At 35.3% G+C, this 57671-nt stretch carries 58 protein-coding genes and 1 riboswitch (2 of these 59 running past the window's edge); of the genes, 26 read left to right on the top strand and 32 right to left on the bottom strand.

Annotated elements, in window-relative coordinates; genetic code table 11:
* Positions 1-445, bottom strand: the 5' portion of a protein-coding gene (gene dapF, locus VBZ51_RS10125; protein ID WP_416576840.1) for a diaminopimelate epimerase. Its footprint begins 332 nt before the window's first position; 445 of the gene's 777 nt are visible here — the first part of the coding sequence; its start codon is at positions 443-445; its stop codon lies beyond the left edge, outside the window.
* Between the two features lie 127 nt (positions 446-572).
* Between dapF and VBZ51_RS10120 the strand changes: the two genes are divergently transcribed.
* The 10 genes from VBZ51_RS10120 to VBZ51_RS10075 all read left to right on the top strand — a co-directional run bounded on the left by VBZ51_RS10120 (position 573) and on the right by VBZ51_RS10075 (position 12471).
* Complete coding sequence (locus VBZ51_RS10120; protein ID WP_416576839.1) at positions 573-1964, top strand: S1C family serine protease; 1392 nt, start codon at positions 573-575, stop codon at positions 1962-1964.
* A gap of 115 nt (positions 1965-2079) precedes the next feature.
* On the top strand, positions 2080-3528 hold the full coding sequence (locus VBZ51_RS10115; RefSeq protein WP_416576838.1) for a glyceraldehyde-3-phosphate dehydrogenase: 1449 nt from the start codon (positions 2080-2082) through the stop codon (positions 3526-3528).
* A gap of 144 nt (positions 3529-3672) precedes the next feature.
* A complete protein-coding gene (locus tag VBZ51_RS10110; RefSeq protein ID WP_058102990.1) occupies positions 3673-4296 on the top strand; it encodes a hypothetical protein in 624 nt (207 codons plus the stop codon).
* A 36-nt stretch (positions 4297-4332) separates the two neighbouring features.
* Positions 4333-4776, top strand: a complete 444-nt coding sequence (locus VBZ51_RS10105) for a GNAT family N-acetyltransferase (protein WP_091603665.1) — start codon at positions 4333-4335, stop codon at positions 4774-4776.
* Positions 4777-4792: 16 nt separating this feature from the next.
* Positions 4793-5467, top strand: coding sequence for a tRNA (guanosine(37)-N1)-methyltransferase TrmD (trmD, locus tag VBZ51_RS10100; RefSeq protein ID WP_058102992.1), 675 nt, complete (start codon positions 4793-4795; stop codon positions 5465-5467).
* Between the two features lie 138 nt (positions 5468-5605).
* Positions 5606-5956 carry a 50S ribosomal protein L19 gene (rplS, locus tag VBZ51_RS10095; RefSeq protein ID WP_058102993.1) on the top strand — a complete coding sequence of 117 codons (351 nt, stop codon included), beginning with the start codon at positions 5606-5608 and terminating at the stop codon, positions 5954-5956.
* Between the two features lie 646 nt (positions 5957-6602).
* The gene (locus VBZ51_RS10090; protein ID WP_416576837.1) at positions 6603-8819 is read left to right on the top strand and encodes an NADP-dependent isocitrate dehydrogenase; all 2217 of its coding nucleotides are present in this window, start codon (positions 6603-6605) and stop codon (positions 8817-8819) included.
* A gap of 114 nt (positions 8820-8933) precedes the next feature.
* Positions 8934-11333, top strand: a complete 2400-nt coding sequence (locus tag VBZ51_RS10085) for a TonB-dependent receptor (protein ID WP_416576836.1) — start codon at positions 8934-8936, stop codon at positions 11331-11333.
* Positions 11334-11336: 3 nt separating this feature from the next.
* On the top strand, positions 11337-12257 hold the full coding sequence (locus tag VBZ51_RS10080; protein ID WP_416576835.1) for a DUF4249 family protein: 921 nt from the start codon (positions 11337-11339) through the stop codon (positions 12255-12257).
* Positions 12244-12471: a DUF6095 family protein gene (locus tag VBZ51_RS10075; RefSeq protein WP_071339577.1), complete on the top strand. Its 228-nt coding sequence runs from the start codon at positions 12244-12246 to the stop codon at positions 12469-12471. Before VBZ51_RS10080 ends, VBZ51_RS10075 begins: the two co-directional genes overlap by 14 nt.
* Positions 12472-12476: 5 nt before the next feature.
* Here VBZ51_RS10075 and VBZ51_RS10070 read toward each other — a convergent pair whose 3' ends face one another.
* Entirely contained in the window at positions 12477-13169 is a 693-nt protein-coding gene (locus VBZ51_RS10070) for a DUF4294 domain-containing protein (RefSeq protein WP_416576834.1), read from the bottom strand.
* Positions 13170-13273: 104 nt separating this feature from the next.
* Here VBZ51_RS10070 and VBZ51_RS10065 point away from each other — a divergent pair, with 104 nt between their 5' ends.
* The gene (locus VBZ51_RS10065) at positions 13274-14362 is read left to right on the top strand and encodes a M42 family metallopeptidase (protein ID WP_416576833.1); all 1089 of its coding nucleotides are present in this window, start codon (positions 13274-13276) and stop codon (positions 14360-14362) included.
* Between the two features lie 46 nt (positions 14363-14408).
* On the top strand, positions 14409-14966 hold the full coding sequence (locus VBZ51_RS10060) for an NUDIX hydrolase (protein ID WP_215998093.1): 558 nt from the start codon (positions 14409-14411) through the stop codon (positions 14964-14966).
* Between the two features lie 31 nt (positions 14967-14997).
* Here the strand turns inward: VBZ51_RS10060 and VBZ51_RS10055 are convergent, their stop codons facing one another.
* The 8 genes from VBZ51_RS10055 to rpsF form a co-directional block, all read right to left on the bottom strand.
* Positions 14998-15432: an RbsD/FucU domain-containing protein gene (locus VBZ51_RS10055; RefSeq protein WP_074674187.1), complete on the bottom strand. Its 435-nt coding sequence runs from the start codon at positions 15430-15432 to the stop codon at positions 14998-15000.
* A gap of 79 nt (positions 15433-15511) precedes the next feature.
* Positions 15512-16282, bottom strand: coding sequence for an SDR family NAD(P)-dependent oxidoreductase (locus VBZ51_RS10050; RefSeq protein ID WP_091603647.1), 771 nt, complete (start codon positions 16280-16282; stop codon positions 15512-15514).
* Positions 16283-16419: 137 nt separating this feature from the next.
* The gene (gene hisS, locus VBZ51_RS10045; protein ID WP_416576832.1) at positions 16420-17799 is read right to left on the bottom strand and encodes a histidine--tRNA ligase; all 1380 of its coding nucleotides are present in this window, start codon (positions 17797-17799) and stop codon (positions 16420-16422) included.
* Positions 17800-17881: 82 nt separating this feature from the next.
* Positions 17882-18358, bottom strand: coding sequence for a DUF6495 family protein (locus VBZ51_RS10040; RefSeq protein ID WP_058103003.1), 477 nt, complete (start codon positions 18356-18358; stop codon positions 17882-17884).
* A gap of 61 nt (positions 18359-18419) precedes the next feature.
* Positions 18420-21527, bottom strand: a complete 3108-nt coding sequence (locus VBZ51_RS10035) for a TonB-dependent receptor (RefSeq protein ID WP_416576831.1) — start codon at positions 21525-21527, stop codon at positions 18420-18422.
* Between the two features lie 103 nt (positions 21528-21630).
* Complete coding sequence (rplI, locus tag VBZ51_RS10030; RefSeq protein WP_058103005.1) at positions 21631-22083, bottom strand: 50S ribosomal protein L9; 453 nt, start codon at positions 22081-22083, stop codon at positions 21631-21633.
* A 14-nt stretch (positions 22084-22097) separates the two neighbouring features.
* Positions 22098-22394 (bottom strand): 30S ribosomal protein S18, encoded by a 297-nt coding sequence (gene rpsR, locus VBZ51_RS10025; RefSeq protein ID WP_027067300.1) that lies wholly within the window; start codon positions 22392-22394, stop codon positions 22098-22100.
* 5 nt (positions 22395-22399) lie between these two features.
* Positions 22400-22741, bottom strand: coding sequence for a 30S ribosomal protein S6 (gene rpsF / locus VBZ51_RS10020; protein WP_058103006.1), 342 nt, complete (start codon positions 22739-22741; stop codon positions 22400-22402).
* A 231-nt stretch (positions 22742-22972) separates the two neighbouring features.
* Here rpsF and VBZ51_RS10015 point away from each other — a divergent pair, with 231 nt between their 5' ends.
* Positions 22973-23665 carry a LytR/AlgR family response regulator transcription factor gene (locus VBZ51_RS10015; protein ID WP_058103007.1) on the top strand — a complete coding sequence of 231 codons (693 nt, stop codon included), beginning with the start codon at positions 22973-22975 and terminating at the stop codon, positions 23663-23665.
* A 52-nt stretch (positions 23666-23717) separates the two neighbouring features.
* Here the strand turns inward: VBZ51_RS10015 and priA are convergent, their stop codons facing one another.
* The 4 genes from priA to nadC are packed head-to-tail and all read right to left on the bottom strand — an operon-like array spanning position 23718 to position 28440.
* Entirely contained in the window at positions 23718-26174 is a 2457-nt protein-coding gene (priA, locus tag VBZ51_RS10010; protein WP_416577192.1) for a replication restart helicase PriA, read from the bottom strand.
* A 2-nt stretch (positions 26175-26176) separates the two neighbouring features.
* Positions 26177-26617, bottom strand: a complete 441-nt coding sequence (locus VBZ51_RS10005; protein WP_416576830.1) for a DUF2147 domain-containing protein — start codon at positions 26615-26617, stop codon at positions 26177-26179.
* Positions 26614-27582, bottom strand: coding sequence for a YihY/virulence factor BrkB family protein (locus VBZ51_RS10000; RefSeq protein ID WP_058103009.1), 969 nt, complete (start codon positions 27580-27582; stop codon positions 26614-26616). The genes VBZ51_RS10005 and VBZ51_RS10000 overlap by 4 nt, the downstream gene beginning before the upstream one ends.
* Positions 27583-28440: a carboxylating nicotinate-nucleotide diphosphorylase gene (nadC, locus tag VBZ51_RS09995; RefSeq protein WP_058103010.1), complete on the bottom strand. Its 858-nt coding sequence runs from the start codon at positions 28438-28440 to the stop codon at positions 27583-27585.
* Positions 28441-28505: 65 nt separating this feature from the next.
* On the opposite strand from nadC, the gene rlmH reads away from it, so the two are divergent.
* The gene (rlmH, locus tag VBZ51_RS09990) at positions 28506-28979 is read left to right on the top strand and encodes a 23S rRNA (pseudouridine(1915)-N(3))-methyltransferase RlmH (protein WP_058103011.1); all 474 of its coding nucleotides are present in this window, start codon (positions 28506-28508) and stop codon (positions 28977-28979) included.
* Positions 28980-28996: 17 nt separating this feature from the next.
* Here the strand turns inward: rlmH and VBZ51_RS09985 are convergent, their stop codons facing one another.
* The 6 genes from VBZ51_RS09985 to VBZ51_RS09960 form a co-directional block, all read right to left on the bottom strand.
* Positions 28997-29815, bottom strand: coding sequence for a type IV pili methyl-accepting chemotaxis transducer N-terminal domain-containing protein (locus VBZ51_RS09985; protein WP_083414151.1), 819 nt, complete (start codon positions 29813-29815; stop codon positions 28997-28999).
* 165 nt (positions 29816-29980) lie between these two features.
* Positions 29981-31873: a phosphoglycerate dehydrogenase gene (gene serA / locus VBZ51_RS09980; protein WP_416577191.1), complete on the bottom strand. Its 1893-nt coding sequence runs from the start codon at positions 31871-31873 to the stop codon at positions 29981-29983.
* Between the two features lie 140 nt (positions 31874-32013).
* Positions 32014-32802 (bottom strand): alpha/beta fold hydrolase, encoded by a 789-nt coding sequence (locus VBZ51_RS09975; protein WP_416576829.1) that lies wholly within the window; start codon positions 32800-32802, stop codon positions 32014-32016.
* A 10-nt stretch (positions 32803-32812) separates the two neighbouring features.
* A complete protein-coding gene (locus VBZ51_RS09970) occupies positions 32813-33508 on the bottom strand; it encodes a DUF3307 domain-containing protein (protein WP_416576828.1) in 696 nt (231 codons plus the stop codon).
* Between the two features lie 2 nt (positions 33509-33510).
* On the bottom strand, positions 33511-34116 hold the full coding sequence (locus tag VBZ51_RS09965; protein ID WP_058103015.1) for a SatD family protein: 606 nt from the start codon (positions 34114-34116) through the stop codon (positions 33511-33513).
* Between the two features lie 99 nt (positions 34117-34215).
* Positions 34216-34668, bottom strand: a complete 453-nt coding sequence (locus tag VBZ51_RS09960; RefSeq protein WP_416576827.1) for a methyltransferase family protein — start codon at positions 34666-34668, stop codon at positions 34216-34218.
* A 59-nt stretch (positions 34669-34727) separates the two neighbouring features.
* Here VBZ51_RS09960 and VBZ51_RS09955 point away from each other — a divergent pair, with 59 nt between their 5' ends.
* The 5 genes from VBZ51_RS09955 to VBZ51_RS09935 all read left to right on the top strand — a co-directional run bounded on the left by VBZ51_RS09955 (position 34728) and on the right by VBZ51_RS09935 (position 40479).
* Complete coding sequence (locus VBZ51_RS09955) at positions 34728-35315, top strand: non-canonical purine NTP diphosphatase (RefSeq protein ID WP_286812669.1); 588 nt, start codon at positions 34728-34730, stop codon at positions 35313-35315.
* Complete coding sequence (locus VBZ51_RS09950; RefSeq protein WP_071339588.1) at positions 35302-35946, top strand: DUF4337 domain-containing protein; 645 nt, start codon at positions 35302-35304, stop codon at positions 35944-35946. The genes VBZ51_RS09955 and VBZ51_RS09950 overlap by 14 nt, the downstream gene beginning before the upstream one ends.
* Positions 35947-36106: 160 nt before the next feature.
* Positions 36107-37891: a DEAD/DEAH box helicase gene (locus tag VBZ51_RS09945; protein ID WP_058103018.1), complete on the top strand. Its 1785-nt coding sequence runs from the start codon at positions 36107-36109 to the stop codon at positions 37889-37891.
* A gap of 74 nt (positions 37892-37965) precedes the next feature.
* Complete coding sequence (locus tag VBZ51_RS09940; RefSeq protein WP_058103019.1) at positions 37966-38736, top strand: carboxypeptidase-like regulatory domain-containing protein; 771 nt, start codon at positions 37966-37968, stop codon at positions 38734-38736.
* A gap of 51 nt (positions 38737-38787) precedes the next feature.
* Positions 38788-40479: an alpha-amylase family glycosyl hydrolase gene (locus VBZ51_RS09935; protein WP_416576826.1), complete on the top strand. Its 1692-nt coding sequence runs from the start codon at positions 38788-38790 to the stop codon at positions 40477-40479.
* 7 nt (positions 40480-40486) lie between these two features.
* On the opposite strand, the gene VBZ51_RS09930 is transcribed toward VBZ51_RS09935, so the two are convergent.
* The 3 genes from VBZ51_RS09930 to VBZ51_RS09920 are packed head-to-tail and all read right to left on the bottom strand — an operon-like array spanning position 40487 to position 42080.
* On the bottom strand, positions 40487-40852 hold the full coding sequence (locus VBZ51_RS09930) for a VOC family protein (RefSeq protein WP_416576825.1): 366 nt from the start codon (positions 40850-40852) through the stop codon (positions 40487-40489).
* Complete coding sequence (locus VBZ51_RS09925) at positions 40849-41382, bottom strand: SRPBCC family protein (protein WP_416576824.1); 534 nt, start codon at positions 41380-41382, stop codon at positions 40849-40851. The genes VBZ51_RS09930 and VBZ51_RS09925 overlap by 4 nt, the downstream gene beginning before the upstream one ends.
* 41 nt (positions 41383-41423) lie before the next feature.
* Positions 41424-42080, bottom strand: a complete 657-nt coding sequence (locus tag VBZ51_RS09920) for a TrmH family RNA methyltransferase (protein WP_416576823.1) — start codon at positions 42078-42080, stop codon at positions 41424-41426.
* A 48-nt stretch (positions 42081-42128) separates the two neighbouring features.
* On the opposite strand from VBZ51_RS09920, the gene VBZ51_RS09915 reads away from it, so the two are divergent.
* Positions 42129-42809, top strand: a complete 681-nt coding sequence (locus VBZ51_RS09915) for an SIR2 family NAD-dependent protein deacylase (RefSeq protein ID WP_416576822.1) — start codon at positions 42129-42131, stop codon at positions 42807-42809.
* Here the strand turns inward: VBZ51_RS09915 and VBZ51_RS09910 are convergent.
* Complete coding sequence (locus tag VBZ51_RS09910) at positions 42778-43251, bottom strand: heme-binding domain-containing protein (RefSeq protein WP_071339594.1); 474 nt, start codon at positions 43249-43251, stop codon at positions 42778-42780. The genes VBZ51_RS09915 and VBZ51_RS09910 overlap by 32 nt on opposite strands.
* Before the next feature lie 34 nt (positions 43252-43285).
* On the opposite strand from VBZ51_RS09910, the gene VBZ51_RS09905 reads away from it, so the two are divergent.
* From VBZ51_RS09905 to VBZ51_RS09895, 3 genes are all read left to right on the top strand, one after another.
* Entirely contained in the window at positions 43286-43867 is a 582-nt protein-coding gene (locus VBZ51_RS09905) for a hypothetical protein (RefSeq protein WP_091603591.1), read from the top strand.
* 110 nt (positions 43868-43977) lie between these two features.
* Entirely contained in the window at positions 43978-45321 is a 1344-nt protein-coding gene (gene purB, locus VBZ51_RS09900; RefSeq protein WP_074674204.1) for an adenylosuccinate lyase, read from the top strand.
* A 126-nt stretch (positions 45322-45447) separates the two neighbouring features.
* A complete protein-coding gene (locus tag VBZ51_RS09895) occupies positions 45448-46329 on the top strand; it encodes a mechanosensitive ion channel family protein (protein ID WP_058103027.1) in 882 nt (293 codons plus the stop codon).
* A 106-nt stretch (positions 46330-46435) separates the two neighbouring features.
* Here VBZ51_RS09895 and VBZ51_RS09890 read toward each other — a convergent pair whose 3' ends face one another.
* The 6 genes from VBZ51_RS09890 to VBZ51_RS09865 all read right to left on the bottom strand — a co-directional run bounded on the left by VBZ51_RS09890 (position 46436) and on the right by VBZ51_RS09865 (position 50146).
* Positions 46436-47245, bottom strand: coding sequence for a mechanosensitive ion channel family protein (locus VBZ51_RS09890; protein ID WP_416576821.1), 810 nt, complete (start codon positions 47243-47245; stop codon positions 46436-46438).
* A gap of 161 nt (positions 47246-47406) precedes the next feature.
* A complete protein-coding gene (locus VBZ51_RS09885) occupies positions 47407-47946 on the bottom strand; it encodes a DUF4252 domain-containing protein (RefSeq protein ID WP_321827645.1) in 540 nt (179 codons plus the stop codon).
* 61 nt (positions 47947-48007) lie between these two features.
* Positions 48008-48550 carry a DUF4252 domain-containing protein gene (locus tag VBZ51_RS09880; RefSeq protein ID WP_416576820.1) on the bottom strand — a complete coding sequence of 181 codons (543 nt, stop codon included), beginning with the start codon at positions 48548-48550 and terminating at the stop codon, positions 48008-48010.
* A 106-nt stretch (positions 48551-48656) separates the two neighbouring features.
* Positions 48657-49211: a DUF4252 domain-containing protein gene (locus VBZ51_RS09875; RefSeq protein ID WP_058103031.1), complete on the bottom strand. Its 555-nt coding sequence runs from the start codon at positions 49209-49211 to the stop codon at positions 48657-48659.
* Position 49212: 1 nt separating this feature from the next.
* Positions 49213-49650 (bottom strand): hypothetical protein, encoded by a 438-nt coding sequence (locus VBZ51_RS09870; RefSeq protein WP_416576819.1) that lies wholly within the window; start codon positions 49648-49650, stop codon positions 49213-49215.
* Positions 49637-50146: an RNA polymerase sigma factor gene (locus VBZ51_RS09865; protein ID WP_058103033.1), complete on the bottom strand. Its 510-nt coding sequence runs from the start codon at positions 50144-50146 to the stop codon at positions 49637-49639. The genes VBZ51_RS09870 and VBZ51_RS09865 overlap by 14 nt, the downstream gene beginning before the upstream one ends.
* A gap of 221 nt (positions 50147-50367) precedes the next feature.
* On the opposite strand from VBZ51_RS09865, the gene VBZ51_RS09860 reads away from it, so the two are divergent.
* Both VBZ51_RS09860 and VBZ51_RS09855 read left to right on the top strand, forming a co-directional pair.
* Positions 50368-51894 (top strand): S41 family peptidase, encoded by a 1527-nt coding sequence (locus VBZ51_RS09860; protein WP_071339599.1) that lies wholly within the window; start codon positions 50368-50370, stop codon positions 51892-51894.
* Between the two features lie 27 nt (positions 51895-51921).
* Positions 51922-53391: a S41 family peptidase gene (locus VBZ51_RS09855; RefSeq protein WP_416576818.1), complete on the top strand. Its 1470-nt coding sequence runs from the start codon at positions 51922-51924 to the stop codon at positions 53389-53391.
* A 185-nt stretch (positions 53392-53576) separates the two neighbouring features.
* On the opposite strand, the gene VBZ51_RS09850 is transcribed toward VBZ51_RS09855, so the two are convergent.
* Positions 53577-54995 carry a DUF5074 domain-containing protein gene (locus VBZ51_RS09850; RefSeq protein WP_416576817.1) on the bottom strand — a complete coding sequence of 473 codons (1419 nt, stop codon included), beginning with the start codon at positions 54993-54995 and terminating at the stop codon, positions 53577-53579.
* 2 nt (positions 54996-54997) lie between these two features.
* A complete protein-coding gene (locus VBZ51_RS09845; protein WP_416576816.1) occupies positions 54998-56824 on the bottom strand; it encodes a TonB-dependent receptor plug domain-containing protein in 1827 nt (608 codons plus the stop codon).
* Between the two features lie 33 nt (positions 56825-56857).
* A riboswitch (cobalamin riboswitch) is annotated at positions 56858-57064 on the bottom strand.
* A 46-nt stretch (positions 57065-57110) separates the two neighbouring features.
* On the opposite strand from VBZ51_RS09845, the gene VBZ51_RS09840 reads away from it, so the two are divergent.
* Positions 57111-57671: the 5' portion of an ABC transporter substrate-binding protein gene (locus VBZ51_RS09840; RefSeq protein WP_416576815.1), read on the top strand. Its footprint extends 612 nt past the window's final position; the window shows 561 of its 1173 coding nt (coding positions 1-561); the start codon lies at positions 57111-57113; its stop codon lies off the right edge, out of view.

Below are 57671 nucleotides of genomic sequence, written 5' to 3'. Positions count from 1 at the left end.
ACGATTTTAACCCATTGACCAATTGTACATGGTGCGGTGATCCCGTATCCATAAAAAGAGCATTGGTTTTTTCCATTATTTCCTTAACGTCCAACATTTTAAGACTTACCACATCATCCGTTATTGTAGCTTCATGTAAACCATCAACCGCTATAAATACAGTTTCCTTTTCAATAACCTTTAAAAAATGTGCAAAAGCAACAATACATCTACCACCATTACCACACATACTCCCTTCTTTGCCATCCGCATTGAAATAGACCATTCTAAAATCGGTTTCGGCATCATTTTCCAATAAAATTAAACCGTCTGCACCTACGCCAAATCGCCTATTACAGATTTTTGCAATCAATGGATAATCGTCTTTTGGAAACTGTCCATTACGATTATCTACCATTACAAAATCATTACCTGTACCTTGATATTTATAAAATGTATTTTCCATGCTTTAACAAAGCCCCAAAGATAGTACATTATTACTTTTTAAAGTGTAGTTAAAAAGTAGTTAAACGCTTATATAATAGCATAAAATCAAGTAATTTTGTGTAGAATACGTTAAAATATTAATGAATATGAAAAGAATAGCTAGTCTCCTATTTGTATCCGTTTTTGCAGGTGCGATTACATTGGGTGCTTATAAACTATTTTTCGAAAAGGAAAATTTTACCATTATTACCCAAGATAATAATAGCGGTATAGTAAACGCAAGTTATACACCTACTTCCGCTAGAGGTGCGGGTATCAATGAGGTTGATTTCACTAATGCCGCCGAGAATACCGTGAATGCCGTTGTCCACGTAAAGAACATAACCATTAATAAGGCCCCTACCAATATATTCGACTTTTTTTACGGTACCAGTGGAAAAGTAGTACCACAAGTAGGTACGGGATCTGGAGTAATAATTTCTTCTGATGGATATATTGTTACCAATAATCATGTAATCAGTAGAGCAAATCAACTACAGGTTACTTTGAACAACAATAGAACATACAATGCCGAATTGATAGGCACGGATCCAAATTCTGATATTGCCCTTATAAAAATAGACCCAAATGAAAAATTGCCGTATTTGGCATTTGGTGATTCCGATCAAACAAAAATTGGCGAATGGGTATTGGCTGTTGGAAATCCTTTTAACCTGACTTCTACTGTTACAGCGGGTATTGTCAGTGCAAAAGCTAGAAATCTTGGGAAAAACCAATCTTTCATTCAGACAGATGCCGCCGTAAACCCCGGAAACTCAGGCGGCGCATTGGTAAACACTAATGGGGACCTAGTAGGTATCAACACAGCAATAACCTCGCAAACCGGATCTTATGTAGGTTATTCATTTGCGGTACCCAGCAATATTGCAAAAAAAGTAATTCAGGATATTTTAGAATACGGCAATGTTCAAAAGGGATTTATGGGCATTAGACCTGCCCCTGTAAACACAAGAGATGCTATAGAAAAAGGCATAAACAATATTGATGGGGTGTACATTGAATTTATAGAAGAAGAATCTGCAGCGCAGGAGGCCGGAATCGTAGTCGGTGACATCATCAAAAAAGTTGATGAAATCGATGTGCACAAATACCCTGATCTAACAGGATACTTATCTACAAAAAGACCAGGTGATACTTTAGAAATTGTAATAGATAGAAAAGACGAGCAGCTAATATTACCATTAACCCTAAAGGAGAGACAAACCTTAGTGGTTCCGGAGATGGGCTTAGAAGTTAAAAACCTAACGGAACAAGATAAGAAGGTATACAAAACCAAAACGGGCGTTAAAATTATTGGAGTACCGGAACGTTATAGAGGTTACGGTCTATCAGAAAAAGTAATCGTCAAAATCGATGATCAAGAAATAGGAAATATTGACGATGCATATACAGCATTTGGCGGCATTTCAAAATATGGAAAAACCGTGATTACCATGTTAGGATCCAATGGCCAAAGAGACCGCCTCATATTTCAATAACAAAACCCAATAAAATACAGCCTTCGCAAAAACGAAGGCTTTTTTTTGAAAAATATTTATTTAAAGTGCTTAATTTTTCTAGTTTTGTGCGAATTATAAAATTAATCAACTAATTATGGCTCCACAAACCACTTTTGAAAAAGAGCTGGCATTTCAAGCGGATCGTAGAAAAGCTACAACGGAATTTATCAAAATCGTAAGTGATCTTTGGTATGACAAATCCATTGAAATTGTCCTTTTTAAAAATCAGGTTATTGACAAAAATGTAAGCGATATAATGCACTTGCATGAGTATGCTGGTGAATTCGTACAAAAACCCATTTCTATTTTTGATTCTGTAGAAATACTAAGGTCAATTTCAGACATGGCGTTGCCACCTTCTAAGTTAGATATTGGTAAATTAACTTATGAATACCATTCTGACACCAACATTCTTAACAATGTAAAATCTTTTGTAATAGATAAATTACAATCTGCTCAAGACTTCAAAAGTATAGAACCTAAAGACGTAGTACTATATGGTTTTGGAAGAATAGGTAGATTAGTTGCAAGAGAGCTTATGTCCAAAACAGGAAAAGGCAATCAATTAAGACTTAGAGCTATTGTAGTAAGAGGCAAGCCTAGTATTGAAAATCTTGAAAAAAGAGCCAGCCTACTTAGAACAGATTCTGTACACGGTATTTTTAATGGCACCGTAAAAGTAGACTACTCAAACCTAAAATTGATCATCAATGGCACAACTGTACATGTTATATATGCCAATATGCCAGAAGAAATCGACTATACGGAGTACGGTATAAACGAAGCTTTGGTGATAGACAATACAGGAGCTTTTAGAACTAAAGAACAATTAGAAAGGCATTTACAAGCCAACGGAGCCGCCAAAGTTTTATTAACCGCTCCAGGCAAAGAAGTTGCCAATATAGTACATGGTGTAAACCATTTAGAATATTCACCTGATGACACAGATATATTTTCTGCAGCATCATGTACCACAAACGCCATAACTCCTATTTTAAAGGCAATAGAAGAAACTTTTGGAATTGAGAAGGGACATTTAGAAACCATACATGCCTATACCAATGATCAAAATTTGGTAGACAATATGCATGGTAAATACAGAAGGGGCCGTGCTGCAGCACTCAACATGGTTATTACTGAAACCGGTGCAGGCAAAGCAGTAACAAAAGCCTTACCTTCTTTGGAAGGCAAACTTACCTCTAATGCCATTAGAGTTCCTGTACCCAACGGATCACTAGCTATTCTTAATTTGGAAATCAATCAAAAAACATCACTAGAAGGTGTAAACTCCATGATCAAGAAATATGCATTAGAAGGAGATTTAGTTGAACAAATAAAATACTCACTTGATAAAGAATTGGTTTCTTCCGATATTATAGGAACCTCTGCCCCATCTATTTACGATAGCATGGCTACAATAGTTTCCAGCACAGGAAAGAGTGTAATTTTATATATATGGTATGACAATGAGTATGGTTATTCTCATCAAGTAATTCGTTTAGCCAAATACATTGCCAAAGTAAGACGTTTTACCTATTATTAATTTTTAAAATGAAAAGATCTATTTGTTAATTAAGAACGTAGGTAAATAAAGAATGTTTAAGCTTTATATTTTTTTCATAATTCAATATTTATAAAGTACTTTAGTCAACTCTAAATTATTCAAATTAACCTAAGAATCTATTACATGAATTTCTATAGAATACTATTATTACTAGCCTTATTATTAGCTAGTAATGTACAATTTGCACAAAATGCCGAAGAAGAGGAAGATAAGTTATCATTAGATGAAGGACCGATCAGTAATCAATTCGATTATATAGCCAAGCGATCAGGAAACTATAGAGCAGATGGTGTTAGATATGAAGTGGTAAAAGAATCTAATTTATTTAAGATTAGAAAAAATGTTCTTGACTCTATTGCCGCCATGAATAAAAAAACGGGTGAGTTAAAGGCTACAATTGCAGAACATGAAACTACAATTACATCTTTAAATAAAAAATTGGAGGAGACCACCACTAATTTGGGTCTGGTTACCGAAGAAAAAGATAGTATGTCTTTTCTTGGCTTACCAGTTTCCAAGGGAACATATAATTTTGTACTATGGACTATTATAGGCGCATTGTTTCTTACCCTTGGTTTATTTATTTATAAATTTAGAAATAGTAATATACTGACTCAAGAAGCCAAACAAAACTTATCTGAATTAGAAGTTGAATACGAAGATCACAGAAGAAGGGCATTAGAGCGTGAACAAAAAATAAGTAGACAGCTACAAGACGAGATTAACAAACAGAAAAAAACTAAGTAAATTTTTAAAGCTCCATTTTGGAGCTTTTTTTTTGATATGGTCAATATAGAACAAGTAACGACATCAGAAATTAACGACATTATACCTCTTTTTGATGGATATAGAGTTTTTTATAAAATGAAATCTGATTTAGATGCCGCAAGAATATTTCTGCAGGATAGAGTGACAAATAACGAATCCGTAATATTTGCTGCTTATGAAGGAAAAAACGCCATTGGCTTTGTTCAGCTCTATTTCACCTTTTCCTCGGTAAGCTTAGAGAAATCGATAATATTAAACGATTTGTATGTTGCAGCCGAACATAGAGGTAAATCCGTAGGACAACAATTACTACTAAAATCTCAAGAATTCTGTAAAATAAATAGTTATAAAGGCCTTGCCCTGGAGACCGCTATTGACAACCCAGCTCAAAAATTATATGAAAAGCTTGGCTGGGAGAAAGATTCCCACTGTTTTCATTACTTTTGGCAGGTTAAATGAAGATGCACATCAAAAAATGAGAATAGACATAATTACAGTATTGCCCGAACTACTCACTAGCCCATTTGAAGCTTCCATTTTAAAAAGAGCAATAGAAAAAGATTTGGTTGAAGTCCATTTTCATAACCTCAGGGATTATACCGATACAAAATATAGAAATGTAGATGATTATCAATTTGGAGGAGGAGCCGGTATGGTACTTATGATAGAGCCCATTGACAAATGTATCTCTAGCTTAAAGTCTGAAAGAACATACGATGAAGTCATTTATATGACTCCAGATGGTGCAACCCTAAATCAAAAAACCGCCAACACACTTTCATTGGCAAAAAATATAATAATTCTTTGCGGTCATTATAAAGGCGTTGACCAACGAGTACGCGATCTTTTTATAACCAAAGAAATATCCATTGGCGACTATGTACTTTCAGGTGGAGAATTGGGCGCCGCAGTTTTATGCGATGCAGTCATTAGATTATTGCCAGGCGTACTTAATGATGAAACATCAGCACTAACTGATACCTTTCAAGATGGTCTGCTTGCCCCACCCGTATACACTAGACCTGCGGAGTATAAAGGAATGACTGTGCCAGACGTACTATTAAGCGGTAACTTTGGCAAGATTGAAGAATGGAGAGAAAACAAAGCATACGAACGTACCGAAAAATTACGTCCAGATTTGCTAGAGTAACATAATTTTGAGAATTAAAGAAAAAGCAAATAAATACTTGCGTGATTAAATTTAAATACTAATTTTGCAGCCTGTTAGAACAACCTCTGACGATAATCGTGAACGTTGCTCTGATTTAATTCCAATTTTAACTATACAATGGAATCATTAATAAAATTTGTACAAGACGAATTCGTAACGAAAAAAGAATTTCCAAAATTTTCTGCTGGTGATACAATCACTGTTTACTACGAAATTAAGGAAGGTGAAAAAACAAGAACACAGTTCTTTAAAGGTGTTGTAATACAACGAAGAGGTACCGGTTCTACAGAAACATTTACTATTCGTAAAATGTCTGGAACAGTTGGTGTTGAGCGTATCTTCCCAATTAACTTACCTGCACTTCAGAAAATTGAAGTTAATAAACGTGGTAAAGTACGTAGATCTAGAATTTACTACTTCCGTGAATTAACTGGTAAGAAAGCTAGAATTAAAGAAGTAAGAGGATAAATTTTATATCCAAATAAATATAAAGCACTGTTCTATTTTAGAACAGTGCTTTTTTTATGAACAAAAGTGAACAACACATGTTTATAACATGTTGACTAATAAAAGATTACATTTTTAAGCTTTGTATTATTATTTTTTGTAAATTAGAACATGGTTACGAAATAGAGCTTTAGAAAAATGCCTATTTTAAAATCATTACGAAGTTTGCGTTCTATCGTATTGTTGTTTGACCAAAGCATTTAATGATTATTAAATGGGGTAAATTTTAAATTTGTTGGCTGTCGCTAATTGAATTTAAGATTAGTTGAATAGTAAAGAGACTATAAATTAGGTTTTTATTATTCAATGATGACAATAAAAAAGAAATGCTGTGTAGATGCTGGGTTGCCTAACCTGGGAATCGAAAAACATTTTAAACGTTGAATCAGTAAAGCGGATGCAATCAAGGGTTGCCGTTTTGATGAAAAATCAAAACAAACTGTCCGTAAACTTTTTCTAAAAAGCCATATCATTGTATGCGTACATTGATATGGCTTTTGTTATTTAACAAAACTTCCCTCCTGCCTGAAATATTAAGCCATTTTCAACACTTTCATACCTTTAGAAAATTGTATATTTGTTCCGCTTAAATTAAAACAAACTGCAAATGTCCAAAATTTTTTATACCAAAACAGACGAGGCGCCTGCATTGGCTACAGAGTCTTTTTTACCTATTGTAAAAGCTTTCACAAAATCATCAGGAATTGAAATCGAAACTAAAGATATTTCTTTAGCCGGCAGAATTGCTGCTACCTTTCCAGAGTTTTTATCGAAAGAACAACAGGTGTCCAATGATTTGGAAGAATTGGGCAACATGGCAAAACAGCCAGAAGCAAACATTATAAAATTACCTAACATAAGTGCATCGGTTCCTCAATTGAACGAGGCTATCGCAGAATTGCAAGCTAAGGGTTACAACATACCAAACTACCCAGACGAGCCTAAAACTGATGAAGAAAAGCAAATAAAGGCGAAGTACGATAAAATTAAAGGTAGTGCCGTAAACCCTGTTTTAAGGGAAGGTAATTCTGACCGTAGAGCTCCTAGAGCTGTAAAAAATTACGCAAAGCAAAATCCTCATAGCATGGGTGCATGGAGTTCTAGCTCTAAAACTCATGTAGCTACAATGGGCGATGGCGATTTTCAGGCCAATGAGAAATCAACAACATTAGCCAATGCCACTACGGTACAGATAAAATTGGTTTCTGAAGGCTCAGAAACTGTTCTAAAAGATAATTTAAGCCTGCTTAAGGGTGAAATTATCGATGCAACGGTAATGAACAAAACAGCCTTGCTAGATTTTCTTCAAGCAGAAATTAAAGATGCAAAAGATAAAGGCATCCTTTTTTCAGTGCATTTAAAGGCTACAATGATGAAAGTTTCCGACCCTATTATTTTTGGTCATGTTGTTGAAACTTTCTTTAAACCCGTATTTGTAAAATATGCAGATACTTTCGATAAATTAGGTATTAGCCCTAATGACGGACTTGCCAGTTTATACCAGAAGATTGAAAAATTACCCGCTAGTGAAAAAGATGCCATTACTAAAGATTTAGATGAAGCTTTGGCTAATGGACCAGATCTAGCAATGGTAAATTCAGACAAAGGAATTACCAACCTACACGTTCCAAGTGATATTATTATTGATGCATCTATGCCAGCTATGATCAGAAACTCTGGACAAATGTGGAATGCGGAAGGTAAATCTCAAGACACCAAAGCTGTAATACCAGATAGTAGCTATGCAGGTATTTATACGGCTACCATTGATTTCTGTAAAGAACATGGTGCGTTTGACCCTACCACTATGGGTACCGTACCAAATGTTGGTCTAATGGCACAAAAGGCAGAGGAGTATGGCTCTCATGACAAAACCTTTGAAATTAGCCAAAGCGGAACTGTACAGGTAGTTGACACCACTAGTGGTAAAGTATTACTTGAGCATACTGTAAACAGTGGCGATATTTGGCGTATGTGCCAAGTTAAAGACGCTCCTATTCAAGACTGGGTAAAATTGGCAGTTTCTAGAGCAAGAGCTACCGATGTACCTGCTGTTTTCTGGTTAGACGAGAACAGATCACATGATGCCGAGTTAATTAAGAAGGTAAATACATATTTAGCACAAGAGGACACTAATGGTTTGGACATCCAAATTATGTCTCCAATTAAAGCCACAGCTTTCACATTAAAAAGAATGAAAGATGGCAAGGATACTATATCTGTTTCCGGAAATGTATTAAGAGATTACCTTACTGACCTCTTCCCTATTTTGGAAGTAGGAACAAGTGCCAAAATGTTATCGATTGTTCCTTTAATGAACGGCGGTGGACTTTTTGAAACAGGAGCAGGTGGCTCCGCACCAAAGCACGTAGAACAATTCCTAGAGGAAGGTCATTTAAGATGGGATTCTTTGGGTGAATTCTTAGCATTGGGCGTTTCTTTGGAGTTTTATGGAGAAAAGAATGGAAATGCAGCAGCAAAGGTTCTTGGTGACACCTTGGATAGCGCTACCGAGAAATTTTTATTGAACGACAAGTCTCCTTCAAGAAAAGTAAAAGAACTGGATACGAGAGGTAGTCATTTTTTCTTGGCAAAATACTGGGCAGAAGCATTGGCGCTACAAGATGATAACGCTGAATTAAAAGCTATTTTCTCTAAAGTAAGTTCAGAAATCAATAACAAGGAAAATGATATCCTTTCAGAATTGATAGATGCACAAGGATCAGCACAAGATGTGGGTGGATATTATAAGCCAGACACCGCTTTGGTTCAAAAAGCAATGAGACCAAGTACTACTTTAAATGGAATATTAGAATCCATTTAATTCAACTTTAACTTCTATGAATACCCTTAATTAAATTTAAGGGTATTTTTTTTTGACCACTAATTACTTTTAGGAGTATAGATCTATTCTAAGTATTTTTACATAAAAAAATTGATGAAAGTACTTTTACCGATTCTTATCATCTTATTTTTAAGCTTATCCCATACTATTCAGGGCCAACAAAAATATACACTAAGCGGTACTATATCTGAAGTAAGCAGTAACGAAACATTAATTGGTGTTACAGTGGCAATACCAGAATTAAAAACCGGTGTCACCACCAATGAATACGGTTTTTATTCCATCACCCTTCCAGAAGGTATCTATACCGTACTTATAAGTTATTTAGGTTTTGAGGATATCACTCAACAAATAACATTGACAGAAAATAGACGTAAAGATTTTTTGTTAAGCGAAGAAGCTGAACAATTAGAGGAAGTAGTGGTTACGGAAAATGTGGAAAAAATGGATATCAGAAAGCCACAAATGAGCGTCAACACCCTTTCAGTAGGTACTATTAAAAAAATACCGGTGATTTTAGGTGAAGCAGATGTCATAAAATCCATATTACTATTACCGGGTGTAACCAATGCCGGTGAAGGTGCCTCGGGTTTTAACGTGAGAGGTGGAGCCGCTGATCAAAACCTTATTCTATTAGATGAAGCCATCATCTTTAACTCTTCTCACCTTTTTGGATTCTTCTCTGTATTTAATCCAGATGCCATTAAAGATGTAAAACTATATAAAGGTGGCATACCTGCCCGCTATGGCGGTCGAGTTTCATCTGTGCTAGATATATTTCAAAAAGAAGGCAATAGCAAAGAGTTTAAAATGAATGGCGGTATTGGTGCAGTTGCCAGTAGATTGTTGCTAGAAGGTCCCATTAAAAAAGATAAAGCAGCTTTTTTAATTGGCGGTAGAGCTTCTTACGCCCATTTGTTCCTTCCGTTGTTCGATGTTGATAACACAGCATATTTCTATGACCTAAACACCAAATTCAACTATAGGTTGAATGAGAAAAATAACATTTTTCTTTCTGGATATTTTGGTAGAGATGTCTTTGGTATCAACGATAGTTTTGTAAATACCTATGGTAATGCTGTGGGTAATTTTAGATGGAACCATTTATTCTCCGACAAACTTTTCTCCAACCTATCTTTAATTTACTCTGATTACTATTACGGGTTAAAACTAGATTTCGTAGGGTTTAATTGGAACTCAGGCATAAGAAACTTTAATCTTAAATATGACCTTAAACATTACGCCACAGACAAATTGCAGATTAATTACGGCATTAACAACGTTTACTACCAGTTTAACCCAGGTAAAATTGAACCAAGCAATTCAGAGTCTGGCATTATTGAAGAACAACTAATTGAAAAATATGCTAATGAATTTGCCGCTTATGTTGATTTTGAACACAGATTAAGCGAAAATTTGAGTGTAGGTTACGGGCTGCGTTTTAGTCACTTTATTAGACTAGGGCAAGATGAATTAAATGTCTATGCCAATAACAATCCGGTTACTTATGATCCCTTTTTACTCATCTATCAAGAAGCAGACCCAATAGATGTTATAAATCCCGGTAGAGGCACTACGCTGTCTCATTTTAGCAATTTTGAACCAAGAGCTTCCCTTTCATATACCTTAAATCACTCTAGCTCCATTAAAGCGAGTTACACTAGATTAGCTCAATACTTACATCTTCTTTCAAATACCAGCTCGCCTACCCCTTTAGACGTTTGGACTCCAAGTGGACCATTTACAAAGCCACAGCTATTAGATCAATATGCTTTTGGTTACTTTAAAAATATTAATGATGGAAATTTCTCCTTAGAAACTGAAGTCTTCTATAAAGATGTCCAAAATAGAATAGATTATATAGACGGTGCTAATCTTATTGCCAATAATGCCATTGAACAAGTAATTCTAAATGGCGAAGCGCGTGCTTATGGGCTGGAGTTTCTTTTGCGGAAAAATGAGGGAAAACTACAGGGTTGGCTAGCCTATACCCTGTCCAAATCCGAACAACGCACACCTGGTAGAGCGCCTGTTATAGACAATGGTCGTAGCAATGTTGAAACCGGAATTAATTTTGGGAATTGGTATAATACGCCTTACGATAAAACGCATGACATTTCTTTGTTCTTAAGTTATGATCTAACAGATAAATGGAGTTTTAGTGGAAATTTCACATACCAAACCGGGCAACCTACCAATTACCCCGTCGGTCAATTTGAATTTCAAGATTTAACCGTGCCTTATTACGGTTTAAGAAATTCTCAACGATTACCGGCATACAATCGCCTTGACTTATCGGCTACTTTGAAACCTAAAAAAAATAAGAACCGAAAATTAAAAGGTGAATGGGTCTTTAGCTTATATAATGTTTATAATAGACGAAATGCAGCTTCTATTAATTTTAGACAGAATGATGACACCGGAGTCAACGAGGCTGTAAGAACCTCTATATTTGGCATAGTGCCGGCAATAACTTACAATTTTAATCTTTAGGAAATGAAACGCTTTATATTAATCATATTAGGCTTTATTCTTTTTATCTCATGTGAAGATGTCATAGAGGTTGAATTACCGGAAAATGACACCAGACTAGTTGTTAACGGTGTAATACGCGTAGATGAAAATCAAGAATTTCTACCTATTGAAATAGCTGTTTCCGAAAGCAGCTCTTTTTTTGACGAAAACACGGTAGCATCATTAAAAAGTGCCATTATCTATTATGGCACCCCTAACGCCGATGCCCCGGAAATTTTAGAAGGAGGTGGTATTTCCAATTTAGCTGAAGTAGAACCAGGTAGCGGTATTTGGGTACCTGACCCTAGTTTTGATAGTGACCAAAGAATTAGAGTTAGCAGTATTGAAGAAGGAGATGTTTTTCAACTTATTCTAGAAACAGAAAATGAGCAATTTTTTGCTACGACTACCTATGTGAAATCTGTGCCTATAGATTCCTTAGAGCAAGGTGACGAAACCCTATTTTCAGGTGATGAAACAGAAGTAATAGTAACATTTACAGACCCGGGGGAAAGCAACGATTTTTATTTGCTCGACTTGGATTTTGGAGAGTTTTTAGTAACAGAGGATGAATTTTATCAAGGGCAGACTTTTGTATTCTCATATTTTTACGATAATGAATTAGCAATAAATACAAGCTCTGTAGTAAATATAAGTTTACTTGGCGTAGATGAACAATTTTACAATTACATGAACCAAATCATTGTTCAGTCCGGTGGCGATCAAGGTCCGTTTCAAACCCCGGCAGCTACTGTTCGTGGTAATATAATAAATGTTACCGGAATTGATAACGACGAGGTTCTTGACAATGTTGAACGTTCTGATAATTTTGCATTGGGTTATTTCGCCATTGTAGAAGAATATACAGATAGCATAACAATTACAAACAATGAGGAGAACTGATAAAGATTTACTTGTAACAGGTTTAAAAAGATTGGCATTCACCGTTTTATTAATGTTCACTGCCCCCTTTGTACTATGGCAGGCTTTCAAGAACCAAGACCACTCTATGTTCTGGCCGGTTTGTATTTTAGGATTGGTTCTTGCCGCATATGCCGTTTATATGGGGTTTAAAGGCATTATGACAATAATGGATTCAATGTTCGGTAAAAAATAAAAACTTTAGCCTTTTGGTATTTTGGTAGTTTTCTTCCACTTATTATAAAGCTTATCGTAATCGTAGTCTAAAACCGTTTCTTGCCGTTCTAATTTACCTTTTGAAAAAGCGCGTTGCAAAATATCTTCTATCAAATAGTCTTCTTCTACAAGGTCTGGATGAAACTCTTCCTTAATGCTTATATTAAACAATTTGGCCGTGGTATTATACCAAAAAGCTCTCCAACCATTTCTAAGATCCTTGACCAAATCAAAAGCAGTTGTCCCCGTTTGCCTATAAATTAGTTTCACCAAAATTTGACCTTCGGTTCTAGTTAATTTTTTCAACTCTTCAGAAAATTCTTCTTCAATAAATTTCTGTACTTTTTTAGTATACTTTTTGCGTTTACGGTTGTTCTTCATATTCGCCAAACTATCGTTTAGCTCAACCAAACGCTCCGCAGCCATTTTAGCGTATGGATATACTTTTTGCGTTTTTCTCCTTAAAATATAGTAGCGTAGTTTTTCATCATAAGACGAGAACTTAAGTTTACCAAAAACATACGCTTCCTCTAATGCTATAGAACTTTGTAGCAATGAGTCCCCTGTTACGATAATCATTTTTTCCGCAACAGAATCAAGCTCTTGTTCCTCAATCTGAGCTGTACAGATAAAAACACCGGAGACCAGTAGATAAAGTATTAAAAAGTTATATTTCATTACCATAGGCTTAACAAAAGTCCTGCCAAAATTAACGAATATTAAAGAAGGTTATTATTAATACAACGCTAATATTCTTAAGTTTGTATCTTAAATTAACATTGATGGCTGAGAAAAAAATAATTACCAAAAAGTCTGAAGACTTTTTTGAAAAATACTTGAACAATGCCGCTCCTACAGGTTATGAGTGGGAAGGGCAAAAAATATGGATGGACTACCTAACGCCTTATGTAGATACATTTATAACAGATACTTATGGTACTGCGGTAGGAGTTATAAATCCTGATGCTAAATATAAAGTGGTCATTGAAGGGCATTCAGACGAAATCTCATGGTACGTTAATTATATTACGGATAACGGACTTATTCACGTTATAAGAAATGGTGGAAGCGATCACCTAATTGCTCCTTCTAAATGGGTAAACATACATACTAAAAACGGAATCGTAAAAGGTATTTTTGGCTGGCCAGCTATTCATACCCGTAAAGGGGATAAAGAGGAAACTCCAAAAATTGAGAATATTACCGTTGATGTTGGTGCAACCACCAAAGAAGAAGTTGAAAAACTTGGTGTACATGTAGGTTGTGTAATTACATACCCAGACGAATTTCAAATTCTTAATAAGAACAAATATGTTTGTAGAGCTATAGATAATAGAGCTGGTGGTTTTATGATTGCTGAAGTTGCACGTCTATTGCATGAGAATAAAGTAGAATTACCTTTTGGACTTTACATTACAAACTCTGTTCAAGAAGAGATTGGATTGCGCGGTGCGGAAATGATTACACAAACTATTCAGCCAAACATTGCTATTGTTACAGATGTTTGTCACGATACGACAACTCCAATGATCAAAAAAGAGGTTCAGGGACATACCGAAATTGGAGCCGGACCTGTAATTTCTTATGCCCCAGCGGTACAGAACAAATTACGTGAACGTATCATTGAGACGGCCGAAAAGAAAAACATACCATTTCAACGAATGGCTGCATCTAGATCAACTGGTACAGATACAGATGCATTTGCCTACAGTAATGGCGGTGTTGCTTCTGCTTTAATTTCTTTACCGTTACGTTACATGCACACTACCGTAGAAACGGTACATAAAGATGATGTTGAAAATGTAATTCGTTTGATCTACGAAACATTGTTAACGATAAAGGATGGCGAAACTTTTAGCTATTTCGAATAATCTTATTTAATCCCTCCACCAATTTGGAGGGATTTTTTTTTACGCTATGGATGAACTAATTGATATTTTAGATGCCGATGGAAGAATGACCAATAGAACGGCAATGAAAAGTGAAGCCCATAAAAACGGATGGTTTCACCAAACGGTTCATATTTGGTTTTACACCTTAGATGGCAAAGTTCTTTTACAGCAACGTGGTAAGAACAAAGATGTTTACCCCCTACTTTGGGATGTTAGCGTTGCAGGTCATATTGGTGCTGGCGAAAATATAATTACCTCTGCACTACGTGAAATAGAAGAAGAAATCGGTTTAACCATTCAACCTGAAAAATTGCAAAAAATTGGAGTTTTTAAATCTGTACACAATCATTCTCAAAATTTGATGGATTATGAGTTTCATCATACATTTTTGGCTCCCTTACATTTATCATTACATGATTTACGAAAGCAAGAAAGTGAAGTAGAAAACTTAAAATTGATTCCAATGGATCAATTCACTAAAGAATTAGGTGATATTTCAAAGTTTAAATACGTACCACATGAAATATCGTACTATAATACCATCACCAAGGAAATTTCTAAATGTTTGGCAACAAGCAATTAAAAGCCAGGATTTCAATGTTACCTCTTATAGTTTAAAAACTGCTTTCCTCAGCCATTTTAACTACCCCAACCGTTAAAATCAAATTGGCAAAACGTCGTTGTTCACCTGTCTGTATGATTAGTGTAGTGGTCTTATCACGGATTTGGTCGTAAAATGCCCACCTTTCCATTTCACTCCAACTTACATCTCCCAGCAATTCTTTATATGCCAAATGTATTTCTGCATTTGCTTCAGATGGTTTTTCCATTACAATTGCTCCTTGTATAGGACAAACCTCAAGTATACCTTCAAGAACAGTCAATGCATCTAACAGGCCTGGTTTAAAATTTAAATGTACTGTTGTGGAATTTGGACCGTTCATTGCGCCAACAGGTAGATTACCATCTGCAATAACAACTTGGGCAAAATGCCCAGAGCGTGCAAGAACCTCCATTATAGTAGGATGAATAACAGGAGTCTTAAGCATAATTATATATTTAAAAGAAATATGAGAATAAAACACTAGCTACCAAATGGCAACCAGTGTTTTATTTTTAATCGATTTTTTACATATTGTAAACGCCACCATTGATGTCTAGCGTAGCTCCAGTAATAAAGCCATCGTATTCAGATGCCAGATACAATACAGCTCTAGCTACATCATCAGCATTACCTGCTCTTTGAATAGGAATACCTTTTGTAGTTTCTGCAGCGGACTCTTTGGTTGTATGCGTATTGTGAAATGAAGTACCTAAGATGAGCCCTGGCGCAACAGCATTAACTCTTATTCCCTGTGGTCCTAATTCAGAAGAAAGTGCCCTTGTATACGTTAAAATAGCTCCTTTACTGGTTGAATATACCAATGATCCCGGGTGACCGCCTTTACGACCTGCCAATGATGCTAAATTGACCATACTACTATTTTCATTCTTTGCCAAATATGGTGCTGCTGCCCGTGTAACGAACATCATTGAAGTCATATTAATATCCATCACCTTGTGCCAAAAATCCGTTTCCATTTCACTTAGCATTTTACGGGCAACTAAAGAACCTGCATTATTGATTAAAATATGAAGTCCGCCCAATGCTTCAACTGTCTTTTCTACCAATGCATTTGCATCGCTTTCTTTTGTGAGATCACCACTTACCGCAATTGCTTTTACACCTTTATCCTTAGCATAAGCCACAAGCTTATCTGCGGTATCTGCACTTGAGAAATAATGAATGGAAACATTTGCGCCACTATCAATGAAATGTTTGGTGATAGACTCTCCTATTCCTTGTGCACCGGCGGTAATCAATACATTTTTACCAAATAATTTGTTACTATTCGTCATGATTCTTTTAATTATAAAACTTGATTGTATTTTGGTTCTAAACCATTTTGATCGGCAATTGAAAACTGCACAACCAAATTGGTTAACCAAATATAATCAAAAATGACTCAGTAAGCTTATATTTGATTTTAAGGTACTTAACTCAAATAATCTATGAAAGCACCAACGTTGTTTAAGCTATATTCTAGTTGAGAGCCTTCATTCATGTTCTTTACAACAAATGAATTATTACTTAACTCCTGCTCCCCAATTAATATAACATAAGGTACATTGCGATTATTGGCATACTTCATCTGCTTTTGCATTTTGGCACTTGAAGGATACATATCTGCCTTTATGCCGGCTTTTCGCAACTGAGTAACCAATTTTAAAGCCGCCATAGCTTCCTTTTCCCCAAAGTTTACACAAAGTACTTGTAGCGAGCGATCAATTGCTTCAGGAAAAAGATCAAGTTCCTCTAATACTAAATAAATACGATCCAGACCAAAGGAAATTCCCACACCGCTTACATTTTTTAGGCCAAAAATTCCCGTAAGGTCATCATAGCGGCCACCACCACCTATAGATCCCATTTTAACACCCTCAGGCGCCGCAACTTCAAATATAGCGCCGGTATAATAATTTAATCCGCGTGCCAGGGTGACATCTATTGACAATTTAGCAGATTGTAGACCCAGGGCTGAAATAGTCTCTAGAATAAAACGCAACTCGTCCAATCCTTTTTTACCTTCTTCAGAATCTTTTAAAAGACCATCCAAGCGTTCTAATTGTTCGTTGTTACTGCCTTGCGGTAAAAATAATGGTGATGCTTTTTCAATTGCTTCTTCGGTAATACCCTTAGCGAGCATTTCTTTTTTGACTCCGTCCTCCCCTATTTTATCCAGCTTATCCAATGCAACGGTAAAATCTATCAATAAATCCTTAGCTCCAATTACTTCTGCAATACCTGCCAAGATTTTTCTATTGTTCATTTTTATAGTTGCACCTTCCAATTTTAAATCGGAAAATACGGCATCATACAACTGAACCAGCTCAACTTCTTGAAGCAATGAATCTGAGCCAACAACATCGGCATCACATTGAAAAAACTCTCTAAATCTACCCTTTTGTGGTCTATCGGCTCTCCAAACTGGTTGAATTTGATAGCGTTTAAAAGGAAAATCCAACTCATTTTGATGCATGACCACGTAACGTGCAAAAGGTACGGTTAGATCGTAGCGTAATGCTTTCTCAGTAATTTTAGGAGCTATACTGTTCGAGTTTTTATCAGTATATGTAGCATCATCAACTTTTCTAAGAAAATCACCGGAATTCAATATTTTGAAAATCAAACGATCACCTTCTTCACCATATTTTCCTAATAACGTATCTGAATTCTCAAAAGAAGGAGTTTCAATAGGTTGAAATCCATAAGTTTGAAAGTTCTTTTTGATAGTATCAAAAATGTAATTACGTTTTGCTATTTCAGAAGGATTAAAATCTCTGGTGCCTTTAGGTATAGATGGTTTCTGTGCCATTAAATTTATATTGTATTGCAAATATAACCTTCCATAAAATAAGGCTACATTTTAATAGTATGGATTTTAGATTTTTATTGTTCTATTTGGTAACGATAACTTTCTCGAACCATTGGTATAATTCTCCCTTGGTAATTACCGCTCCTTGCTTTATCAATAAAAACTTATCTACGTTTTTATCATCAGTGTAGGCTTTAGATGCAGTTAAATACTCTACAAAATCCGATTGCCAGTTTCTCTTGAACCAATCGAAACCAACAGTTGTGGTTAAATCAATTTCAGGATTCATCACCTTTACGGAAATCAATTTCATTTCTTTATCCGTTAAATGAAATAGGTGCATTTGATTGTTGGAAATATTCTCCAAGTAGGTCACTTTTGCTAAAACACCTTCCCATACCAAATCGCTAAACACATCTAATTCTTCCTCAGCAACCTTGGGCTTGTTCTTTTTAATATCATCCCATTCATCGCCTGTGATTGATTGTGTCGCAAGAAAATTGATAAATTCTGGATGCAATTCTTCCAGTTGCTCTTTTGTTAGCCGCGTATATTTCATTTTGCAAAAATAAAAAGCCCTAACATATTTGCTAGGGCTTTTACAACTTAATTTTATAAACTTAAAAGATATATCTCAATCCTACTTGTGCTTGCCATCTAGACAACAGACTTGCATCGTACCCAAATGTCTCTGTCAATTCAGGATTAAATGTGTAGGTAGGCACATTAGTATCCGGATCAACAGTTACACCAACAGGTTGAACATTATTTGGCTGTTGTACCAAGCCCCAATCAGAACTGATCAAATTACCTATGTTCAATACATCTACACTAAATTGTATAGTATTGGTTTTTCCTTCGGATACGGTGATTTTGTAATCTTGCAAGAATTTCACATCCCATCTTCCTCTCCATGGTGCTAAAGCTCCGTAACGCTCTGCATACTGACCTCTACGGTCACTTAAGTAATCATCTTGTGCAATATAGGCATCAAAAGCCGCTCCTTGATCTGCACCGGAAAATTGCATTTGACCAATTTCAGCTGAGGTAGGAACATAAATAAGGTCATTAATACCAGATCCATCTCCATTGATATCACCACCGTACGTATAATTGAACCTACCGCCTTGAGCATATTCAAAGAATGTGGAAAGTGTAGATGCCCATTTACCATTACCATACTCCCAGTTTTTGCTAGCTACACCAATAAACCTATGTTTATCACCATATTTTGATGGTGCTAATATATCTGCGTTGGCGTCATTAATAATTGGGTTACCTGCAAAAGCATCTGAAGTAATTTCTGCTTCAATGGAGTTTACATCCTTGGCATCTAAATAACTATAAGCCAACATTGTATACAGACCATTATTAAAGTTTTTCTGGGCCTTCAAAGATGCATTCCAAATTCTTCCTTTATTTGAGTTGGTAAATACATATGGACCAGCACCTAAACCAAAGCTGTTCAATAAATCATCAGCAGTATAGGTTGCTCTTGTATCTACACCTGATAAATTACCAGATGGTGATGTCAATGCCCAGTTTTGAACGTGTGGACCATTGATATCTTTTGTATAAGAAAGGTCTGCAGTAAGCACCATACCATCATCTAAACGCTTATCAACACCTAAATTAGTTCTCCATACTTGTGGAAATTTGTAATCTGGATCAACTGCCTGCAAGAAAAATACATCTGGATTAGCAATTTGGTTTCCTAACCATACAAATGGAAAACGTCCTGTAAACAAACCTGATCCACCACGAAGCTGTAGCGACTTATCCCCATTTACATCATAGTTAAAACCTACTCTTGGGGAAATTAGCCAATCATTAGTTGGCATTTGTGTATTATCAATAAAAACCGTTTCGCCTGTATTAGGGTTTTCATAAGGTTGATCAGCAATTACAAAACCTCTATCAATAACATCTTGTGCTTTCTGTGCGGAATCAAAAAACAAAGGCTTATCAAAACGTACACCATAGGTTAATTTAAATTTCTCGTTTACGTTCCATTCATCTTGTACATAAAAAGCCAATTGACCTACATTTGTTTCTGCCAATGCCCAACCTTCGCCATCAGGTACAGCGTTATTGGCATTAAATGTTGCTTGCGGTCCCGCAAAGTCATACGTAGTTGCATCGAAATCGGCTATATCTACGCTTCCAAATTTTGAAAAACCATATGCCGTAAGGTTAAATGAATTATCGAACATGAATTTCTCAAGAGAAAACCCTACTGTATACGTATGATCTCCTTTGTAAAAATTTAGGTTGTTCGTAATTTGAAATACCTTTTGATCCAATCTATTGTGAGCAGAAAATGGCTCATGACCAGCAATAATGTAATTAGACCCATCTTTAGCAATATTGATTGATGGAGCAGGAGACGAAAATGGATTTCTATAGTCATTAAAATGAGTATACCCCACTTGAAGCTTGTTAGATGCTGTTTCGGATAATGATGAATTTAATTCTACCTGAACAGATTTAAGCTCGTTATTTTGCTCATAACCAGAATTTTGAAACTGTAGCGTATTTGCATTAGGACCTCTAAACTGTATTGCCGTAGGGTGTGCCGGTTTTTGCTTGGATGCATTCAAAAAGTTATAAATCACCGCTAAACGATTATTATCGTTTATGTTCCAGTCTAATTTAAAAAGCCCTTTTGTAGATTCTGCATCATGGGTAAAACCTTCATAAGCACCTGGATCGTATCCTACTGCCAGTAATTGATCCCTAACAACTATTAAATCACTTTCCAATACTCTAGATTCATTGATAGCTCCCGAACCTGTGTTTGGTACCCAGCCATTAGTTCCTAAATCTGTTCTCTCATCTCTTTCGAAATTAGCGAAAAAGAATAGTTTGTTCTTCACTACCGGACCACCAATACTTACACCGTATTGACTTTGGTCTAATTTTGGTTTTACAATGTCATCACCTTTGATTTTTCCCCCGGTCATATCTTCATTTCTGAAAAAACCGTAAACCGTACCGTGAAATTCGTTAGATCCACTCTTGGTTACGGCATTAACTGAAGCCCCCGTAAAACCGGACTGAGTTACATCATAAGGTGCTGTTGATACTTGAATTTGCTCAATAGCATCCAATGAAATTGGTTGAGAATCTGTCTGACCTCCTGGTGTAGCTGCATCTAACCCAAATGGGTTATTGAAAATTGCTCCATCTAGAGAAAAATTATTGAATTGGTCATTTCTACCACCAAACGAATTTCCGCTTGCTGTTGGCTCTAAACGTGTAAAATCTGCAGCAGAACGTGAAATTGTAGGTAAACGCGTCAACTCTCTTCTACCCACACTAGTTTCTGCACCAGTTCTATCACTACTAAAAGTACCAGAACGATCAGATACTACCGTGACCTCGTCCAATGCTTGACTTTCACTTGCCAATTTAACATCAACGTTAAATGTTTGGCCTAATGATAAATTAACATCTGTAAGTAAATAAGGTTTAAATCCTACATAAGAGATTTCTACCGTGTAAGGACCACCAACACGAAGGTTAAGTAGGTTAAATCTACCATCTTCGTTAGAAATAGAACCATACTTAGTACCTGTAGGGGTATGTATGGCTACAATATTTGCTCCAAATAGTGGTTGATCTTGGTCATCCATTACCAAACCTCTAATGTTAGAGGTGGTAACCTGACCGTAAGTTGCGCTTACAAAAAGCAACAACAACAATTGAAAAAACAAGTTGTTTTTCATGGAATTTTTGGTTTAGAGTTATTTATGAGTTCTTTAACAAAAATACCAAAAAAAAAGAGCTATGCACGCATAGCTCTTTAAAGTTATTAACTTAGAGAGTTAATTATTTCTGCTCGGCAACAACTTCGAAACCAAAATCAACAATTACCTCGCGGTGTAATCTGATTTGAGCATTATAAGGACCGGTTCTTTTAACGGCACCACCTTGTATGCTAATATATTTCTTGTCAATTGCGTGACCTTCTTTTTCAAGAGCACCAGCCAAATCACCATTAGTAACAGAACCGAACAATTTGTCGGCAGCACCTGTTTTAGCGGTAATTTTTAATTCTAAAGCTTTTAATGCCTCTTCAGTTTTCTTAGCTGCATCAATTACTTTTTTCTCTTTATGTGCTCTTTGTTTTAAATTTTCAGCTAAAACTTTTTTAGCTGAAACCGTAGCCATAGTAGCCAAGCCTTGTGGTATAAGGAAATTTCTTCCGTAACCGTTCTTAACATTTACTACGTCGTCTTTAAAACCTAAATTTTGTACGTCTTCTTTTAATATAAGCTCCATGATTCTTTGTCTTATTATTTTAATAAATCAGCAACATATGGCATTAAAGCCAAATGACGAGCTCTTTTTACGGCTTGTGCCACTTTTCTTTGATACTTCAATGAAGTTCCTGTAAGTCTTCTAGGTAACAATTTACCCTGCTCGTTTACCAACTTCAATAAAAAATCAGCATCTTTATAATCTACGTATTTAATACCAGATTTTTTAAAACGACAATACTTTTTCTTAGTGTTGGTCTCAATGTTCAATGGAGTTAGATACCTGATCTCTCCATCTTTCTTTCCTTTTGCCTGTTGTTGTAATGTTGCCATAATACTTAAGCTTTAGCGGTTTTGTTTCTTGTTCTTCTTTTTTCTGCCCATGCAATTGCGTGCTTGTCCAATTTAACGGTCAAGAAACGCATAACACGTTCATCTCTTCTAAATTCCTGCTCGTAAGGTGATACTACCTCACCATCGCTAGTGAATTCAAACAAGTGGTAAAAGCCACTCTTTTTGTTTTGAATAGGATAAGCTAATTTCTTTAGCCCCCAATTCTCTTTAGCTACCATTTTGGCGCCATTGTTAATTAAGAAATCTTCAAATTTCTTAACTGTTTCCTCTATCTGAACATCAGATAGAACGGGATTCAAAATGAAAACAGTTTCGTAATGGTTCATATTATATTTGTTTTTAAGGAGTGCAAAAATAGATATTTTTTTAAAATAAATATAAGAAATGCAAATATTCTTCGTTATTGAATGGTATTAACATTTAAAAATTAAACCAAATCTTAAATATATCATCATTACCAATTACACGATCAACAGCGCATTGTTCACATCTTTTGTTGCAGTTCAGCATGTTTTTTCGGTTCTTTGTCGATGATTTAACCCCACAAATCAACCCTTATGAAGTTAAGAAGTATCATCGTTGACGACTCATCTATGCAAAGGATGGCCGTTGCCAAGTTGGTAAACAATCATCCAAATTTAACTATGGTAGCTGAATATAGTAATGCTATCGAAGCTAAAAATGGAATCAAGAACCATGAGATAGATCTTATATTCCTTGATGTTGAAATGCCAATTATTACAGGATTCGACCTACTCGAGTCACTAGAAAACAGTCCTCAGGTAATTTTAATTACCGGTAAACCTGATTATGCCCTTAAAGCATTTGATTATGATGTAACGGATTATTTACATAAACCGATTACCATGGCACGTTTTGATGCTTCTGTAAAAAGAGCCGTTGCCAATTACGAACAAATGCATAGAGTCAATGAAGACGAAGAGCATATTTTTGTAAAAAGTAACCTCAAGAAAAGAAAGGTCATTTTAAATGATATTAAGTGGATCGAAGCTCTTGGTGACTATATTAAGTTGGTAACAGACGAAGCTAATATTGTAATCTTATCAACAATGAAGTCTTTTGAAAAGCAATTGCCAGAAGATAAGTTTTTAAGAATTCACAAATCATATATCATTAACCTAGAAAAGGTTGAAAAATTCAACAGTAAAAATGTTGAAGTTAGCGGTAGATCAATTCCGTTAAGTAGAAATAAGAAAACAGAACTTGCCGAAGCGCTTAGTAACGTATAATATATGGTATAATTTTACTCTCAAAAAAAGACCGCTGATCAGCGGTCTTTTTTTATATATGGTCTACATTATAAATAACCCGAACACTTCTATACATAGCTACAGATTTAAATGACTTCTCTATTCTTCTAATATTCGCTTTTGTCTGCACCAAAGAATTTGCCTTTTGAACCTTTACTACTATATGCTTTAAGTACTGATTTCTAATTCTTGCTACCGGTGGGTATTCCGGTCCTAATACCGTACCGCCAAAATTGGTACGCAATGCACTTGTAAACCAATCTGCAGCCTCATTAAGCACATTGTAGTTTTTATGCTTGAACGTTACTTTTATAATTCTATTTACGGGCGGGTATTTAAACTGTTCTCGCTCATATAGCTGTTCTTTATACATATTTACGTAATCACCCGTTGTCACCTGTTTTAATATTTGATGGTACGGATTATAGGTTTGTATTAAAACCTTTCCCCTTTTCTTGGTTCGCCCTGCCCTACCTGATACTTGAGTTAACAATTGATAGGTTTTTTCATGCGCTCTATAATCAGGGAAATTCAATAATGAATCTGCATTCATTACCCCAACCAAATTCACATTTCTAAAATCCAGGCCTTTGGTCAGCATTTGGGTACCCACCAAAATATCCAGCTCTTGTTGCTCAAAGGCATTAATTATCTTTTCATAACCATATTTGCCACGAGTAGTATCCAAATCCATTCTCCCTACCTTGGCCTCTGGAAATAACTCCTTAACTTCCTTTTCTATTTGTTCGGTGCCAAATCCTTTGGTATCCAATTCTGGACTACCACAAGCAAAGCAAGCTTCTGGTAATGCCGTATGATGACCGCAATAATGACAGCGTAATTGGTTCCTATATTGATGGTAGGTTAAACTTACATCACAATTTGGACATTGGGGAGAATGACCACATGTTAAACACTCCATCAATGGTGCAAACCCCCTTCTATTTTGAAAAAGTATGATTTGAGAACCCTCCTTTAGGGTTTCTTCCATCTCCAAAAAAAGACGTTCAGAAAAATGTCCTTTCATTTTTCTTTTCCTTTGCGCTTCTTTTATATCAACCAATTCCATATCTGGCATAAGCACATTGCCATAACGCCTGGTAATTTCAGCATAACCATATTTACCGGTTTGGGTATTGTAATAACTCTCTACACTGGGCGTTGCAGAACCCAATAAAATATTCGCTTTATGAAAATGCCCTAAAACAATAGCCGCATCTCTTGCATGATATCTTGGTGCCGGATCAAATTGCTTAAATGAACTCTCATGCTCCTCATCAACAATTATAAGCCCCAACTTACTAAAGGGCAGATACATTGCCGATCTTGCACCAATTACAAGCTGAGCCTTGGGTTTAGACTGTAATACATTTTGCCAAACCTCTACCCTTTCCTGTACATTATATTTTGAATGATATATGGCTATTTTCTCACCAAAATATTCTTGGAGTCTACTAATAAGCTGAGTAGTTAACGCTATTTCCGGTAACAGATACAATGCTTGCAAGCCTTTTTCCAGACATTCTTCAATCAATTTCACATAAACTTCAGTCTTACCGGAGGAAGTCACACCTTTTAACAACGTAACCTTACCCGCCTCAAAAGAAGATTTGATATCAGCTAAAGCCGCTTCTTGATATTCATTTAAATCTTTAGACTCAGAATTATCATTTTCCCCTTCATAATTTACTCGGTCGGTCTTAATAAAGTACTCTTCTAAAATTCCCTTATCAACTAATGATTTTATTACCGCTTTTGAAGAATTGCTAGCTTTCTCTAACTCAGAAACCTTAATAGGTTTTTGACTTTTGCCTTGCAATTGAAACAATGACAAAACCACCTGGCTTTGTTTTGGCGCCCTGGTCAATGAATTTAAAAGTTCTTCTAATTTTTGATCGGATATATGCTCAGCACCTAATTTAACGTACCTGACCAATTTAGGTTTATATTGCTCATACACCTCTTCTTTCAGTACGATTACGTTTTTATCTAGTAACCTTTGCAATATGGGCAATACATTTTTACGCTCTATGATTGCCGATACTTCTTGAACCTTTAAAATAGATTGATGCTGAAGTGCCTCGAAAACCAAAAACTCATCATCTAAAAGTTCATTTTCATCAATTTCATATGCGGTATTCCTCAGTATCAAAGTCTCACTTTCCAATAGAAAAGCTCCCGGCAAAGCACTGCGTACTACTTCTCCTAGCGTACACATATAGTAAGAAGCTATCCACTCCCAATGTTTTAGTTGAACAGGGGTAACAATTGGGTAATCATCTAATATTTCATGAATTTCCTTTGCTTCATATGCCTCTGGCGGATTCTGATGTACGCTATTGATGATTGCAGTATAAATCTTAGATTTCCCAAAGGGAACCGCCACACGCATACCTGGCTGTAAAACCAATGCTTCTTCATCAGAAATAGCATAAGTAAAACTACGCTCTAAAGGTATTGGCAATATTACATTAACAAAGTTCAACATCACTATCCTTGCACCCGTAACCATGTTTGGGTTCTATAGATAAAAGCCAAATACCCCCTAACCTTTAATTCATCTGGATTATCTGGGTTCAACCATATTTTAAAACGAAAGGTCATTGCTTGTTCTGGATCAAACAATCTTTTTCCCTTCCATTCACCATCATTATTTTTTTCGCCACCAGTAATAATCTCCATTCCTTTTACGGGCTTATCCTTTAAATCCCCATCACATTTATCACAAACCTTATTTTCTTTTCCCTCTTCTAGAATATCAACCACCTTACCATACATTAATCCATCTTTTTCATAGATTTTAATAAGGCCTTTTGGTTTACCCGTACGATCATCTATGGTTTTCCACGTTCCAAATACAGATTGTGCAGAAATACTCATAGAAATAAATAATGTAAAGAAAATGCTTAATTGTACGGTTTTGTCTATCATTCTTTTTTTGTGATTTTACGTAATGTATTGAGTGATGCATTCAGCTCAAACCCAAGTAGCAATATATTAGAATTTAACCAGATGTATACCATTAAAATCAATAATCCTCCTAATGCCCCATACAATTCATTGTATCTAGCGAATTTTTCAACATAAATACCAAAGAGATATGATGTAATTAAAAATAATATAGTGGTCATTAATGCCCCTACAGAGAAAAATTTTGCCTGCTTACCCTCTCTGGTTCCAAAATAATACAGAATAGCCGTTGTAAAATATGATAGAATGATAAAGAAAAGCACTTTGGCGATCTGCACCCCTATTACCTCGTCTTCGCCTAAAATATAGCCTCCTTGCTTTGCCGCAAACTCAGATAGGTAGCCAAGCACGTAGAATTCAAAATAAATGAAAGCTACAAAACCTACAATAATTAGGATAGCCAATATTAACCCTACCATTAAAGCATATAGATATTGTCTAAAAAAATGGCGCGTAAGTTCTATATGATATGAAGTTTCAAACCCTCCAAAAATAGAATTCACCCCATTTGCTATTAAAAAAATGGATAACAAAAATGCCGAAGACAATAGACCTCCACGCTTTTGATCTTTAATCTGAGTAAACACTTCTCCAAAATAATCACCTGTTGCACTTGGTAAAAACGACTCTAAGAACAATTGAAACTGAACATCGAAATCACCATGCTCAATACTAATGTACGACACTAAGAACGGCACCAACGTTACCATAAATATGATCAATGGAAACAATGCCATAAATAAACTGAAGGCAATTGCACTGGCTCTCGTAGACAGTGTACCTTTTAAAACCCCCAAAACATACATTTCTAAAAGGTCGTAAATAGAAAGCCCTTCAAATCCTGGTAACCTGATTTGTTTTAAAAATCTGACCACCCAATTTACAACAGGTATTTTTTCAAGTTTCTCTTCGACCTCTAAAGACATCTACACGGCTTTTAAGCTCAAATCTAAGTTATAAACGGAATGTGTTAACGCTCCTGACGAAATAAAATCTACACCACATTCCGCATATTCACGTATGGTCTTTTCATTAATACCTCCAGAGGACTCGGTCAAACAAGTATCACCAATCAATTGGACCGCTTTACGGGTATCTTCATAATTAAAATTATCTATCAAAATACGATATACACCTTCTGACTGTAGAATCTCTTTAATTTCCCCTAAATCTCTCGCCTCAACAATAATTTTTAAATCGCGACCGGTCTCTTTTAAGTAATTTTTGGTTTTTTCTATTGCCTTTGTAATGCCACCAGCAAAATCAATATGATTATCTTTCAACATGATCATATCATATAAAGCAAACCTATGATTTTCACCACCACCTATTTTCACTGCCCATTTTTCTAAAGCCCGTATACCCGGTGTTGTTTTTCTGGTATCAAGAATTTTTGTTCCCGTACCCTTTAATAAATTGACGAACATATTGGTTTTGGTAGCAATAGCGCTCATTCTTTGCATGGCATTAAGCACAAGGCGCTCAGCCTTTAAAATGCTTTGAGAGCTTCCTTCTACATAAAACACAATATCACCATGTTTTACCGGAGAACCATCTTTGATCAATACTTCTATCTTTAAATTGGGATCTACAAAATAAAAAACAAGTTCAGCAAAATCTACTCCGGCAATAATACCTTCATCTTTAACCAGCAATTTTGCTTTGCCAGTTGCACTATCCGGTATACACGCCAGCGAACTGTGGTCGCCATCACCAACATCTTCACGAATGGCATTTGCTATGATTAATTTTATCTCTTCTTTAAACTGGTCTTCTGAAATCATATATTTAAAATCTATTGTATTGCTAATTTACAAATCCATTTGCGAAATTGATTTACTTTTGACATATGACTATAAAACTTTTAGCCATTGGCAAGACCGACAGCGGTCAATTACAAGAGCTTATTGAAGTATATGAAAAGCGATTACAGCATTATGTAAATTTTGAAATAGACATTATACCCGATCTTAAGAAAACCAAAAACTTGTCTGAAGACCAACAAAAAGAAAAAGAAGGTGAGCTTATTCTGAAAAAATTAGCACCTACCGATGTTCTTGTTCTTTTTGATGAAAAAGGAAAACAATTCAGTTCTGTTGAGTTTTCTCAATATCTACAGAAAAAAATGAACTCTGGTATAAAACAGTTGGTCTTTTTAATTGGAGGGCCATATGGATTTAGCAATGCTGTGTACGCCAAGGCATCTGGTAAAATTAGTCTATCAAAAATGACCTTTTCTCACCAAATGGTTCGCCTGTTCATTACCGAGCAAGTATATAGGGCATTTACCATTCTAAAAAATGAACCATATCATCACAGATAATTGTGAATCGCCATTAATCAAGCTTGTTTTTCAAGGGATTTCACCATATTATCTGAAACTCCCTCTAAATCCGTAAGCTCTTCCATTAAATATGAAATAAGCTCTTCTTTATGCGCCGTATTCTTTTCAATTTTTAGCACATGGTTGTAATTTTTGATATTCTTCATGTGCGATTGAAAAGCATGTGTTTGGTGCCAATTGATTTCTTTTAACTTCTGATTTTGAATAGCCATTTTCTTTATGGACGGATTGATAAAGAAAAATATTTCAATAATTAATATGATCAAAGAAAAAACCGCCAACTCCAATTCAATGATCATCAACGTCTTTATATCTTCTTCGGATGCTTTCTGAAATTGACCAACAATGGTATCCATCAAAACCAAAAACTTATCCGTTTCAGCAGACAGTTTTTCCATATCTACAGTCTGCAGTTGATTGAAGTCATCTAAAGTTTCAATGATATAGTTTAAATGCGGCTGCAGAAGATCAAAATTTTTCTGAATTTCCTCATTGTTCAATTCAGGAATGCCTGTAGCCTCATTCCCAATTTGCAAAGCAATATTTGCATTGGCCAATTTATTCATTGCTAAACGCAACTTACTATAATCACATGTGCCATACTTACATTCGTAAACATGTTTCATTATTGATTGCGATAACATTCTTTGCCTACCCGCCTCATTGATCCTAAGAGAGTCTTGACGTTGTCTTGACAAAGAATATTGAATAATTGACTGTATTAATATTGTTAATATTATCACTGTAAAGACCAGTAGATAATAATTATTAAAATTTTTATTAGATTTTAGTTTCGACAAAATCTTTTCAAACATAACTAAAGATATTTCCTACAAAATAACATGTATCTATACCATAACTATTTTATGTAAAAAATGTTGTAAAAAATTTGAATAACACAAACAAAAAAAGCGCAAGTAGTTAAACCTGCACTTTTTTATATATACTTTTTAAATGTATAAAGCTTTCGCTAACGAATACTAGTACAACACCCTAAATTTAATAGTGTTCTCTACTTTCTTTAATTCTTTGATCACTTCTTTATTATACTCCTTGTCCAGATCGGTAATTACGTAACCCACCTCATTATCCGTAGAAAGGTATTGACTATTAATATTCAGTTCGTACTGCGCCAAAACCTTATTAATTTTCGCCATGATACCCGGCACATTTTTATGAATATGCAAGAACCTGTGCGATTTGTTTTGCTTTGGCAAACGAATATTAGGGAAGTTTACTGCATCTACAGTATTACCAGAATTAATGTAATCCATGATCTTATTAGGTACAAAATCCGCAATATCTCTTTGAGCTTCTTCTGTACTACCACCTACATGAGGAGTAAGAATTACATTGGGAAAACCTTGTAATTTGGTCTTAAAGTCTCCGTTACTTCTTGGCTCGTCTGGATAAACATCTATAGCCGCACCACCTACTTGACCAGATTTTAAGCTTTCTGCCAACGCATCAATATCAACAACAAACCCACGGGAAAGGTTGATTAGCATGGCTCCTTTTTTCATTTGGTTCAATTCACGCTCACCAATGAAGTTCTTGTTTGCCTTATTGTCGTCTATATGCAAAGTAACAACATCAGAAACACTTAATAAATCCTCTAAGGAATTACACTTAACCGCATTACCTAGAGCCAACTTATCATCTACATCATAGTAATAAACGCGCATACCCATTGCCTCGGCCAATACAGATAATTGCTTACCAATGTTACCGTAACCTACAATACCTAAGTTCTTACCACGAACCTCGCGAGAACCAGCAGCCGTCTTCTGCCATTGACCTTCATGTATTTCCCTGCTACGGTCAAAAACACTTCTCATCAACATGATAATTTCACCTATAGCCAATTCTACTACAGACCTAGTATTGCTATAAGGCGCATTAAATGCAACAACACCTTTTTTCTTGGCAGTTTCAAGATCTATTTGCGTAGTACCTATACAAAAAGCACCAACCACCAATAACTTATCGGCTGCGTCTAAAACAGCTTTTGTTACTTGGGTCTTAGAACGGATACCAAGCACGTGAACGCCCTTTATCTTTTCTATCAGCTCTTCTTCTGGCAAGCTATGCTTGATCAGCTCAACGGAGAAACCGTCTTCTGACAAATTATCAAATGCAGCTGTGTGCACATTTTCTAATAAAAGGACCTTAATCCTATTCTTTGGGTACGAGATATTTCTTGGCAACTTGTTCACAAATAAAAATTCATCTAAACTTGGTGTAACATAATCCGCATTGTTAGCGGCTTTTTCTCTATGCACATTTTCGGTATAAGCAAAAAACTTGTCTGCTATACCCGCTTCGCGCATTACATAATCACTATAACCATCTCCAATAACCTGAACTTCTCCGTCCAAATTCATCTGTTTTAGGCAATCAATTTTACCATTATGCTGAGACAGTACATTTTTTTCATCAAAACCGATGATATTACCTTCTTCATCAAATTTAAACGTATTTGCAAAAACACGCTCAGAAGGTATATTATATTCTTTTACAATGGGGTCTATAAACTCTTTAAAACCACAAGATATTACATAAATATCATCTGCATATTTTTCAAAAAACTCCTTATTGGCCGCAATAGATTTAGAAATTTTATTTCTAAGGTTTTCTACCAAACCATCTAAATCTTCCTTTTTGGCATGTAACAACTTAATACGACGCTCTAAAGACTCAGTAAACGAAATATCACCATCTATACCTAAATTGGTGATTTTCTGAATTTCTTGAATAACCTCCTCTTTATTGGATCTTCCCTCTAAAGTCATTTCTGCAAGTACATCTAGAGCCTCTACCCTTGTTAATGTACTATCGAAATCAAAAACATATTTTCTACTTACTTCTACCATCATTTTCTTTTGGTTAGATAGGAATATTAGTTTCTAAAAATAAGAAGCAAAAGTAAAAATTTAATTTATCCTGATATGTGATATTTTGTAAATAAAACAAAAAGGATATGTTATGATGTAAATTAACAAAATACCCCCATTTATTCCAAAAACCGAATTATGGAATTTGAAAACGCCGCAGTCTTATATGTGCCATTATGATCACCGGGGACTTTCTCCAATTTACCTTTAACAAAGCTATTTTTTAAGTCTTCTGCACTTCCGTTATCCAAATCGTCCGTGCCGGATATCACCAAAATTTCAATGACCAATTCATTTAGCTCTTTTACAGAAGTTACAGGTTGATATTTTTGTTGTAAATAGAGTGAGCGAAAATCAGCATTTATGGACTTTGCATAATCTACCGCGCCTTTGGTGAGTTGGTTCACTCCACCCTTGAAAGCGTTAGCGAACATTATTTTTCTATCCCATTCAGGATTTGTAAAATCTATGCCCATGCCACCTAAAACCGCTTTTTCAATACGATCATCCTCTGTTAATAGTTTCGCTAAAACAATACTTCCTCTTGAATAGCCTACCGCCTTGTATTTTTCAACTTTTAGGCGATTCATTAATAACACCAAATCCTTAATCTCTGCTCCATTCCCATATGCCCCTTCATCTTTAGGTTTATCAGAATCTCCGTTACCTCTTAAATCTGGAATGATCACCCTGTATCCCGTATTGATCAATTGTTGTTTAAGTACAGTATTGTCCCAAGATTTTCTAGAATTTAAAAATCCATGTAGCAGCAATATCGGTTCACCGTAACCTTCATCCGTATAGGCAATTTTAACTCCATCAAAAGATTCAAATGTGTTTACTTGAGCCGTTGTTTTTTGCACAAACGCAATGACAAGAAGACAGCTTATTAAATGCTTTTTAAACATCGGTGTTTAGTTAAGAAACGTATAGTAAGCCAGCTAAAATTGCTAGACCAAAACTTACTAATGTCCCTATTAAAATATATTCCGTTAGCTTTCTATTGTTTCGTTCTTTTAAATCATTAAACCTAAAAACAGATTTAGCGGCTATTAATAAGCCGATAACTTCCCACCTACCAATTACTATAAATATCAACACAAACAGTCTTTCAATAATTCCAATATACTTACCGGCATTTGGCAAAGATTTATGATCAGTTTCAATTTGGTTGGACATGCCTTCTAAAATCTTTCCCATTATTATTGAAGTCGGAAATGTCACAAATACTATTGCCGTAATTAAATACCAATCTAAATTTTCAAAAAGAGCCAAGGTATGCGCATACAGATCAGCATAAAAAGCACAACAGTAAAGCACTATAATATGTAATGCCTGGTCTATAAAAAATGGAATACTTTTATTCTTGAACATGTCATTGGCATATAACTTCAACAAGTCGATTATAAAATGTAGTACCGCTACCGTAGCCGCTATTTTCCAAAGTGACAAATTCCACAACACCAGCATATACAATACAAAATGTAAAAGCACATGCAAATACAAAAACTTAGATGTTATTTTATTGGATTGTTTGTGGAGTACCCATCGTGTAGGTTGTAAAATAAAGTCTCCGACCAAGTGGGCCAGTAGTAGTTTAATAAAAATCAACATATTTATTCAGTGGTAATTAATTCTTTATAATATGCCAAGACTTCTAAAACCAAGTCTAACCTTGCCCTTTTTAGCCTTTGACTTACTGCCGATTGTTTTATACCTAACATTTGTGCCACCTCTTTTTGCGAAGAATGCGGATTATCGAGCACTAAGGTGACAATTTCTGCGGAAACCACACTCCAATCATCCATAAAGTCCAAAGCCAAGCGCAACATTAAATTTAACGTTCTATCATTTTTAGCATCACCGGTAGCTATGCTTAGGTTTACCTTACTTTCTTTAAGTGTTTCAAAATTTCTTCCCGATCTTTGGTATGCCGGACCGTTAGATTCCGTTACTCCTGTACCAATATATGTTTCTAAGCCAATACCTATACCCATTCTTACATCTAAACCTTTTATGGTTTTAAGCATAGATTTAATACGTATTGCCGTAAATAAAGCATTCTTTTCAGTAACCTTTAGCTGAAATTCGTCTCCGCGATAAATCTCCCAATTCATTGGCGATTCGCCAAATTGGTTGAAATAATTCTTCAACATACCAATCCATTCAGAACTAGGATGATTTTCAGAATTAATTATATCGCCAGTAATTATAGCTATCATGATTATTAGTTAAAATGCTAATATATTAAATTATAAGCTAATTAATTAATATTTGCTGTTATTAGGTAATTCAGTAATCCAAATACAGGAATAACTCCCTCAAAACCAACGCCTTGTTAAGATACAATAATCTTTGAAGGAACGCCCAAATTTGTTCAAGAGAATTTGCTCTTCGGGAATAATTTGAAAACGATTCATATAGGCTACAAAACCAGCAGCAACCAACGTATTAAAAGCATTGCCCAAAAATATACCCAATGCCAATAAAATCAGTAACAAGGCCAAATACATTGGGTTTCTAGAAAATTTAAATACTCCGCTAACTACCAAACTTTGTGCCTTATAAGGTTTTGTTGGGTCTACCGTGGTTTTTGCCAATTTAAATTGTATCAGTGCCAAAAGGGCAATTACCATACCTATACCCACTAAAAACTTAGCCAACATTAGTCTACCAAAGAAATCAAAATAGCCAATAGGCAGTAATAAATCCAACAAATACATTATTGAACCAAAACATAAAAACACAATTACCGGCGGCACTTTTAATTCCATTTTATAAAATTACTACTTTTGATACTGAAAATTATCATACTAGATTTCAAATTGTTCCCATGAAGCTTGTTTTTGCCACCCACAACCCTAACAAATTAAAAGAAGTTCAACAGATGGTGCCCGATCATATTGAACTCATTAATTTAGAAACCATAGGTTGTACGACCAACATACCAGAAACCGCCAATACATTAGAAGGTAATGCAAAAATCAAAGCAGACTTTGTAACCAATACGTACCAATTATCTTGTTTTGCAGATGATACGGGACTACTTGTAGAGGCCCTTGACGGTGAACCAGGTGTTTATTCCGCTCGTTATGCCGGCGAACAAAATGATGCTGATGCCAACATGAACAAATTACTAGATAATTTGAAAAATGAACAAAACCGTACCGCCCATTTCAAGACGGTAATAGCTTTAAACCTAAATGGTAAAACCCATATATTTGAAGGAAAAATAGAAGGTGTAATTACAGAAAACAAACGAGGTGATAACGGTTTTGGCTATGACCCCATTTTTCAACCCAATGGATATGATAAAACCTTTGCAGAATTGCCTTTATCCATTAAGAACAACATAAGCCATAGAGCAAAGGCATTTAAAAAATTGATAGATTATTTAAACACTACACATGTTACAGGGTAAAAACAATAAAGAAACAGTAGAAGTATCGGTTGCATCTGAACGTGCAGAAGCTATTGGTGGCGTTCTAATTGCTTTGTTTGCTGCCCTAATGGCCATATCACAAATGGTGAACGGCGAGCTAGAGGAAGAAATGATGATAGCCCATAACAATGTAGTAAGCTATTCTAGCTGGTATCAATCTAAAAGCATCAAAGAAAGTTTAAAAGAAAGTGAGCTAGATTATTTGCATGCCCTAATTGAAAGTGGTATTGTTTCTGGTGACAAAACCAACTTAATTGAACAAAAAATTTCTGTAGTCGAAAAAAAAATAGAAAAGTATGATGCTGAAAAAACCGAGATTCTTTTAGGTTCATCACAAGTAGGAAAAGAAAATTGGGTACAGGACATTGAAGGTGAAATGGGTAAAATAACCGGAGTAAAAGAATGGGAACAATTGACCCAAACCTATGACTACGCTACCAAGAAATTTGATTATGCCCTCCTATTCTTTCAAATATGTATAGTACTTGGCGCCGTATGTATCATCATTTATGATAGCCCCGCACTGCAAAAAGGGTTAATTGTACTTATGATCATCTTCGGTATAATTGGCACTTTTCTTTCCATTTATGGGTATACTTTGGCTCCATAACATAACTTTTCAATTAAATTATACTGAACCAAATATTAGCAGTACCTTTGCCGCTTAATTAACGCCGCTGGTATAGCATGTGTTGCGCTGAGTCTAAATAGGTTATAAACGATAATCGCTCTATGCAACATTCATATTTGCGATTTAGTATAACATATTTATGACAAAGTTTGAAGCACTGGGACTAGAAAAGTCCTTATTAGATGCTATTACTGATATGGGTTTTGAAACCCCATCAGAAGTACAAGAAAAAGCAATCCCAATTTTATTGGAAAGTGAAACCGACCTAGTTGCCCTTGCGCAAACAGGTACCGGTAAAACAGCCGCTTTTGGTTTTCCATTAATTCAAAAAATAGATAGTGACAGTAGAACCACACAAGGTTTAATACTTTCACCTACTCGTGAGCTTTGCTTACAGATCACCAAAGAAATGCAAGCGTATTCTAAATACGAGCGCAATATTAATGTAGTTGCCATTTATGGTGGTGCCAGCATTACAGAACAAGCAAGACAAATAAAAAGGGGGGCTCAAATTATCGTAGCTACACCAGGTAGAATGAAAGATATGATCAGCAGACGCCTTGTTGACATATCTAAAATTGACTACTGTGTACTTGATGAGGCAGATGAAATGTTGAACATGGGCTTTATGGAAGATATCAAAGATATTCTTTCCGGTACACCTAACGACAAATCTACTTGGTTGTTCTCTGCAACAATGCCAAGAGAAGTGGCAACCATTGCCAAAAAATTTATGCACTCTCCTCAAGAGATTACGGTAGGTGCTAAAAATTCTGGTGCTTCAACGGTACAACATGAATATTATGTTGTTGGCGGTAGAGATCGTTATCCTGCACTTAAAAGATTGGCAGATACGAATCCTGATATATTTTCGGTTGTTTTCTGTAGAACAAAACGTGATACTCAAAAAGTAGCTGAGAAATTAATCGAAGATGGTTACAATGCAGGTGCACTACACGGAGATCTAAGCCAAAACCAAAGAGATTTGGTAATGAACTCTTTCCGTAAAAAACAAATTCAGATGTTGGTAGCTACAGACGTTGCTGCCCGTGGTATAGATGTTGATGACATTACACATGTTATCAATTACCAATTGCCAGACGAAATTGAAACCTATACGCACCGTAGCGGTAGAACTGGTAGAGCAGGTAAATCCGGTATCTCTATGGTTATTGTTACACGTAGCGAGCAACGTAAGATCCGTGCTATTGAAAATAAGATCAATCAGAAATTTATATCCAAAAAAATTCCTACGGGAATGGAAATCTGTGAGATTCAGCTATATCACTTAGCAAATAAAATTAAGGACACTAAAGTTAATGACGAAGTAGATACCTACTTGCCCGCAATTAACGATGTTCTTGAAGGTATAGACCGTGAAGAATTGATCAAGAAAATTGTATCTGTAGAATTCACAAGATTCTTCAATTACTATAACAAATCTAAAGATTTAAACTCTTCTGACAGTGGTAGAGATCGTGATAACGGCAAAGCAGAAATACCAACTAGTGGTTCTGTTCGTTATTTCGTGAATGTTGGTGAAAGAGATGGTTACGATTGGATGTCTTTAAAAGACTTCATTAGAGATACCGTTGGCCTAGGTCAAGAAGATGTATTTAAGGTTGATGTTAAGGAGAGTTTTTCTTTCTTCAACACTGAAGCAGAAGTTACTCAACAAATTTTAGACAAGTTTACAGACTTTAAAGTTGACGGACGTTTTGTTAACGTAGAGGTATCCAAAAACCCAGGCGGCGGCGGTGGCGGCCGACGCAGAAGCGGCGGCGGTGGTGGCTTCAAAGGCAAGAGAAATGCTAGAAAAGATGGTGGTTCCCAGTCTAAAGGAAGAAGAAGAGACAGAAGTGAATCTAGCGCTCCAAACTCCGGAAAACGAAGAAGCAACAAAAGAAAAGGTAACTTCTTTTAGTTAATTGTATATTAAAAATACGCTTCGGCGTATTTTTTTTATTTTGTTTGCAACTTAAATTACGCTTTAGTACAATGAAATATTTTTTATCGATCGCACTTATTGTCATTTCATTTTTGGGTTATTCGCAAGATACCAATGAAAGCCAACGTCTTAGTGCTGTCGTAAAAAATGCCCAAACAGATGAACTTCTTGAAAGTGTTCACGTTGTTAATCTAAATCAAGTATTTGGCACAATAACCAATGACAAAGGTGAATTTTCAATTACTGCCGCTGTAAATGATACTTTATATTTTTCTTTTCTTGGTTTTAAATCTCAAAAAATTAGGGTAACGAACGATATGTTCAAATTTGAGAATACAGAAATTGCCTTAACAGAGCTGGCCTATGCATTAGAAGAGGTCATCGTTAGACCCTATCAGCTTACCGGGTATTTAGAAATTGACGTTAAGAACCTTCCTATCAATAATGCCTACCAATACAGCATATCTGGTTTAGGAGTAAGTTATGAAGGTGGTAACAAAAACCCTAGTGCCGTTACAAAAGTTTTGGGGGCAATACTAAACCCTGCAGATCTTCTACGGAATTTATTCGGGAAAAAACCTGCGCAAATGCGAAAGCTTAGACAAATGCGTGAAGATGATGACATACGTAATCTATTAGCTTCAAAATTTGATAGAGAAACACTTACAGAATTTCTTCAACTGGAAAAAGTAGATATTCAGGATATCCTTAACAATTGTAATTATTCCAAATCATTTATTACCACAGCCAATGACCTTCAGATACTTGACGCCATTAGCAGCTGTTACGAGGAGTATAAAGTTCTTAACAGAAAGAAATAATATTTTTTAATACGAAATCCTTGTTATAGCTTTAATGCAAATAACAGGAAAATGAAAAACGTATTCTTTCTAGGGCTATTCACACTTATCTTAATTTCTTGCCAATCTAACAACAAACAAAAGTTAGAAAGCAGTACCAATATCCAAGATGTTGTACACCAACCTAAGAAGAACCCAAATTTTCAATGGGAAGCTGCCACCGTTTATTTTCTATTGACAGATAGGTTTAATAATGGGAACCCTAACAACGACATCAATTTTGAACGTGATGAGGAAACCGGAAAACTGAGAGGTTTTCTAGGTGGCGACATACAAGGTATTACCCAGAAAATAAATGAAGGTTATTTTTCAGATCTAGGGGTCAATGCCATATGGTTTACTCCTTTTGTGGAACAAATTCATGGCGCTACGGACGAAGGTACCGGTAATACCTATGGCTACCATGGTTATTGGGCAAAAGACTGGACGGCGCTAGACCCTAACTTTGGAACGGATAAAGACTTAGAGACCTTAATAAAGACCGCACACGAAAACGGAATTAGAATTTTGTTGGATGTTGTTTTAAATCACACTGGTCCTGTTACCAATGAAGATCCGGTATGGCCAGAAGAATGGGTGCGCACCTCTCCCACTTGCGAATTCACTACCTATGAGAATACTACCGCTTGTACCTTGGTTGCAAACCTTCCTGATATACGAACGGAATCTGATGCTGCCGTAAATTTACCTGATGCCCTACTTGCCAAATGGAAATCAGAAGGAAGATTAAGCGAAGAACTTGATGAACTTGAATTGTTTTTTGATCGAACAGGCTACCCAAGAGCCCCACGTTTTTATATTATTAAATGGCTTACGGACTATGTTAACAAATACGGAGTAGATGGATTTAGGGTAGACACGGTTAAGCATGCCAATGAAAATTCTTGGGCAGAACTATATAAACAAGCTGCTGCCGCTTTTGAACTATGGAAAAAGAAAAACCAAGATAAGGTATTGGACAACAATCCTTTTTATATGGTTGGCGAAGTGTACAACTATGGCGTTTCTGGCGGACAAGAATTTGATTTAGGCGATAAAAAAGTTAATTACTTTGATAACGGATTCAAAAGTCTTATTAATTTTGAATTAAAGACCGATGCCGAAAAAGATTATGAAACCATTTTTACGAAATACAGCAAATTACTACACACCAAGTTTAAAGAAAAGAGTGTATTAAACTACTTAACCTCTCATGATGATGGTCAGCCATTTGATAAAGATAGAAAAGACCCAAAAAGAGCTGCAAACGTGTTGTTACTTACCCCTGGCGCTTCACAAATATACTACGGAGATGAAACAGCCCGTAGCTTAACCATAGAAGGCACGGAAGGCGACGCTACCTTACGTTCTTTCATGAATTGGAACGATTTAGATAGTTTACCCAAAACCAAAGAAATTTTGGCGCACTGGCAAAAATTAGGAACGTTCCGTAATGACCATCCCTCAATTGGTGCAGGTATTCATAAAAGAATTACAAAATCTCCCTATGTTTTTAGCAGATACTTTGCTAAAGACGAATTTGTGGATAAGGTTGTGATCGCCTTAGATGCGCATAAAGGCAAAAAAGAAATATCGGTCAAAGGTATTTTTGGCGACGGAACAAAATTGTACGATCGCTATTCTGAAACAGAAGTTGTTGTTGAAAACAATAAGGTAATTCTAAATAATGAAAATGATGTAGTATTATTGGAGCTGCTCAAGTAAGCTTAATTTAGCTATTAGAATGCAACGCTATTCTATTACCTTCGGTATCCCTTAAAAGACCCATAAATCCATGCCCTTCACCAATCTCGGTTTTGGGCTGTAATACTTGTCCGCCTGCTTTTTCAACTTTATCGAGCACAACGGCTACATCATCACATGCAAAGTAAACCATGGCACCGTGTGTCATACTAGGTACATATTGCTCATGTTCCACCAAAGCACCACTAGATTGCCCCATACTTTGCTTATCTGGAAACAACCCCATTACAAATTCGCCAAATTCGTTCACCGTAATTGTAACTCCAAATATGGCTTCGTAAAACTTTTGTGCTCTCTGCATACGCTGCACCGGAATTTCAAACCAAGAAATCATATATCACTATTTAAGTTGTTCTTTAAATTTTGCAGTCCTTGCTCAAAATCTTTACCTACCATTTTATCCATGGACATGAAGAGCATCATAATACTCATGGGAAATTTATTTTTACCTGAAAAGCCCCAGGTGACCTTACTTTTAGTTCCATCTACAGCATCTAAATTCATATAGCAATCAGATTGTGATTTATATGGTTTAAAAAAACGTAGATCCTGCTCTATTCTTTCCCCTTCCTTTATTTTTGTAATCTCTTGCTCACCTTCGCCTACATCTTTATTACCGTTCCAATGGCTAATTGCACCAATTTTACCATCTACTCCCGTAAATGTCAGTTCCATATTTGGGTCTTTTTTGGCCCATGGTGACCATTCTTGTTGTTTTTTTAAAAATTTTAAGTGCGGCCAAACTTTAACAGGGTCATGGTCTAAAATTATACTTCTAGAAACATGATAGGTTTTAGGGGCAATCAAGGCTAGTAGAATAACCAAAGCCACTAACACTCCAAGAATAATTAATGCGGTATACATATCTTTTTAAATTGTTGTTGACCAACAAGTTAATCTTTTTTTTAATTATCTGACTTGTACCTTTCTAAAATTTCATCTATACTTTTAATTGATTTTTTTGTCCAATCTAATCGTCTTTCCCACAACTCATCTTCCGTCAGTTGCCAATCTATATTAGAAGATTTTAGCTGCGTAGTTACATGTTGCAAAATAATTGCGGCCGATACTGATATATTTAAGCTTTCAGTAAAACCAACCATGGGTATTTTTAAAGAAGCGTCTGAATTTTCAAGAACATAATCACTAAGACCATTTTTTTCGGTTCCAAAAAACAATGCTGTTTTGCCATTTAATTTAAAATCTTGTAACAATGAGCTATCTGCATGCGGACTAGTGGCTACAATCTTGTAACCTTTATTTTTCAATGTATCAATAGCTTCTTTTGAGTTCTGATATCTTTTGATATCTACCCATTTTTGTGCCCCCATGGCAATTTCCTCATCTAATCTCTTACCATATTTGCCTTCTATTAAATGAGCGGTTTGTACACCAAAAGACTCACAGCTTCTAACCACCGCACTTGTGTTGTGCATTTGATATACATCTTCAACAGCAACAGTGATATAATTGGTACGTTGACTCAGAATTTCTGTAAACCTTTCTTTTCTGTTTTCTGAAATAAACTCTTCTAAATAGTTTAAAAGCTCCATATCTATCATGCAACCAAGATAAGAAAAGTATATTTTTAAGCTTAATTTCAAATAATCATGAAAAATATAGTGGTTTTAACAGGTGCAGGAATTTCAGCAGAAAGCGGATTGAAAACTTTTAGAGATTCCAATGGTCTATGGGAAGGTCATGATGTTATGGAAGTTGCTACCCCAGAAGGTTTTGAAAGAAATCCTGAATTGGTTTTAGAATTTTATAACCAACGAAGAAGACAACTGTTGACCGTTGAACCTAATAGTGCGCATATAGCATTGGCTGATTTAGAGTCTCACTTTAACGTCAATATCGTTACTCAAAATGTAGATGACCTTCATGAGCGCGCAGGTAGCTCAAATGTATATCATCTACATGGCGAACTTTTAAAGGCTAGAAGTGTAAATTCTGAAAATGAAATTTTAGATTGCAAGAATGATATTTTATTAGGAGACACTTGTGTAAATGGTTATCAGCTTAGACCACACATTGTTTGGTTTGGCGAAGCTGTACCGCTTTTAGATAAGGCTATTGAAATTACCAAAAATGCAGATTATTTAATAATTATAGGAACTTCAATGCAAGTTTATCCTGCAGCCAGTCTAATTGACTTTGTAAAACCAAGCACTCCTATATTTTTTATAGACCCAAAACCCGCATTGGCGAATATAAACAATGTTACGGTAATTGCAGATACCGCCGTTAATGGTGTTCCTACTTTGGTTGCTTCCCTAATTGATAGATAATTCTTGTTTGCTTTACCCACTCAACAAGATCATTAACTTGACCTTCGGTTAGTTTTGCATCGCCATGAGTGTAAGTGTATTCCAATAACGGCATTTTACCTTCTACTACTTCCTCTTCTATCTCTTCTAATAAATGATCTTTTTTATCCAAGGAATATTTCTCCCATTCAGAAAAATTTAAATGTTCCTTACCTTCATTAACATGGTTTGCCATCCAATATGAAATTGGCGCTATATTATTGTACCAAGGGTATTCCGTGTTATTACTATGACAGTCATAACAAGAGTTCTCAAAAATATTCTGAAGTTCTGGCGTTGGGTTCGTTTCCGTTATAAAAATTTTGGTATGGTTGCCTGGAGATACATTTTTGGTAGGACTAAAAAATTGCATGGCTATAAATACGACCACTACAAGTAAGCTAATTCTTTTTAGTAATTTCATATTTGGGGGAAATAAGTAATAAAGATACAATTTTATGAATAAGATAGAGCTGTGTGAAGCACTGAATTATGTTACCGCTTTAAGGGAAAAACGGAGTAAAATGGCTTCTATTATACTAGCAGACCCTAAATTAGTTCCTATTCTGATTTCAATCATAAAAGATGACATCAACCCGGTATCCTGTAAAGCCAGCTGGATTTTAGAATACGTTGCCAACAAAGACCTAAAACCAATTTTAATTTACATCAATGATTTCATTACTATACTTAACAGTATTTCGCTGGAATCATCAATAAGACCCGCCGCTAAAATTTGTGAACTGTTAGTTTTGAACGAATTTTCAGAAAAAAATAAAATATGTGATCCAAAATTAAATAATGAACATTTAAATGCCATCACCGAAGCTGCATTTGATTGGCTGATCGGAGAACATAAAATTGCTCCTAAGGCTTACTCCATCACCATTCTTTTATGGCTTGGTTTTAAAATTGATTGGATTCACCCTGAGTTAATTCCCATTTTAAAACAGAATTACGAAGATGGAAGTGCCGCTTATAAAGCAAGGGCCAGGCAAACACTTAAAATTCTGGAAAAAAAGTCTTCTAACAAAGATTAAGTTACAAACCTTAAAAAATGATGCCGATACATCTATAACTATTAGCATTTATGGTTTTAAACTTTAATTCGAATAGGTATATTTGCCCCTTAATAATTTAACCATTGTTTATGTCTCTCAACGCATTAAGTGCCATTTCTCCAATTGACGGTCGTTATAGTTCTAAAACCAATTCTTTATCTGCATATTTTTCAGAAGAAGCGTTGATAAAATATAGGGTAAGAGTTGAAATAGAGTATTTTATCGCTCTATGTGAAATTCCACTTCCGCAACTATCTTCCTTTGATTCTTCAAAGTTTGAAACACTTAGAAAAATATATACCGATTTTACAACTGCCGATGCGCAGGAAATAAAAGAAATAGAGAAAACAACAAACCATGATGTAAAGGCGGTTGAGTACTTTATCAAAAAAGCCTTTGACAACTTAGGAATATCAGAATTTAAAGAATTCATTCACTTTGGACTGACTTCTCAAGACATAAACAATACTGCAATACCGCTTTCCATTAAAGAAGCAATGAACAATGTTTTTGTTCCTCAATACTTTCAACTTGTAGAAAAATTGGAAGAATTGACCAAAGAATGGTCAGATATACCAATGCTTGCAAGAACACATGGGCAGCCAGCATCCCCTACTCGTTTAGGGAAAGAAATAATGGTTTTTGTAACCCGTTTAAAAGAACAGTTTAATTTATTGAACGATATACCTAGTGCCGCCAAATTTGGAGGTGCAACCGGTAATTTCAATGCACATTTAGTGGCATATCCTTCTATTGACTGGAAAGCATTCGGTCAAAAATTCGTTCAAGAGAAATTAGGATTACAGCATTCGTTCCCTACAACACAGATAGAACATTATGACCATATGGCCGCCTTGTTCGATACCCTAAAGCGCATTAATACTATTATTTTAGACTTAGATAGAGATTTTTGGACCTATGTCTCCATGGATTACTTTAAACAGAAAATTAAAGCTGGCGAAGTGGGCTCCTCTGCTATGCCACATAAAGTAAACCCTATAGATTTTGAAAACTCCGAAGGTAATCTTGGTATTGCCAATGCCCTATTTGAGCATTTATCGGCTAAACTACCAGTATCTAGACTTCAAAGAGATTTAACCGATAGTACCGTATTAAGAAACGTAGGCGTTCCTTTTGCACATACAATCATCGCTTTTCAATCTACTTTAAAAGGGTTGAACAAATTGCTTTTAAACAAAGAGAAATTTGAACAAGATTTAGAAAATAACTGGGCTGTTGTAGCCGAAGCTATTCAAACAATATTAAGACGTGAAAGTTACCCAAATCCGTACGAAGCCTTAAAGGGTCTAACACGTACCAATGAAAAAATAAATAGAGATTCCATTGCAAATTTCATAGACACTTTAGAGGTTTCTGACAGTATTAAGAATGAATTAAAGCAAATTTCACCAAGTAATTATACCGGCATTTAAGCCAATTTTAATGCATTAAAATTTTTCTTTAATTCAAAGACTTCATATCGCCCGTTTTGGGCGATTTGCATTTTAGATTGTGATTCGTATCCTATATATTCCTTACGAACACAAATCTAAAATTGTATGCAAACAAATTTCTCAGTTGAAGAATCCATAAGTAATTTATGGGATAAATTAGATGGATGGCTAGAATCCATCATTTTAAAATTACCAAATTTCGCCATGGCTGTTTTGGTAATGTTCTTATTTTATTTTCTAGCAAGAGGAATACGGAAATTACTTAAGAAGACCATACTAAGAAAAATATCACAAGTTTCTATTCAAGAAATTATAGCCAAAGTAGTTTTTGTTGTCATTATTTTAATAGGTTTCTTTATAGCCCTTGGGGTTTTGGACTTAGATAAGGTTTTAACAAGTATTTTAGCAGGTGCAGGTGTAGTTGGTTTAGCAATTGGTTTAGCTCTACAAGGTACCTTGAGCAATACCTTTGGCGGACTCATACTCTCGTTCATGCCACAGCTAAAAATAAATGACTTTATTACGGCAGATGGTGTATCTGGTTTTGTTACGGAGATTAGCTTGCGAAACATTATTCTAAAAAAACCCGACAATAATGTAGTGGTGATACCAAATTCCAAATTTATAGATGGATCGTTCACCAATTATTCTATGAACAATAGAAATAGAATATTTGTAAACTGTGGTGTTGGCTATGAAAGCGACTTACAAATGGTGGAAGACCTTACCGTAAAAATTATCAGCGACAACTTTCAACAAAACGACGGTGAAGATGTAGAATTCTTTTTTACGGAATTTGGAGATAGTTCCATCAATTTTATGGTGCGCTTTTGGGCAGACTGTGTAAATGTAAAACAGGAACATGCAGCAAGACACAAAGCCATTAAAATAATCAAGAAACATTTTGACGAACGCGATATCAACATTCCGTTCCCGATCAGAACCTTGGATTTTGGAAAAAATAATCTACAAATTGCAAAAGATTAAATGAATTAAGATAAGGCTCAAAGTATTTTATATGAGACTATCGAATAAAATTAAAAAAGCCCGTTGAGCAAGTTCAACGGGCTTTTTATTAACTAACTAGACTATATTATTTATTAATTTGAACTTCATGTGGGTAAGGTATTTCTATACCTGCACCATCTAATGCTTTCTTAGTACCCTCAATGGTGGCAAAGTAAACATCCCAGTAATCTTCTGGCTTACAGAAAGGGCGTACGGCCAAGTTTACTGAACTATCTGCCAATTCAGATACATTTACAGATGGAGCCGGAACTTTAAGCACTTTTGGATTAGCTTCTAACATTGCCTGTAACACTTCTTTTGTTTTCTGTAAATCAGAACCATAATCTACACCTACTGTAGTATCTACTCTAATTTTACCCTCTGCCGTATAGTTTACAATGTTTCCGTTTGCCATTGCACCATTAGGTACTATTGCCAATTTATTTTCCGGGGTTATTAGTTTGGTGGTAAAAATCTCTATTTCCTTTACACTACCCAATACACCCTGAGCTTCAATTAAATCCCCTATTTTATAAGGTTTAAAGATGATAAGCAATACACCGCCCGCAAAATTAGAAAGTGACCCTTGTAACGCTAGACCAATTGCAAGACCAGCCGCCGCAATAACCGCTGCAAAACTTGTTGTCTCTACTCCTAACGTTGAAATAACGGTAATTATCAAAAATACGGTAAGTGCCCATTTCGCCAAATTCAATAAGAACTTTCTAAGCGACTCATCATACTGTTGCTTGGTCATTCCTTTGTTGGCTACACCAATTAGCTTCTTAATTATCCAAGAACCAATAATATAAATTAGAATGGCACCTATTACTTTAGGACCATAGAGCATTATAAAATCAATTCCTTTGTTAATCCAAATTTCTGCGTTTTCCATTTTTAATTTTTGTTTAGGTTGTTATTTAATTGTTCTCATTTATTATGACACCAATTTGTTTGAATGGTCACATTAAAAATAACCGTTGCACAATTTTACAGCAAATAAAAACCCGTTACGTAAACGTAACGGGCTGTTCTTAAACAAAATAAAACTTGTTCTTAACCTTTTATTAAATCGCCAAGTTGCTCTAAACCTTTACCTTCAAAATTAGATTTCTCCATTGCCTGAATTAATTGAACAAAACTGGCCGGATTCATGTCATCTCCTAAAACACGAACCAAAACAAGTCCTTTTTCATCGTTATCACCGTAAATAATAACCTCATCAATAGTGTCTCCATCTTCCTTTAGCTGTAGAGTCGCCTTACCAAAAGGGGTATTCATTTTCATCAGCTCACTATAATCTGAACCTTTCAGTATTGATTTAATAGTCTTTTTTTGTACCAGATAATCTGCTTCGTTATCCGGTTTTTTTTGAAATGCCAAAATATTCAACTTCTTAAGGGAAGAAGCCGCTTCTTTTTCAGATGCACTCAAATTTGCCTTTTCCAAATTCAATAAGCTGGAAGGCAAATCAAAAGACATAAAATTCGGATTCTCTGCATTGGCAATATAATATTCTTGTAAACTCTGTTCAGATGAACACGATGACATGGTTAAACCAAAAATTACAGCCATCATCCAATATACATATTTCATACTATGTTTTTTTTAGTAAAAAGGTCCCCTAAATATATAGAAGACCTTTTTTATTAAATTTTTACTTTCCAGACGCTTTGTTCAAATCCTTTGGCAGGTCCATTTTACTGGTCAATGTTCCTATTTTATTTAAATCTATATCTCCTGTAAGACTTACAAGTACGGTTTCAAGTTTTCTACCGTTATGACCAACATCTACATTCTCCAAACCACTAACGAACATTAACAATTCTGAGACATGGTCTTTCTTTTTGCCGTCTTTTATATAGAACTTTACATTTACATCTTTATCCTTGACCCGCATTAATTCTTCTAGTTTAGAAGATTTCAGGTACTTCTTTACCGTAGATGACATGTCTGCAGATACGGTTGCATCTTCAGTCATAAAGACCTTCACATTTTTTAATCCGCTGGCTATTTCCATAAACTCCTGAGCCTCTTTGTCATCACTAAGATTTCCAAATTTAGATACAAGGTCTATCATACCCTTATTTACTATTACAGACCCTACGTTATCCATATTTTCATATTTATCGAATACGGATTGTGAAAAACCCAACGCGGGTAAAATTGCCATTAAAAATACTACTGCTACTTTTTTCATGATTGTTGATTTTAAATACCTTCACCCGTTACAGGATCTGGTGATTGATGAATTATTGACTTATAATTAAGCGTGCACTGTAAAATATAACACGCTTAATTCATTTTTAATTTCCGTTTTTAGCTGCTTTACCCAGTTGGTCACCACCCGGCAAATCCATTTTATCGGTCAACTTTGATACCGACCTTAAATTGATATCTCCGGTCAAGGATAACAGGACTGTTTCCAATTTCTTACCATTTACATCTATATCCATGTCTTTTAACCCTGTTACGAACATCAATAGTTCTTTAACGTGATCACTGTCCTTACCTTCCTTTACATAAAACTTTACATTAGAGCTACCGTCACGTACTCTCATCAACTCTTCAAAAGAAGAGCTCTTAAGTCTATTGGTTACCCAACTATCCACGTCTTTGGAAATTGCCGCATCTTCAGTTGTAATTACCTTAAAACTGGTTATGGAATTTACTAACTCAAAAAATTCCTTTGCCTCCGGGTCGTCTGAACTTACACTCATTTTACCCAACATTTGAAACATTTTGGGCTGCATGGCAACAAAGGTTACCTTATCATTATCCTCATATTTTTCAAAAATATCTTGAGCGTTAATTATTACCGGGGCTAACACCAACAGTGTTAATACTAGTATCTTTTTCATTTTAATTACTTTTCGTTAAAAATTTATTCGTTGTCTTTTCAAATTCATTTAAATGGTTCAGTTGCTCTGTACCCTTATTAAAATTCATTGCCAATAAGGCCAAGGCCTCTTTTGCAGATGCTATTTCCTCTGGGGTATACTCATCTGCCAAAGTAACCGGAGGTGGTGTAGGTTCGTAAAAATATAGCCCTACCATAAAGATTGCAATTGCAGCAACGGATGCCCATTTCAAATAATTTTTTCTAGGTTTTAATGGCACCTGCTTTGTAAAGCGCTCTTCTTTTGCTTTTGTGAAGTAATTGAACAAAGGTGCATGCTGCTCTAAGTGCGGAGCAATGTTACCCTCTGTAAAGTACTTCCTAAGTATTTCTTCTTCTGCAATCGTTGTGGTCGCATCAAAATACTTTTCTATTAATTTTTCTATGTTATGCAATTCCATAATTATGCTTTTCCATTAATTTTTCCCTTACGGTTTTTCTTGCTCTGGACAAAGCTACCCGTATGGCCGTAGGTTTCATATCCAATAATTTTTCTATCTCTTCATATTCATATTGTTCAACATCTCGTAATTGTAATACCATTTTCTGCTGCTCAGGTAATTCTGCCATAATTCTCTCAACCCAATCAATACTATCTTTTGCCTCTAATTCGCTTTGCAAAGATGTACTGGCATCGGTATAATTACTATGTACCAATTTTAAATTTCCCGCTTGTTTAGATTTTAAACGATCTAAGCAAAAGTTCTTGGTCATGGTCATGGCAAATGCCTCTACATTATTATAACTTTCCATTTTATTCTTTTTTGACCAAAGCTTTATCAGTATCTCTTGAGTTGCATCTTCTGCCTCTTCTGTAGACACCAACAACCTTTTGGCCATACGGAACAACTTATCCTTAAATGGTAATACAATATTTAAAAACTCCGTTTGTTTCATTTTGGTTTGGCTGTCTGTAACCTTTCTTACAGGTTTACAAAAAGAAGACGACGCTGAACGATTTTTGTTACAATTAATTTTTATTTCCTTGACTTGTAAGTAAATTTAACATCCTATTACTAATTATATACGTACTTATTTAAACTTCTGTTTTCGGTATAGTTTATGATGGCTTATAAATTGGCTAAAGCAGTACACTTTAATTAAAATTAAAAATAACTATGAAAAAATTTTTCTTGTCCCTCCTTTGTCTAGGTCTTATTACAATGTCATGTAGTAATGATGATAACGACCCCGTAGTTGAAGAAGAAGAAATTGAAAATCCTGAAGAGGAAGAAGAAACGGTAGAAGTTGACATTGAAGTCCAAAACTTTTTTTGGCAAACACTGAACCTTTATTATTTCTGGCAAGGAGATGTACCAGATTTAGCAGATGATCGATTTGATACACAAACTGCTTACGAAGAATATCTTGCAGAAAATGATGATCCGGTTGCTTTATTAGAAAACAAATTGTTGTTTTCCGAAGATAGGTTTACCTTTTATAGCGATGATTATACCGAATTGGTAAACAGTTCTGCAGGTATTTCTAAAAGTAACGGTCTACAATTTGGTTTAGGTCTTATCTCTGGTACCGAAGACGTATTTGGTTTTGTAGAGTACATTGTAAAGGATTCTGATGCTTCGGGCAAAGACATTAAAAGAGGCGATTTATTTATTGGGGTTGATGGTCAAACATTAAACCTTGATAATTATATAGAATTACTTTTTGGGAATAATGATACCTACACACTTAACATGGCTGATATTGTTGATGGTGGCATAAGCCCTAGTGATAAAAAAGTAACCCTAACCAAAACTGAAGGATTAATTGAAAATCCTATCCATGTAAATACCGTTATTACATCTGGAGACAAAAAAATTGGATACTTAATGTACAACCAATTCGTATCTGGATCTGAAGATAACCTTAATTCAGTTTTTGCGGATTTCATAGCACAAGGTGTAAATGAACTGGTATTGGATTTACGTTATAACCCAGGTGGTAGAGGATCTACTGCCGCTGTTTTAGCCAGTTTAATCAAAGGCACCAACACCAACGACCTTTTATTTAAAACAATCTATAATGCCAAATTACAAGCAGAATTTGATAGTAGTTTAACGGATAATTATTTTGTTAGCACCACCGGTACTGCAGATGGTAATTCAGGTGCGGCACTGAACACATTAAATTTAAATAAAGTGTATATCATAGCTACAGAAGCTTCTGCATCTGCTAGTGAATTAGTGATGGTTGGTTTGGAACCTTATATTGATGTAGTACATATAGGTGGTACTACCGTTGGTAAAAACCAAGGCTCTGTACTATTTGTTGATGATCCAGAAGGTGGTAATGTCTATGACCCTGAAAGAGTTGATAATATTAATCCTAATGTACAGTGGGGACTTCAGCCAATAATAAGTAGGGTTGAAAATAGTGCTGGCTTTTCTGACTATGTGGATGGATTAATTCCTGATATTGAACTTTCAGAAGATGTTACCAACTTAGGAGTTTTGGGTGATGCAAATGAACCTCTATTGGCAAGAGCCATACAGGAAATCAACGGTAATGGAGCTAGAAGAAATTTTGATGTTATTTTACCAGCCAATGTTGTTTCTAGTTCAAAACTATATAACCCGAGAAATACAACACTATTATTGAACAACAGCGTTCCTGTTGCTAAAATACCTGTATCTGAAAAGAAATAAAATCAAAACATTTTAGTTACACTTAGTATGAAGAAGATAATAATAGTGTTTGCTGCCGTACTAGCATTGTCATGCTCAAAAGATGATGATCTTTCATTACCAAATACGGTAGACCCAGATGGCTCTGCAAACGTAGAAGTACAGGATTTCATGTGGAAGGCCATGAACTTTTGGTATTTCTGGCAAGCTAACGTAGATGACTTAGCAGATGATCGTTTTGAAAATACGGAAGAAGGTAGAGCTGCCTATACCGCATTTTTAGATTCTGAAGATGACCCTGCATCATTTTTCGAGAATAAACTACAATTTATAGAAGACAGATTTAGCTTTTTTAATGAAGATTATCGTGAGCTAACAAATTCGCTGGCAGGTATTTCTAAAAGTAATGGCCTGGAGTTTGGTCTTGTCCAATTTCAAGATAGCGATGAAATTTTTGGATTTGTTCGCTACATTGTTCCAAATTCCAATGCAACCTCTGCCAATATTCAACGAGGAGATCTGTTTACCGGAGTTGATGGCCAAACATTGACCATTGACAATTACATTGGTCTGCTTTTTGGCGATAATGATACGTATACCTTGAACATGGCAGACTTTGAGAATGGTAATATTGTTCCTAACGAAGAAGAGGTAACCTTAACAAAAGAAGAAGGTCTGGCTGAAAATCCTGTTTTTCTTTCCAAATCTTTTACCATTGCCGGAGAAAACATTGGCTATATCATGTACAACCAATTTACCAATGAATATGATGACGACCTGTACGCTGCAGTTCAAGATTTGAAATCTGCCGGTATTACCAATCTAGTTATGGATTTAAGGTACAACCCTGGTGGATCTGTAAATACTACAAGATTATTGGCCAGTATGATTTATGGCACCAACACATCCGATATTTTTCTTAGAAAGAGATACAATGATAAACTACAAGAACAATTTAACGATAGTCAGTTAGAGGTATATTTTGCCGATAAGATTAATGGGGAGACCATTAATTCTTTAGGCTTTAACAAATTATATGTTATTACATCTGCTAGTTCTGCTTCTGCCAGTGAATTATTGATTAATAGCTTAGAGCCTTATATAGATGTTATTCAAATTGGTGATGTTACCAGAGGTAAAAATGAATTTTCCACCACATTGGTAGATGATAGGGAAAACTCATATTTATACACACCTTCAAGAGTCAACAATATTAACCCGGACAATCAATGGGCAATACAACCCTTAATTGGCAGGAATGAAAATGCCGATGGTTTTTATGATTTTACAAGCGGTTTACAACCAGATTATGAGTTGAAAGAAGATTATAGCAACCTTGGTATTATTGGGGAAGAAAACGAACCTTTATTGGCAAAAGCCATTGAGGTAATTACTGGTACTACCGGTAAACGCGACTTTACGGTTAAATACCCCATCAATATTATTAGCAGTTCTAAAGAAAATAGTTTGATGAGCGATAAGATGGTGGATGATACCGTTTATGATTTGGAGTTTTAACTTATTCCAATACATTATTTAAAGCATTGGCTTTAATATTGCGCTTTTAAATACAAGATTACCTGAAGCCAAAAAACGAATTAAAAAAAGCTGAACAATGATACTATTGTTCAGCTTTTTATATTATTAAATTTTACAATAATCTGTTATTTAGACTATTAAAAATTGTACTTTTTAATTAGATTTTATCTTGCTGCTGTTTCATTAAAATATATACCTCCTGGAATAATAGAAACTGTTTTAGAAGCCAATAAGGTATTATCGGATAAATCATAAACCTCTAAAGAACCATTGCTGACAAAATCTTTGGCATCTACCCCATAAAGTTTACCATCAATAACAGCCATATCATAAAAATTAAGACCTTCAATTTCCGCAGTTGTTGGCAATACACTTGCTGTAGTATCCATAGCATACACAGACCCTCCAGAATAATAATAAAGAGTAGCTCCATCAATTTCTAAATTACCTGGATGTTCCGTAACTGCATAATTCATCGTTGTTGTAACCGTATTATCCGTAGTATTAATATAATCTATTTGTCCGGCAGTCTCATTTCCGGTCCAAGATGGATTTCCACTTGATAATACCCAAAGATTTCCACTAGCATCTAATTGCATTGAATTAGGGCGATCTCCTACTGTAATGGTCGTAGTAACCGTATTGGTGGTAGCATCAATTACAGTAACCCCGTTATTTTGATTAAACCCTCCTTGGAGCGCTACATAAACGGTATTATCCTTCACTATAATTTTCTCTGGCCCTTCCGCAACTGAAATAGTAGATTCTACGGTATTTGTTTCTAAGTCGATCACCGCAACATAATCATCATCAGGATTAGAACCGTCTCCCCAATTTGTAACATATCCTTTACCATTAGCTATTGCCATATAACGAGGGTTTAAAAAATCTGTCTCGCTTGGCCCTCCAATTGTGGCAACAGACTCAAAAGTATAACGATTTACAACTTCTATCTTCTGGGAACCATTCATTACTATATAAGCCATATTTTCGTAAAAAGACATACTCTGTGCATTGTCCCCTAATGCATCTGCATCATTTACTGTTTTAAAAATATCGTTTTCCACAGTGGCTAAATCATCCGAAACAAAAGAAATAGAAGCATTTCCTTGCATAAAATTTCCTTCATGAGAAACCAATATCCCATTTTCAAATGGGTAAGAATCATTATCCGTAATTGTTACTATTAAAGAACTATTAGCTCCCACAATATCCTCTTCATTACTAGTAGATGTAATAGTAAAAATTACCTCTTCAGAAGATTCCACCTCCGTATCATCAATTAAAATTAAACTTTCTTGTACTGATGTTTCCCCTGCCGGTAAAATTACCGACCCTGATAAAGATTGATAGTCCTCCCCTTCAGTGGCTGTTCCCGTTACTTCATAATTAATGGTTACATCCATAACATTTACGCTTGTAGTACTGATAGTTATTCCTACTGTTCCTTCTCCCTCATCATAACTATCTTCTGTTGTAGCTATTCCTATTGTTCCCGGTGTTGGCATATCATCATCATCACTACAAGATGTAAGTATAAATGAGGCGAAAGCCGCTGTTAACATAAAGTGTTTCAATTTCATTTTTAAAAATTTAATATTAATTGTGTTTGTATATTTCTGTTGGGCATAGGACGTAATGCTACGTTTTCGTAATATGTATTAAACACATTGTTAATAGTAACTCCTATGGTGTACTTTAAATCTTTTTTCAATATATCCGCCGTATAAGTTGCCCCAAGATTAGCTACTTGATATTCTTTCAATTCCCCTCCAACAATAGATACAGAACCATTATACAAATGCTGATAAAACAAATTTAAGTCTGCTATTCTATATTCTAATGAACCGTTTGCCGTATGGAATGGCACATAAATTAACTGTTCATTAGTACTCTTATCTTCTGAGACGGTATAGGCATAATTTGTTTTAATCCCTAGCTCTTGGTTTTTACCTAAAGAATAATTTGCTTCTATTTTTGCCTCGGCTCCGTAAATTTCAACATCGTCTATATTTATAGGAGACCAAACCCCATCATTATTGGGCAACCATTTAATCATCTCTTTTGTTGAAATATAATAACCGTTATATTGCATAGAGACAGCCCCAATATTTAAAACATTCCCAAAATCTAACTGGTATGATTTTTCAGGAACAAGCTCTAAATTTCCACCTGGTTGCCAATACAAATCATTGAAGGTGGGAGTCCTAAAATTTTTTGATGCATTTATCTTTACCTGGTAATTATCCGTAAGACTATAACTACCATCAAACGAAAAAACCAACGGACTTGAAAAATCTGAAGAAAAGTCTTGCCTAACACTTAAATTGTAAACTACTTTAGATGATATTATATGTTTTAATAGGGCTGTTGCAGAAAAATCATCCCTTTTAGGACTCCCAAAACTATCTCCCGCACCTTTGTAATTATTATATTCTAAAAAAGAGTTAAGTCTAAAAAATTTGGATAGCTTATAATCCAGAGAATATCTTGCTAAAAAATTAGACACCTTCCCAAAGGAGTAAATAGCCACATCTTTATTCTCAAAATATTTATACTCTTCTTGCAAGTAGGCTAGTTTTATTCTAGATATCGCTTTTGGTCCATAACTCCCCCACTCTAACTGAGTTCTAAACTGGTTATCTTTATACTTACTTCTACCTAAAACCACCAGGTTTCCCGACAAATTTCTATCACTAATAAAAGTTTGATGGTATAACTTCAGTATCTGATTTTCAGAAAGAACATAACCTATATTCCAATTTAAATTTAGATTATTAAACTCGCCATTCTTATTCTCCTCACCGGTGTTTAAATACTTATAGTTATTATCCGATGCATTATAATTAACCCCTAAACTGTAGGACATTAATCGGCTACCATAACTCTGATTAAAATTTATTTTTTTTGTTTTATAACTTCCATAACCAATAGAAACTTGATTATCAAAGTGCTCTTTAAATAATAAATCGCTATTTAAATGAATACTACCGCCTATAGCTCCTGAGCCATACTGCACGCTTCCACCGCCACTACGAATGCTAATAGAATTATAGTTAAATGGGTTTATGGTATTAAAATCTACTTGTCCGTTTAACTGTGAGTTTATATTTATACCATTCCATATAACTGCGGTATGAGACGCATTGGTTCCTCTAAAGGCAGGGGAAGAAACCATTCCAAATCCATTCTCTTTAAAATAAATGTTAGAATTAAATGCCAGTAAAGAGGTAAGAAATCCGTTAGTACGTTGTATTATACTATCTTGTAATACAGTTACTTTATACCCCTCAGCATACTGCTTAACTCTACTATCGGACACCACAACTTCATCCAACTTTAAAATGGAATCTCGTTGTGCATACCCAACTGTAGCACAAAACACTAGTACTATTGAAATTAACTTTTTCATCACAACAACGACTTTTTACCCGAAAGTCCATCGCATTTAAATTAAAAATATGGCAGGTCTCCTGACTTACGTACTACTATTCACCTTCCCATTAAACTAATAACAGTGGTACAGAAGAAATAGTAGCCATCTTAAAACAAAGACTAAGCTTACAGTTGCGGGAACAGCTCTAGATTTTCACTAGATTCCCTTTTAATTTCATTACAAAAAATAATGAAAACCAAAATTCATGGCGAAAGTAAACATTTAGTTTAATCTTTCTAAGTAAACTTTTATAATACTACTTTTGAAAAATAGACGAATTACTACCATGTTAAAACGCTTGCTTTTTATTAGTTACCTTCTTTTGTTATGCGGATGCAAGCAGGAGAAAAAAGAAACAATTGTAAACAAAACCAATACAAGAAGAACTTTAATAAAATATGCCAATGGTTTTTCAATTCAAAACCAAAGTAACGGTATTACCATTATCAGGGTATTAAAACCTTGGGCAAATGCCAAAACTACACATACCTACGCTTTGGTTCCTAAAGAACTACAAGCAAGTGTCACTTTAAACAAAAATGAATATGACGCCATAATTTCAACACCTGTTGAACATATTGTGGTGACCTCAACTACTCATATTCCCGCTTTAGAAGAATTGGGAGTTTTAAACCAACTTATTGGCTTTCCAGATACCAAGTACATTTCTTCTGCAGCAACAAGAAAATTAATAGATGCCGGAAAAATCAAAGAATTAGGTGTCAACGAAAGTATAAATACCGAAGCTGTCCTGGCATTGCAACCAGATTTAATCTTTGGCTTTTCGATCAACGATGGCAACAGCACTTATGAAACCATACAA

The organism is Maribacter sp. HS, assembly GCF_048059195.1.
GTDB lineage: Bacteria > Bacteroidota > Bacteroidia > Flavobacteriales > Flavobacteriaceae > Maribacter > Maribacter dokdonensis.
Note: the sequence above shows the minus strand (reverse complement) of the source record. Positions and strands in the feature narration are given on the sequence as shown.

Coding starts and splice junctions, on each gene's coding strand:
- nadC (WP_058103010.1), bottom strand. CDS start 28,440: ATGATTTCAGAAGACCAGTTTAAAGAAGAGATAAAATTAATCATAGCA.
- VBZ51_RS10035 (WP_416576831.1), bottom strand. CDS start 21,527: ATGAAAAACAACTTGTTTTTTCAATTGTTGTTGTTGCTTTTTGTAAGC.
- rplI (WP_058103005.1), bottom strand. CDS start 22,083: ATGGAGCTTATATTAAAAGAAGACGTACAAAATTTAGGTTTTAAAGAC.
- VBZ51_RS09960 (WP_416576827.1), bottom strand. CDS start 34,668: ATGGAATTAAAAGTGCCGCCGGTAATTGTGTTTTTATGTTTTGGTTCA.
- VBZ51_RS09845 (WP_416576816.1), bottom strand. CDS start 56,824: ATGAAAAAGTTAATTTCAATAGTACTAGTGTTTTGTGCTACAGTTGGG.
- VBZ51_RS09885 (WP_321827645.1), bottom strand. CDS start 47,946: ATGAAATATGTATATTGGATGATGGCTGTAATTTTTGGTTTAACCATG.
- VBZ51_RS09895 (WP_058103027.1), top strand. CDS start 45,448: ATGCAAACAAATTTCTCAGTTGAAGAATCCATAAGTAATTTATGGGAT.
- hisS (WP_416576832.1), bottom strand. CDS start 17,799: ATGGCACAGAAACCATCTATACCTAAAGGCACCAGAGATTTTAATCCT.
- VBZ51_RS10110 (WP_058102990.1), top strand. CDS start 3,673: ATGAATTTCTATAGAATACTATTATTACTAGCCTTATTATTAGCTAGT.
- VBZ51_RS09965 (WP_058103015.1), bottom strand. CDS start 34,116: ATGATAGCTATAATTACTGGCGATATAATTAATTCTGAAAATCATCCT.
- VBZ51_RS10075 (WP_071339577.1), top strand. CDS start 12,244: ATGAGGAGAACTGATAAAGATTTACTTGTAACAGGTTTAAAAAGATTG.
- VBZ51_RS10080 (WP_416576835.1), top strand. CDS start 11,337: ATGAAACGCTTTATATTAATCATATTAGGCTTTATTCTTTTTATCTCA.
- rlmH (WP_058103011.1), top strand. CDS start 28,506: ATGACTATAAAACTTTTAGCCATTGGCAAGACCGACAGCGGTCAATTA.
- VBZ51_RS10040 (WP_058103003.1), bottom strand. CDS start 18,358: ATGAAATATACGCGGCTAACAAAAGAGCAACTGGAAGAATTGCATCCA.
- VBZ51_RS09915 (WP_416576822.1), top strand. CDS start 42,129: ATGAAAAATATAGTGGTTTTAACAGGTGCAGGAATTTCAGCAGAAAGC.
- VBZ51_RS09985 (WP_083414151.1), bottom strand. CDS start 29,815: ATGTTTGAAAAGATTTTGTCGAAACTAAAATCTAATAAAAATTTTAAT.
- VBZ51_RS09950 (WP_071339588.1), top strand. CDS start 35,302: ATGTTACAGGGTAAAAACAATAAAGAAACAGTAGAAGTATCGGTTGCA.
- VBZ51_RS10115 (WP_416576838.1), top strand. CDS start 2,080: ATGGCTCCACAAACCACTTTTGAAAAAGAGCTGGCATTTCAAGCGGAT.
- VBZ51_RS09975 (WP_416576829.1), bottom strand. CDS start 32,802: ATGTTTAAAAAGCATTTAATAAGCTGTCTTCTTGTCATTGCGTTTGTG.
- serA (WP_416577191.1), bottom strand. CDS start 31,873: ATGGTAGAAGTAAGTAGAAAATATGTTTTTGATTTCGATAGTACATTA.
- VBZ51_RS09880 (WP_416576820.1), bottom strand. CDS start 48,550: ATGAAAAAAGTAGCAGTAGTATTTTTAATGGCAATTTTACCCGCGTTG.
- VBZ51_RS10065 (WP_416576833.1), top strand. CDS start 13,274: ATGGCTGAGAAAAAAATAATTACCAAAAAGTCTGAAGACTTTTTTGAA.
- trmD (WP_058102992.1), top strand. CDS start 4,793: ATGAGAATAGACATAATTACAGTATTGCCCGAACTACTCACTAGCCCA.
- purB (WP_074674204.1), top strand. CDS start 43,978: ATGTCTCTCAACGCATTAAGTGCCATTTCTCCAATTGACGGTCGTTAT.
- rpsF (WP_058103006.1), bottom strand. CDS start 22,741: ATGAACCATTACGAAACTGTTTTCATTTTGAATCCCGTTCTATCTGAT.
- VBZ51_RS09935 (WP_416576826.1), top strand. CDS start 38,788: ATGAAAAACGTATTCTTTCTAGGGCTATTCACACTTATCTTAATTTCT.
- rpsR (WP_027067300.1), bottom strand. CDS start 22,394: ATGGCAACATTACAACAACAGGCAAAAGGAAAGAAAGATGGAGAGATC.
- VBZ51_RS09920 (WP_416576823.1), bottom strand. CDS start 42,080: ATGATAGATATGGAGCTTTTAAACTATTTAGAAGAGTTTATTTCAGAA.
- VBZ51_RS10050 (WP_091603647.1), bottom strand. CDS start 16,282: ATGACGAATAGTAACAAATTATTTGGTAAAAATGTATTGATTACCGCC.
- VBZ51_RS09865 (WP_058103033.1), bottom strand. CDS start 50,146: ATGAAACAAACGGAGTTTTTAAATATTGTATTACCATTTAAGGATAAG.
- VBZ51_RS09875 (WP_058103031.1), bottom strand. CDS start 49,211: ATGAAAAAGATACTAGTATTAACACTGTTGGTGTTAGCCCCGGTAATA.
- VBZ51_RS10070 (WP_416576834.1), bottom strand. CDS start 13,169: ATGAAATATAACTTTTTAATACTTTATCTACTGGTCTCCGGTGTTTTT.
- VBZ51_RS10105 (WP_091603665.1), top strand. CDS start 4,333: ATGGTCAATATAGAACAAGTAACGACATCAGAAATTAACGACATTATA.
- VBZ51_RS09910 (WP_071339594.1), bottom strand. CDS start 43,251: ATGAAATTACTAAAAAGAATTAGCTTACTTGTAGTGGTCGTATTTATA.
- VBZ51_RS09955 (WP_286812669.1), top strand. CDS start 34,728: ATGAAGCTTGTTTTTGCCACCCACAACCCTAACAAATTAAAAGAAGTT.
- VBZ51_RS09905 (WP_091603591.1), top strand. CDS start 43,286: ATGAATAAGATAGAGCTGTGTGAAGCACTGAATTATGTTACCGCTTTA.
- VBZ51_RS10000 (WP_058103009.1), bottom strand. CDS start 27,582: ATGTCTTTAGAGGTCGAAGAGAAACTTGAAAAAATACCTGTTGTAAAT.
- VBZ51_RS09855 (WP_416576818.1), top strand. CDS start 51,922: ATGAAGAAGATAATAATAGTGTTTGCTGCCGTACTAGCATTGTCATGC.
- VBZ51_RS10090 (WP_416576837.1), top strand. CDS start 6,603: ATGTCCAAAATTTTTTATACCAAAACAGACGAGGCGCCTGCATTGGCT.
- VBZ51_RS09860 (WP_071339599.1), top strand. CDS start 50,368: ATGAAAAAATTTTTCTTGTCCCTCCTTTGTCTAGGTCTTATTACAATG.
- VBZ51_RS09945 (WP_058103018.1), top strand. CDS start 36,107: ATGACAAAGTTTGAAGCACTGGGACTAGAAAAGTCCTTATTAGATGCT.
- VBZ51_RS10015 (WP_058103007.1), top strand. CDS start 22,973: ATGAAGTTAAGAAGTATCATCGTTGACGACTCATCTATGCAAAGGATG.
- VBZ51_RS09925 (WP_416576824.1), bottom strand. CDS start 41,382: ATGTATACCGCATTAATTATTCTTGGAGTGTTAGTGGCTTTGGTTATT.
- VBZ51_RS09890 (WP_416576821.1), bottom strand. CDS start 47,245: ATGGAAAACGCAGAAATTTGGATTAACAAAGGAATTGATTTTATAATG.
- rplS (WP_058102993.1), top strand. CDS start 5,606: ATGGAATCATTAATAAAATTTGTACAAGACGAATTCGTAACGAAAAAA.
- VBZ51_RS10120 (WP_416576839.1), top strand. CDS start 573: ATGAAAAGAATAGCTAGTCTCCTATTTGTATCCGTTTTTGCAGGTGCG.
- VBZ51_RS09970 (WP_416576828.1), bottom strand. CDS start 33,508: ATGTTGATTTTTATTAAACTACTACTGGCCCACTTGGTCGGAGACTTT.
- VBZ51_RS10085 (WP_416576836.1), top strand. CDS start 8,934: ATGAAAGTACTTTTACCGATTCTTATCATCTTATTTTTAAGCTTATCC.
- priA (WP_416577192.1), bottom strand. CDS start 26,174: ATGTTGAACTTTGTTAATGTAATATTGCCAATACCTTTAGAGCGTAGT.
- VBZ51_RS09940 (WP_058103019.1), top strand. CDS start 37,966: ATGAAATATTTTTTATCGATCGCACTTATTGTCATTTCATTTTTGGGT.
- VBZ51_RS09870 (WP_416576819.1), bottom strand. CDS start 49,650: ATGGAATTGCATAACATAGAAAAATTAATAGAAAAGTATTTTGATGCG.
- VBZ51_RS10005 (WP_416576830.1), bottom strand. CDS start 26,617: ATGATAGACAAAACCGTACAATTAAGCATTTTCTTTACATTATTTATT.
- VBZ51_RS10055 (WP_074674187.1), bottom strand. CDS start 15,432: ATGCTTAAGACTCCTGTTATTCATCCTACTATAATGGAGGTTCTTGCA.
- VBZ51_RS09850 (WP_416576817.1), bottom strand. CDS start 54,995: ATGAAATTGAAACACTTTATGTTAACAGCGGCTTTCGCCTCATTTATA.
- VBZ51_RS09930 (WP_416576825.1), bottom strand. CDS start 40,852: ATGATTTCTTGGTTTGAAATTCCGGTGCAGCGTATGCAGAGAGCACAA.
- VBZ51_RS10060 (WP_215998093.1), top strand. CDS start 14,409: ATGGATGAACTAATTGATATTTTAGATGCCGATGGAAGAATGACCAAT.